We start from the raw sequence: 57,671 nt of genomic DNA on the forward strand, positions 1-57,671 counted from the left end.
GCGAAGCTCGGCGTCTGACGCGGCGGTTCCGGGCGCCGGAACCGCCGTGAGGGGTCAGCGCACGGGGTGGCCCGCCTGGCGCAGGGTTTCCTTCACCTCGCCGATCCGCAGGTCGCCGAAGTGGAAGACCGAGGCGGCCAGGACCGCGTCCGCGCCGGCCTCGACGGCCGGGGGGAAGTGGTCCAGGCGGCCGGCGCCGCCGCTGGCGATGACGGGGACCGTGACGTGCTCGCGGACGGCCCGGATCATCTCGGTGTCGTAGCCGTCCTTGGTGCCGTCGGCGTCCATGGAGTTCAACAGGATCTCGCCGGCGCCGAGTTCGGCCGCGCGGTGCGCCCACTCGACGGCGTCGAGGCCGGTGCCGCGGCGGCCGCCGTGCGTGGTGACCTCGAAGGAGCCGGCGGGGGTGCGCCGGGCGTCGACGGAGAGCACGAGCACCTGGCTGCCGAAGCGTTCGGCGATCTCCCGGATGAGCTCGGGCCGGGCGATCGCGGCGGTGTTGACGCCGACCTTGTCGGCGCCCGCGCGCAGCAGCTTGTCGACGTCGGCCGCGGTGCGTACGCCGCCGCCCACGGTGAGCGGGATGAAGACCTGTTCGGCGGTGCGCCGCACCACGTCGTAGGTGGTCTCGCGGTTGCCGGAGGAGGCCGTGATGTCGAGGAAGGTCAGCTCGTCGGCGCCCTCCTGCCCGTAGATCCGGGCCATTTCGACGGGGTCGCCCGCGTCCCGCAGGTTCTGGAAGTTGACACCCTTGACGACCCGGCCGTTGTCCACGTCCAGGCAGGGGATGACTCGGACCGCCAGGGTCATGTGCTCGCCGCTCCTCGGTAGGCTTCCACTTCGACTTCGACCAGGACGCGCGAGTCGGCGAACCCGGAGACCACGGTGAGGGTGGCCACGGGCCGTACCGTGTCGAAGAGTTCCTTGTGGGCGCGGCCGACCGCGTCCACGTCGCGCGCGTGGGTCAGATACATCCGTGTGCGGATGACGTGTCCGGCGTCGAGGCCGAACTCCCGCAGGGCGCCGAGGGCGTTGGCGAACGCCGCGCGCGCCTGCTCGTAGGGGTCGCCGTCGCCTTGCAGCACCCCGTCCTTCAGGGGTGTGGTGCCGGAGACGAGGACCCGGTCCCCCGCCGCGACGGCCCGTGCGCAGCCGAACGTCTCTTCCCAGGGGTTGTCCGACTGCAGGCGCCGTTCGGCGGGGGACTCACTCATACGGACACAGCCTCCAGGGCTTCTTCCAGGGTGAACGCCTTGGCGTAGAGGGCCTTGCCGACGATGGCGCCCTCGACGCCCTCGGGTACCAGCGTGGCGATTGCCCGCAGATCGTCAAGAGAGGAGACGCCGCCGGAGGCGACGACCGGCCGGTCGGTGCGGGCGCACACGTTCTTCAGCAGGTCCAGGTTGGGGCCCTGGAGCGTGCCGTCCTTGGCGATGTCGGTGACGACGTAGCGGGCGCAGCCCTCGGCGTCGAGACGGGCGAGGGTCTCGTAGAGGTCGCCGCCGTCGCGGGTCCAGCCGCGGCCGCGCAGGGTGGTGCCGCGGACGTCCAGGCCGACGGCGATCCGCTCGCCGTGCTCGGCGATGACCCGGGCGACCCACTCGGGGCTCTCCAGGGCGGCGGTGCCGAGGTTGACGCGGGTGCAGCCGGTGGCGAGGGCGGCGGCCAGGGAGGCGTCGTCGCGGATGCCGCCGGACAGCTCCACCTTGATGTCCATGGCGCGTACGACCTCGGCGATGCGCTCGCGGTTGTCGCCGGTGCCGAAGGCGGCGTCGAGGTCGACCAGATGCAGCCACTCGGCGCCGGCGGCCTGCCAGGCGCGGGCGGCGGCGAGCGGGTCGCCGTAGGAGGTCTCCGAGCCGGACTCGCCGTGGACGAGGCGGACGGCCTGTCCGTCACGGACGTCGACGGCGGGGAGGAGTTCGAGCTTGCTCATCTCGGGCCAATTCTGTGCGGGAGAGTGCGGGAGAGCGGGGCCTGACGTGGGTGGGGGCCGTCGGCTAGAGGGTGCCGAGCCAGTTGGCCAGCAGCCGGGCGCCGGCGTCCCCGGACTTCTCGGGATGGAACTGGGTCGCGCACAGCGGGCCGTTCTCCACGGCGGCGACGAAGGGCTCGCCGTGCGTGGCCCAGGTGACCAGGGGGGCCCGGAGGGCTTCGTGGGTGACCTCCAGGTTCCACTCGCGCACCGCGTAGGAGTGCACGAAGTAGAAGCGGGTCGCGGCGTCGAGGCCCGCGAAGAGCCGGGAGCCCTCGGGGGCGTCGACGGTGTTCCAGCCCATGTGCGGGACGACGGGTGCCTTGAGCGGTTCGACGGTGCCGGGCCACTCGTCGAGGCCCTCGCTCTCCACGCCGTGCTCGATGCCCCGCTCGAAGAGGATCTGCATGCCGACGCAGATGCCCATCACGGGGCGGCCGCCGGCCAGCCGGCGGCCGACGATCCAGTCGCCGCGGGCGGCGCGCAGCCCCTGCATGCAGGCGGCGAACGCGCCGACGCCGGGGACGAGGAGTCCGTCGGCGTTCATGGCTTTGTCGTAGTCGCCGGTGATCTCGACGTCGGCGCCGACGTGCGCGAGGGCGCGCTCGGCGGAGCGTACGTTGCCGAAGCCGTAGTCGAAGACGACGACCTTCTTGCGGTCTCCGCTCATGACCACAGCCCTTCGATCCGCAGCACGCCGGCGGTCAGGCACATCGCGGCGGCGATACCGAGCAGCACGACGACGCCCTTGGGCATGCCCTGTTTGAGGAAGGAGATGATGCCGCCGACCAGGAACAGCCCAACGATGATCAGGGCAGCAGACAGCCCGCTCACTGTGCCCCCTCGTTCGCTTCTCCGCCCGCGCGGCGCAGAGGTGCGGCCATCGCGTTCGTCTGCGGCCCGGCGGCCGCGCGTGCGACGCTCACAGCGCGCCCTTCGTCGACGGGATGATGCCCGCGGCCCTCGGGTCGCGTTCGCACGCGTAGCGCAGGGCCCGCGCGAGGGCCTTGAACTGGCACTCGACGATGTGGTGCGCGTTGCGTCCGTAGGGGACGTGGACGTGCAGGGCGATCTGCGCCTGCGCGACGAAGGACTCCAGGATGTGCCGGGTCATCGTCGTGTCGTAGGTGCCGATCATGGGCGCCATGTTCTCGGGCTCGGTGTGCACGAGGTAGGGGCGGCCGGAGAGGTCGACGGTGACCTGGGCGAGGGACTCGTCCAGGGGCACGGTGCAGTTGCCGAAGCGGTAGATGCCGACCTTGTCGCCGAGGGCCTGCCGGAAGGCGGCGCCGAGCGCGAGGGCGGTGTCCTCGATGGTGTGGTGGGTGTCGATGTGCAGGTCGCCGTCGGTCTTGACGGTGAGGTCGAACAGGCCGTGGCGGCCGAGCTGGTCGAGCATGTGGTCGTAGAAGCCGACGCCGGTCGACACGTCGACCTGCCCGGTGCCGTCGAGGTCGATCTCGACGAGGACGGACGTCTCCTTGGTGGTGCGCTCGACGCGCCCAACGCGGTTCATGAACTGGTCTCCTTGCGAATGGCGCGCACGGCGTCGAGGAAGGCGTCGTTCTCGGCCGGGGTGCCGGCGGTGACGCGCAGCCATCCGGGCACTCCGTTGTCCCGGACGAGGACGCCGTGGTCGAGGAGGGCCTGCCAGGCGGTGTGGCTGTCCTCGAACCTGCCGAACTGGACGAAGTTGGCGTCGGATTCGGTCACTTCGCAGCCGATCGCGCGCAGTTCGGTGACGATGCGGTCGCGTTCGGCCTTGAGCTGCTCGACGTAGCCGAGGAGGGTGTCGGTGTACTCCAGGGCGGCGAGCGCGGTGGCCTGGGTGACGGCGGAGAGGTGGTACGGCAGGCGCACCAGCTGGACGGCGTCGACGACCGCGGGGTGCGCGGCGAGGTAGCCCAGCCGCAGTCCGGCCGCGCCGAACGCCTTGGACATGGTGCGGGAGACCACCAGGTGCGGCCGGCCCTCGATGAGCGGCAGCAGCGAGGGGCGGTGGCTGAACTCCCCGTACGCCTCGTCGACCACCACGATCGACGGCTTGGCGGCCTGCGCGGCCTCGTACAGCCGCAGCACGGTGTCGGCGTCGACGGCCGTGCCGGTGGGGTTGTTGGGCGAGCAGACGAAGACGACGTCGGGGCGGTGCTCGGCGATGGCGGCCTCGGCGGCCTCGACGTCGATGGTGAAGTCGGCGCGGCGCGGGCCGGAGAGCCAGCCGGTGCCGGTGCCGCGCGAGATGAGCGCGTGCATCGAGTAGGAGGGCTCGAAGCCGAGCGCGGTGCGGCCCGGCCCGCCGAAGGTCTGCAGCAGCTGCTGGAGCACCTCGTTGGAGCCGTTGGCGGCCCACACGTTCGCCGTGCCGACCTCGTGCCCGGCGGTGCGGGTGAGGTACTCGGCGAGCTCGGTGCGCAGCTCGACCGCGTCGCGGTCGGGGTAGCGGTTGAGGTGGCGGGCGGCCTCGGCGACCCGCTCGGCGATCCGGGCGACGAGCGCCTCGGGCAGCGGGTAGGGGTTCTCGTTGGTGTTCAGGCGTACGGGCACGTCGAGCTGGGGCGCTCCGTACGGGGACTTGCCGCGCAGTTCGTCCCGGATGGGGAGATCGTCAATGCCGGTCACTTACTTCGGCACCTTCCAGTCGAACCTCGCCTTGAGCGCGGCTCCGTGGGCGGGCAGGTCCTCGGCCTCGGCGAGGGTGACCACGTGGTGGGTGACCTCGGCGAGGGCGTCGCGGGTGTAGTCGACGACATGGATACCGCGCAGGAAGGACTGCACGGACAGCCCGGACGAGTGACAGGCGCAGCCGCCGGTGGGCAGGACGTGGTTGGAGCCGGCGCAGTAGTCGCCGAGGGAGACCGGCGCGTACGGGCCGACGAAGACCGCGCCCGCGTTGCGTACCCGGGCGGCCACGGCGGCCGCGTCGGCGGTCTGGATCTCCAGGTGCTCGGCGCCGTAGGCGTCGACGACGGCGAGGCCCTGCTCGATGCCGTCGACGAGGACGATGCCGGACTGCCGGCCGGACAGGGCGGGCACGATCCGGTCCTCGACGTGCTTGGTCGCGGCGACCTGGGTCTTGAGCTCCGCCTCGACGGCGGCGGCCAGGTCCTCGGAGTCGGTGACGAGGACGGCGGCGGCCAGCGGGTCGTGCTCGGCCTGGCTGATCAGGTCGGCGGCGACGTGCACGGGGTCGGCGGTCGCGTCCGCGAGGATCGCGATCTCGGTGGGGCCGGCCTCGGCGTCGATGCCGATCCGGCCCTTGAGGAGCCGCTTGGCGGCGGCGACCCAGATATTGCCGGGGCCGGTGACCATGTTGACGGGGCGGCACTCCTCGGTGCCGTAGGCGAACATGGCGACGGCCTGGGCGCCGCCCGCCGCGTACACCTCGTCGATGCCGAGGAGGGCGCAGGCCGCGAGGATCGTGGGGTGCGGCAGTCCGCCGAAGTCCGCTTGCGGCGGGGAGGCGACGGCCATCGAGCCGACCCCGGCCTCCTGCGCCGGCACCACGTTCATGATCACGGACGAGGGGTAGACGGAGCGGCCGCCCGGCACGTACAGACCGACGCGCTCGACGGGCACCCAGCGCTCGGTGACGGTGCCGCCGGGCACGACGGTGACGGTGGTGTCGGTGCGGCGCTGCTCGCGGTGGACGATGCGGGCGCGGCGGATGGACTCCTCCAGCGCGGCGCGCACGTCCGCGTCGAGCCCGTCGAGGGCGCGGGCGATCGCCTCGGGCGCGACGCGCACCCGGTCGATGACACAGCCGTCGAAGCGTTCCGCGTAGTCGATCAGGGCCGCGGTGCCGCGATGATGCACGTCCTCGCAGATGGGCCGCACCTTCTCCAGGGCGGCCTCGACGTCGAGTTCGGCTCGGGGCAGCAGGTCGCGGTCGATGCCGGCGTCGGAAGAGACGGCACCGCGCAGATCGATTCGGGAGATCACGCCGTCAATTGTCGCAGACCCGCCACGGCGCACCGCGCCCCGTACCGCTCACTGGTACGCAGCTCTCACCAAAGGTGTTCGGGTGGTCACCGAGCGGGAATGGGGACGGTACACGCGACGGGCGCCGCGCACGGCGGCGGAGAGGGGCGTACGGGCGTGACCGGGGCAGACAGCGGGCAGCCGCCCGCCGGGCTCGACCTCACCGAGGTGGAGCGCGGCCTGTGGCAGGCGTTCCGCCAGGGGCGTACGTACGATCTGCGCGCCGCCCACTCCGAGCACAACGATCCGAGCGTCCCGCAGTCCTGGGGCCCGGAGCGCACGGTCCGCGCGCACGTGGTGGCGCTGCTGCTGCTCGACGGGCCGCCGGCCGAGCCCGGCCGTGTCTCGGCCCTGAAGCTGGAGGGGGTGCAGATAGCGGGGCTGCTCGACCTGTCGGGCGGCACGGTCGTGCCGTACGTGGAACTGCACAACTGCCGTTTCGAGCAGGAGCTGTTGGTGCCGGAGTGCCGGTTCACCACGCTGCGGCTGATCGGCTGCGCGATCCCCCGGATCGAGGCGGCACGGCTGCGCACGGAGGGCGATCTGCATCTGCCGCGCTGCGTGGTGCCGGGCGGGATCAGGCTCACCGACGCCCGCATCGGCACGGACCTGCTCCTCAACCAGCTGCTGGTGCGCCGCAACCGGCACGGGCTGTCGATCTCCGCGGACGGTATGAGCGTCGGGCAGGACATGCAGGCGGAGCTGATGCGTTCCGACGGGGAGCTGAGCCTGCGCGGCGCGACCATAGGGGTCTCGCTGAGCCTGCGCGGCTCCACGCTCAGCAATCCCTTCGGGCGGCGGGCGCTGAACGCCCCGCAGCTGACGGTGGAGCGCACGCTGTATCTGACGGCGACGGGCGTGGGCGGCTCCCCGTTCGCCGGCGGCGCCACTCCCCCGTACGGCACCCCGACCACGCCCGCGCGCGGGACGCGGGTCCAGCCCTTCGAGTGCCAGGGCGGGGTGCGGCTCGACGACGGGCGGTTCGGTGACGCGGTGGACCTGACCCAGGCCCGGTTCGTGATGGAGGAGGGCCAGGAGCTGTCGCTGCGCCGCATCCACACCCCCGAGCTGCGTTTCCTGGGCGAGGCGCCGCAGCGCGGGCGCGTGGTGCTGTCGGGGGCGCGGGTGGTCAACCTCGTGGACCGGGAGACCAGCTGGCCCGGGCCCGGCGGGCTGGCCATGGCGGGCTTCTCCTACGAGCACCTGATACCCGTCGGCCACTTCCCGCTCTCCGGCCGGCTGGCCTGGGTCGCCGCCGCGACCCCGGAGTACGCGCCGGAGCCGTACGAGCGCCTCGCGGGCGTGCTGCGCGAGGGCGGCGAGGACGGCAGCGCCCGCGAGGTGCTGCTCGCCAAGCAGCGCCGCCGCCGCGAGACCCTGCCGCTCGCGGGCAAGGCGTGGGGCTATCTCCAGGACTGGACGGTCGCCTACGGCTACCGCACCGGGCGGGCCGCGTTATGGCTGACGGTGCTGTGGGCGCTGGGCACGCTCTACTTCTCCTTCCACGAGCTGCCGCCCGTGCGCCACGACGAGGCGCCCACCTGGAACCCCGAGCTGTATGTGCTGGACCTGCTGCTGCCGATCGTCGACCTGGGCCAGAGCCACGCCTGGAAGCCCAGCGGGCTCGCGCAGTGGCTGGTGACCGTGCTCACCCTGCTCGGCTGGATGCTGGCGACGACGGTGGCGGCCGGGGCCTCCCGGCTGCTGCGGCGGCAGTGACGGCCGGTCCGGGCCGCTGCGGTGGCCATTAGGCTTACGGGCTGTGACCACCGCGCGCCTTCCGCTCTTCCCGCTCAACTCGGTGCTGTTCCCGGGGCTGCTGCTTCCGCTGAACGTCTTCGAGCAGCGGTACCGCGCGCTCATGCGCGATCTGGCGGCGCTGCCGGAGGACGAGCGGCGCCGGTTCGGCGTCGTCGCCATCCGCGACGGCCACGAGGTCGCGCCGACCGCCCCCGGTCTGCCGTCCGGCGAGCATGCCGAACCGGGCCCGGCCTCGGGCTTCGGGCCCGATCCGATGCGGGCCTTCTACTCCGTGGGCTGTGTCGCCGAGGCGGCGACGATCCGGCGGCGCGCGAACGGCACGTACGAGGCGCTGGCCACCGGCACCACCCGGTTCCGGCTGAAGTCCGTGGACGCCTCCGGTCCCTACCTCGTCGCCGAGGTCGAGGAGCTGCCGGAGATCCCCGGTGACGAGGCGGGCGCGCTGGCCGCCGGGGTGCGGCAGGCGTTCGGGGCGTACCGCAAGCGGCTGGCGGGGGCCGCCGAGCGGACGCTGGTGGGGCCCGCGGAGCTGCCCGACGTCCCCTCCGAGCTCTCCTATCTCGTGGCGGCCTCCGCGATGCTCGACACCCCCGTGCGGCAGCGGCTGTTGCAGGCCCCGGACACGGCCAGCCGGCTCGCGGACGAGCTGCGGCTGCTGCGGGCCGAGACCGCGCTGATCGGCAAGCTGCCGTCGGTGCCCGCCGCCGATCTCACGCGGCGCCCGACGAGCCCCAACTGACCGAGGAATCCGTGAAGAACCAGGGCAAGAAGGACCGCAAGAAGGACAGCAAGAAAGACCGGAAGAAGCCGCCGGGCGGGACGCCGGCCATCGCCGCGCTGGAGGCGTCCGGCACCGCTTTCGTCACGCGTTCCTACGAGCACGACCCCTCCGCCGCCTCCTACGGCGCGGAGGCCGCCGAGGCGCTGGGCGTGGATCCGGCGCGGGTGTTCAAGACGCTGGTGGCGGAGGTGGACGGCGCGCTGACGGTGGCGGTCGTGCCCGTGTCGGGCTCGCTCGACCTCAAGGCGCTGGCGGCGGCCGTCGGCGGCAAGCGGGCGGCGATGGCCGACCCGGCGGCGGCCGAGCGCACGACAGGGTACGTACGCGGCGGCATCTCCCCCCTGGGCCAGCGCAAGCGGCTCCCGACCGCGCTGGACGCCTCCGCGCGCGCCCATCCCACGATCTGCGTCTCGGCGGGCCGCCGCGGCCTGGAGATCGAGCTGTCGCCGGAGGACCTGGCGGCGCTGACGGGCGCGGTGATCGCGCCCATCGCGCGGGGCTGACCGCCGCCGGCGCGCGTACGCGCCGGGGTCCGCGCCCCTGGACGGCTCTGCCGGGTTCGGCTATCACCTCTGGAGGCGGGCCGCCGGAGGTGCGGTCCGCTCCGGGAGGGACGCCCATGTCGAAGCGCACCCGCAAGCGCCGCTGGCGACTGAGGAAGAACCGCGCGAACCACGGCCGCCGGCCGGCGTAGCCGAAGGCCGAGGTCCGGCCGGGCCCGGCGGCGTCAGGTCCGTGAAGGGCCCTCGGGCCGGCGGGGCGCGGCGTGCTCGCCCGGGGCCACCCCCGGCGCGAACCACGGCCGCCGCCTGGCATAGCCGGAGGCCGACGGTCCGGCCGGGCCCGGCGCCGTCAGGTCCGCGAAGGACCCTCGGGCCGGCGGGGCACGGAGCGCTCGCCCGGGGCCACCCCCGGCGCACCCGGCACGGCGCAAACCACAGCCGCCGCCCGGCGTAACCGAGGGCCAACGGTCCGGCCGGACCCGGACAGCGTCAGGTCCGCGAAGGACCCTCCGGCCGACGGGGCACGGAGCGCTCGCCCGGGGCCGCCCCGGCGCGAACCACAGCCGCCGCCCGACGTAGCCGAAGGCCAACGGTCCGGCCGGACCCGGACAGCGTCAGGTCCGCGAGGGGCCCTCGGGCCGGCGGGGCGCGGCGTGCTCGTCCGGGGCGGCCCCGGGCGCACCCGTCTCCTCACCGGCGGGCGGCGGCGCGGGTGCGGTCGGCATCTCGTCCGTGTCCTCGCCGGACGGCGTCTCCGCCGGGACGGTCGGGCCCGCCGCCGGCCACTGCGGGAAGGGTTCCGGTTCCCGGGGGCCGAACAGGGCCGTCAGGCCCAGGTGCACCGCCATCGCCGCGAGCGGCCAGGCCAGCAGTACGCCCTTGGCGCCCAGCCGGAGCGGCGCGTCGAAGACCACGCCCTTGCCGGCGGCGCGTGCCGCGGCCGCGACGTCGGAGGTGGGGCCGAGCGCCGTGCCCAGCCGCCAGCCGATCACCGAGGCGAGCAGCGAGCCGGCCGCGAGCCCGACGACCAGCGGGATGCCGCCGCGCCGGTGCAGCAGGCAGACCACGGCCGCGCTCACCGCGCCGAAGGCCAGCCCCAGCAGCGCGAACGTGCCGTCCGCGCCGATCGCCTGCTCCCCTTCGGTGTTCTTGAGGTAGACGGCCTTGCCGTCGGAGACGAGCGGGACGCGCGGGGCCAGCCACACCCACAGCAGTCCCAGGAGCACCCCGCAGACGGCGACGACGGCGGCGACGAGCACGGCCTGCCACAGTTCGGCCCGGAACCGGGCGCGTGCCTCGTCGCCCCCCTCGCCGGACCGCCCCGCTACGGACTGCGCGTCGGCGGGCTCGTCGTCGGCGGGCTGGTCGTGCGGCGTCAGTGGTGCGGTCACCCTGTCATCGTGCCAGGCGGACGCCTCCGGCCCGGTCGCAGGAGCCCCGCCGCGGCGCGTCATCGTACGGCCGCCCGCCGGTAGGCCAGCGTGGCGACGGCCAGCGAGAGCACGCCGACGGCCGCGCACACGCCGAGGTCGGCGGCGACCAGCGACCAGTCGGGCCGCGCGTCGAAGGCGCGCGCGAGCGCCTCGACCCCGTAGGTGGAGGGCAGCAGATCGCGGGCGAGGGCGAGGGGCCCGGGCATCCGCCCGGCGGGCAGTACGCCCAGCAGCAGGGCGGCCGACATGCCCAACTGGCCGCACAGTGTGGCCAGTTCCTGGCGGGTGGCGAGCAGTCCGAGGGCGGCGCCGAGCCCGGCGAGGGCCGCGCCCGCCAGCGGGACCACAGCGGCCAGCAGCCACAGGTGGCCCATCGGCAGCCCGAAGAGCACGCTGCCGGTCACGGCCGTGACGGCGGTGCCGGGCACGGTGAAGGACGCGTACGCCCCGGCCGCGCCCAGCACGACGGCGGCGGGCGGCACCGGCAGCGTCGCGTAGTGGTCGAGGCCGCCGCTCGCGCGCAGCTGCCCGAAGTACTGGGCGAGGAGGTTCAGCGCGACGAAGGCGACGACGAGGACGCTGGAGCCGGCGACGACGGCGCGCGCCTCGTCCCCGCCGTCCACCACGCCCCGCATGAGGATCATGATGCCGACGGACTGGAAGGTGGCGACGAACAGCAGCGGGATCCGGGCGACCCGGGCCCGGGACAGCTGGGCCCGGTAGACGGCGGCCAGCGCGGGCAGCAGCCGTGCCCGGGGGGCGAGCGGGGCGGCCTCCCCGGCCGGGGCGTCGAGGACCCCGCCGGGCTCCGCGCCGCTCGCGCCCCGCGGTGGGGCACCACGGCGGTGCCGCTCGCCGCCGGCCCGCTCCCGGACGGCGGCCGCGGCCCCGCCGTCGCGCGACGGGGTCGCCTCAGCGGTCACAGCGTTCACCACGCACAGCTCCTGTTCGTTGCGGCTCTGCCTCCGTCGTGCCCGCTCGCCGGGCGGCCCGTGCGTTCACGCCTTGACCAGCCCCCCGGCGCCCTCCGCCTGTCCGCCGAGCGCGAGGTAGACGTCCTCCAGGCTCGGGGTGGCGAGGGTGAAGTCGTCGAGGGCGGCGAAGGCGGGCCCGCCGGTGACGGCGGCGACGGCGGCGCGCGCCTCGGCGGGGCGCAGCCGCAGCGACCAGCGGCGGCCCGTCTCCCGCGCGGACGCGCGCAGCGCGGCGACCTCGGGCACGTCGAGCGGTGGCGCGTCGCGCCAGACGAGTTCGACGCGGACCTCGTCGCCGACGAGTTCCTTCAGTCCGGCCGGGGTGCCGCAGGCGATGATCCGGCCGCGTTCGAGGACGGCGACCCGGTCCAGGACGGTCTCGGCCTCGATGACGTTGTGGGTGACGAGCAGGACGGTGGTGCCGCGCTCGGCGCGCCGCCGGTCGACGGCCGCCCACACGGCGCGGCGGGCGACGGGGTCCATGCCGGTGGTGGGCTCGTCGAGGACGAGCACGGGCCGCTCGCCGACGAGGGCGGCGGCGAAGCAGGCCAGCCTGCGCTGCCCGCCGGAGAGCTTCTTCAGGGGGCGTCCGGCGAGGGGGGCCAGGCCCAGTTCGTCGAGGACGGCGTCGCGTTCGGCGCGGGCGGCGGCGAGCGGCAGGCCGCGCAGCCGGCCGGTGGTCTCGGCGGCGAGGGCGACGGTGAGTTCGTCGAGCGCGGTGGACTGCTGGCCGAGGTAGCCGATGAGCCGGGCGGCGCGCTCGGGATGGCGGACGAGGTCGTGGCCGAGCAGGTCGATGCGGCCCGCGTCGGGGCGCAGCAGTCCGGTGAGCTGGCGGACGAGCGTGGACTTGCCGGCGCCGTTGGGGCCGAGCAGCCCGAAGATCTCGCCGCGCCGGATGTCGAGGTCGATGCCGTCGCTGGCCCGTACGGCTTCGGTGCCGGGGGTGCCGCGGCGGCCGCGCGCGGCGGGGTAGGTCTTGACCAGTCCGCGGACCGCGCACACGGTGCGGCGGTCCGGACGGCTACCCACCTGTCCATCCTGTTTCGCGGCCGTACTCACGAGGCACGAGAGTACGCGCCCGGGCCCGCCCCGCTCGCCCCGGGGCCCCGCCCCGCCGGAACCGGCCGTCGGGGCGGGCGGCTTCAGTCCCCGGCCTGGGCGTGCTCGGCGGCGGTACGGGCGTCGATCTCGCGCCAGAAGCCGGCCCGGATCGCGTACCGGTCGTGCTCGTCGATCTGGTCGTCCTTGTGCGCGAGGAGCCCGAACCGGGCGGCGTAGCGCAGGAGTTCGCCGTCGATGCGGTGCGGGATGCGCGGGTACTCGCTGGAGAGGGTCTGCAGGTGGACGGAGTCGGTCAGCCGCTCGGTCCAGCGGCGGGCGAAGACCTGGCCGACCTCGAAGGGGTCGCCGCCGACGGTGGTGATGTCCTCCTCGCGGTCGGCCCAGCGCTGTTCGGCGCTGGTGAGCTGGGCGAGCATGGGCAGGGAGGCGGTCTCGGCCGGTTCGCCGAGGCCGGTGCCGCGCTCGACCCAGCCCTTGTCGGAGGACCAGCGCAGGGTGGCGTTGGCGGCCAGCGGTGAGACGCCGCCCTGGCCGGCGGCGGGCCGGTCCGGGCCGGGCCGGTCGCGGCCGGCCAGGCCGGCGAGGTCCTTGGGGGTGGGGACGCCGCTGCGGGCGGCGGGGGCGCTCTCCTGTTCGCCGCCGTCCTCGCCGTCGGCGGGGGCGGGGGGCGCGGCGGGGCGGGAGCCGTTGCGGGCGGCCGCCGGGGCGGAGCCGCCGCGGCCCGCGGCGGCCGCGGCCGCCGCCGCGGTCTCGGGCAGGGGGGCGGAGAGGATCGCGGCGATCTCGGGCCGGGGGGCGGGCGGCGGGGCGCACACGCCGGTGAGCTCCTTGGCGCGTACGGCCCGGGTGATCCAGGCGCGGTCCAGGACGCGGCGCTCGTCGGCCTCGGCGACCAGGTCCTCGGACTGGTTGTAGTCGCCGTCGGCGGCCTGCACGGCCCACAGGTGGACGGCGACGCCGTGCTCCTTGGCGGACATCAGTCCCGGCAGCAGATCGCCGTCGCCGGTGACCAGGACGATGTCGGACGCGGCCCGGTTGCGGGCGAGTTCGGTGAGCTCGGCGTGCATGGCGGCGTCCACGCCCTTCTGGGCCCAGCGGCCGTCGCTGCGGGTCAGGGCGCCGAGCCGGACGGTGACGCGGGGCATCACGCGCAGCCGGCGGTGCTCGGGCTGGGGGACCCGGTCGGGGGCGCCGTCGAACCAGTAGATGCGCAGCAGGGGCTGCTGGGTCTCGGTCTCGGCGCGCTCGCGCAGCCCCTGGATGAGGGTCGCGTGGTCGACCGTGATGCGGGACCGGGCGGGCTCCCCGGCCAGCAGGCTCGCGGCGGCGCCCAGCAGATACCCGGCGTCCACCAGGACGACGCAGCGGTCCACGTTCCACCCTCTTTCTTCCGTCGCTGTCGTGTGGCTGTCTTGTCGGTGTCGGCTTGCTGTCTTCTTGCGGTCGTCTTGCTGCCGGGCACGGGCGTGCCCCGGAAGTCCTCGGCTTTGCCTTGGAGTCTGCCCGACCGCGCGGGGGTTATCAGTCCGAACTGGATCTTCGGCGTGGCGGACACGGGCCGCGCCGGGCAAGTGCACTTGTCACGCACGGTAATTACCCGAAATGCACGGTTCGCCGGGGCGTGCCAGGGTGGTCGCAGCAGGGGGGTCAGCCCGAGTGGAGGCGCACGAGCATGGCCAAGAACAAGAAGCAGGACCGCAGTACGCAGCAGAAGGCGAGTTCGCCCGAACGCGGTCAGCAGCAGGAGCGGAAGTCCTCGATCGAGTCGCCGAGCGAGCAGCGGAGTTCCCAGGTCACCCCCGCGGACCTGGCCCGCAAGGGCCGTCAGAAGCGTTTCGGCCACAACTGAGCCGCGGCCGTGCGCCCGTCCCCGGGCGGATGTCGGACGCGTGACGGGCGTCGGGCGGACGCACGGCCGGGGCCGCCGGAGTCGTTCCCGGTCGGTGGGCGGCCGGGAACGGGCCCTGGCGACCGGCGCTTTGGATCGCCGGAGGGGCGCGCCGCACTGTCGCGGACGCGCCCCTCGGATTGTTTGTCGGTGTATGTCCGGACTCGGTGTGGCCGTGGATCAGTCCGGAATTCGTCGCTCCCCCCGCGGTGCGGTGACCGGGCGGGGGCCGCCCGTCAGCCCGCGAGGCAGGACGGGCCGAGCAGCTGCTTGAGGTCGCCGAACAGGGCCGGGTCGGGGGTGACCCGGTGCCGGTCCAGGCGCAGCACGGTCGTCTTGCGCGGCCCCTGGAGCTTGATCCGCACCTCGGTGGAGCCCCGGTGGTGGGTGAGGACCTGGCCGAGCCGCTCCACCATCGGCGGGGTGACCTTGAGCGTGGGGATCGTGATGATCACGGGTGCGTTGGTCCCGGCGTTGGACAGGTCGGGGACCATCAGCTCCATCGCGACCAGGCGGGGCACGTCCTCGCGCTTGTCGAGCCGGCCCTTGACGAAGACGACGGCGTCCTCGACGAGCTGGGTGGAGACCAGCTGGTAGGTGGCGGGGAAGAACATGCAGTCGATGGAGCCGGCCAGGTCCTCGACGGTGGCGATGGCCCAGGCGTTGCCCTGCTTGGTCATCTTGCGCTGCAGGCCGGAGATGATGCCGCCGATCGTCACGATCGCGCCGTCGGCGTGCTCGCCGCCGGTCAGCTGCGAGATCGCGGCGTCCGCCTTGTCATTGAGGACGTGCTCGATACCGAAGAGCGGGTGGTCGGAGACGTAGAGGCCGAGCATCTCCCGCTCCTGGGCGAGGAGATAGGACTTCTCCCACTCCTCGGGGGAGAACTCCACGTCCAGCCCGAAGCCGGGTCCGTCGTCACCGCTGTCGTCGCCCATGCCGCCGAAGAGGTCGAACTGCCCCTCGGCCTCCTTGCGCTTGACCTGCACCACATTGTCGATCATGGGCTCGTAGTGCGCGGTGAGCCCCTTGCGGGTGTGCCCGAGCTCGTCGAAGGCGCCCGCCTTGATCAGCGATTCCACGGTGCGCTTGTTGCAGACCACGGCCTCGACCTTGTCGAGGAAGTCCGGGAAGGAGCCGTACTTCCCCTTGGACTTGCGGCAGCGGATGATCGAATCCACCACGTTCTGGCCGACGTTGCGCACGGCGGTGAGGCCGAAGAGGATCACGTCGTCGCCCTGGGCGGCGAAGTTCGCCTGGGACTCGTTGACGTTCGGCGGGAGCACCTTGATGCCCATGCGGCGGCACTCGTTGAGGTAGATCGCCGACTTGTCCTTGTCGTCGCGCACCGAGGTGAGGAGCGCCGACATGTACTCGGCCGGGTAGTTGGCCTTGAGGTAGGCGGTCCAGTACGAGACCAGTCCGTACGCGGCCGAGTGGGCCTTGTTGAACGCGTAGCCGGCGAAGGGGACCAGCACGTCCCACAGGGCCTGGATGGCCTCGTCGCTGTAGCCGTTCTTGCGGGCGCCGCTCTGGAAGATGGTGAAGTTCTTCGCCAGCTCGTCGGGCTTCTTCTTGCCCATGACGCGGCGGAGGATGTCGGCCTCGCCGAGCGAGTACCCGGCGATGATCTGGGCCGCCTTCTGCACCTGCTCCTGGTAGACGATCAGGCCGTAGGTGACGTCCAGGACCTCCCTGAGCGGCTCCTCCAGCTCCTTGTGGATCGGCGTGATCTCCTGCTGCTTGTTCTTGCGCAGCGCGTAGTTGGTGTGGGAGTTCATGCCCATCGGGCCCGGCCGGTAGAGGGCGGACACGGCGGAGATGTCTTCGAAGTTGTCGGGCTTCATCAGCCGCAGCAGGGAGCGCATGGGCCCGCCGTCGAACTGGAAGACGCCGAGGGTGTCGCCGCGCTGGAGCAGCTCGAAGGTCGTGGGGTCGTCGAGCGGCAGGGCCAGGAGATCGATGTCGGTCCCCTTGTTGGCCTTCACCATCTTGACGGCGTCGTCCATGATCGTGAGGTTGCGCAGGCCCAGGAAGTCCATCTTCAGCAGGCCGAGCGACTCACAGCTGGGGTAGTCCCACTGCGTGATGGTCACGCCGTCGGTGTGCCGCACCCAGACCGGGACGTGGTCGGTGATCGTCTCGCTGGACATGATCACGCCGGCCGCGTGCACGCCCATCTGCCGCACCAGGCCCTCGACGCCGCGCGCGGTGTCGATGACCTTCTTCACGTCCGGCTCGTTCTCGTACATCCCGCGGACCTCGCCGGCCTCGCTGTAGCGCGGGTGGGCGGGGTCGGTGATGCCGGAGAGCGGGATGCCCTTGCCGAGGACGTCGGCGGGCATGGCCTTGGTGATGCGGTCGCCCATCGCGTACGGGTAGCCGAGCACGCGGGCGGAGTCCTTGATGGCGTTCTTGGCCTTGATGGTGCCGTACGTGCCGATCATGGCGACCTTGTCGGCGCCGTACTTCTCGGTGACGTACCGGATCACCTCGGCGCGCCGGCGCTCGTCGAAGTCGATGTCGACATCGGGCATGGAGACGCGCTCGGGGTTGAGGAAGCGCTCGAAGATCAGGCCGTGCGGGATGGGGTCGAGGTCGGTGATGCCCATCGCGTAGGCGACGATCGAACCGGCCGCGGAGCCCCGGCCCGGGCCGACCGCGATGCCGTTCTTCTTCGCCCACATGATGAAGTCGGCGACGACGAGGAAGTAGCCCGGGAACCCCATCTGGATGATGACGTCCATCTCGTACTCGGCCTGCTTCTGCCGGTCCTCGGGGACGCCGCCGGGGAAGCGGCGGGCCATGCCGCGCCGCACCTCCTCCTGGAACCACGTGACCTCGGTGTAGCCCTCGGGCACGTCGAACTTCGGCATCAGGTCGCGCTTTTCGAACCAGCCGGTGGTGTCGACCTGTTCGGCGACCAGCAGGGTGTTGCGGCAGCCCTCCTGCCAGGCGTCGGAGGAGTCGATGGCGTACATCTCCTCCGTGGACTTCAGGTAGTAGCCGGTGCCGTCGAACTTGAAGCGGTCCGGGTCCGAGAGGTTCTTGCCGGTCTGGATGCACAGCAGGGCGTCGTGGGCCTCGGCCTCGTGCGCGTAGGTGTAGTGGGAGTCATTGGTGACCAGCGGCGGGATGCCGAGCTTCTTGCCGATCTCCAGCAGGCCGTCGCGGACCCGGCGCTCGATCTCGATGCCGTGGTCCATCAGCTCCAGGAAGTACCGGCCCTCCCCGAAGATGTCCTTGTAGTCGCTGGCGGCCTGCATGGCCTCGTCGAACTGGCCCAGCCGCAGCCGGGTCTGCAGCTCGCCCGAGGGGCAGCCGGTGGAGGCGATCAGGCCCTCGGACCACTGGGCGATCGTCTCCTTGTCCATCCGCGGCCACTTGGTGAGCCAGCCCTCGGCGTAGGCGTCGGAGGACAGGCGGAACAGATTGTGCAGACCGGTGCGGTTCGCCGCCCAGATCGTCTTGTGGGTGTAACCGCCGGAGCCGGAGACGTCGTCGCGCTTCTGGTGCGGCTGGCCCCACTGGATGCGCCGCTTGTTCCGCCGCGACTCGGGGGCGACATAGGCCTCGATGCCGATGATCGGCGTGATCTCGGCCTTCTTGGCCTGGTGGAAGAAGTCGTACGCGCCGTGCAGGTTGCCGTGGTCGGACATCGCGATGTGCGTCATGCCCATGTCCTGGCAGGCCTTGAACATGTCCTTGAGCCGCGCCGCACCGTCGAGCAGCGAGTACTGCGTGTGCACGTGCAGGTGCGTGAAGGGCGGCTTGGACGAGGCGGTCACGGTGGCAGACCTCCGGCGACGGACGGTGACGGGGGGATCCCCGTCCCCGGGAGGGGGACGGGGTCGGCGGGACAGCACTGAAGGTTACTCGCACCCACCGACACCCACCGGCACACCGGGGATCCTCCGCCCCTCTCCACCCACGGAACATCTGTCCCTTTTATGAGGTTGTCTTGCGGCCCCGCGACGGGCCCGTGTCCACTTTGTGAGGCCCCGTGTCCACAGGCCGGACCTTTAGTCCACACTTAGCGCGGCACATGACACACTCGACCCTCATGGACATATCGGCGGCACGGTTGCGGGCTCTGCGCGCGGCGCTGTTCACAGCGCTGTGCGTGACGCTGTCCGCTGCCTCCCACGTGCTGCTGTCCGGCATGGCCCTGCCGCTGGCCACCGTGGGCACGACCGCCGCCGCGGTCTTCGCGATCGCGTACGCGCTGGCGGGCCGCGAGCGCGGCTTCGGGCACATCGCCGCCCTCCTGGTCCCCCTGGAGCTGGCCGCCGACGCGGTCTTCACCACCGGGCAGGACACCTGCTACGGCTCCTCCGGCCACCACGCGCCCGGCGCCCTGAGCGTGCTGTGCGGCGGCGGCGCGGTCGGCCGCTCCCTGCCCTCCGGCACCGTCCCCGGCGCGGGGGCCTGGCTGCTGCTCGCCGGGCACATCGCGGTCGCCCTGCTGGCCGCCGCCTGGCTGCGGCGCGGCGAGGCCGCCCTGGCCCGGCTGCTGCGCACGCTCGCCACGGCCGCCGTCCGGCCCCTGCTGCTGGCGCTCACCGCACTCGCGGGGCTCGTACGCCCGTACCGCGCGCCCGCGCCCCTTCCGCGCCGTACCCGCGTGCCGCTCCCGCGCGCCTGGCTGCACTCCGTCGTCCGCCGGGGCCCGCCGCCCGCGCGGGCCCTCGCGCCCGCCTGAGCACCGGACACCATCAGCACACAGCAGGACGACGGAGAACACCCCTCATGAGCAAGCGCAACAACTGGGAGAACAAGCAGTCCGCCCGCGAGCGGCTGCGCGCCGAGCGCGAACGCCAGGCCAAGAAGGACAAGGCGCGCCGCCAGCTGTTCGTCGGCGGCTCGATCGTCGCGGTCCTGGCCCTCGCGGGAGGCGTCGGCTACGCCGCGACGCAGCTGGGCGGCGACAAGAAGGACGACGCCTGGGCCGCCGCCGCGAAGAAGGAGCTCGTCAAGCCCGCGAACACCGCGGGCGACAAGGGCACCGAGATCGTCATCGGCAAGAAGGACGCACAGCACACCCTGGACCTCTACCAGGACATGCGCTGCCCGATCTGCTCGGTCTTCGAGCAGAACTCCGGTCCGGCGATCGAGAAGGACGTCAAGGACGGCAAGTACAAGGTCTCGTACCACATCGCCACGTTCATCGACCGCAACCTGCCCGGCACCGGCTCGAAGAACGCGCTCAGCGCGCTGGGTGCGGCCCTGAACGTCAGCCCGGAGGCGTTCACCGCCTACAACAAGGCGCTGTACGCGAAGGGCAACCACCCCGACGAGACGAAGGACTCCTTCGCCAAGGATGACACCCTGCTGAAGATCGCCCAGCAGGTCCCGGCGCTGAAGGACAACAAGGACTTCGAGAAGAACGTCAAGGACGGCACGTTCGACAAGTGGGCGCTGGAGGTGTCCGACGCCTTCGACGCGCAGAAGGACATCACGGGCACGCCCACGCTCAAGCTCGACGGCAAGAAGCTGACGTCGGACGGCAAGAACACGCCGATCACGGCGGACCAGTTCACCAAGGCGGTCGACGAGGCGCTCAAGGGCTGACCGCCCCCGGCCTCTTCCTCTTCCTGTTCCTGCCGCGCGCCACGGGTTCCGTGGCGCGCGGCGGCAGTTGTCGGCAGTTGTCCCGTTCCCGCCGTCGTGGCCGAATCTTGACAGGACACCCGCAGACGGCCGTGGCACACTTCGGCGCATGGAGGGGACGGGAGTTCGACTGCGGGTGCTGCGCGCCGCGCTGTTCACCGCGCTGACCGTCACGCTCTCCGCCGCCTCGCACGTCCTGCTCTCCCGTGCCCCGCTGCCGCTGACCACGGTCGCGGCCCTGTCGGCCGCGTTCTTCGCGCTCGCGTACGCGCTGGCAGGCCGCGAGCGCGGGTTCGGGCGCATCGCCGCCCTCCTGGTGCCGCTGGAGCTGCTGGCGGACACGGTCTTCACCACGGGCCAGCACGCCTGTTACGGCGCGGCGGGCGGGCCGATAGCGGGCCCGCTGCGCTCGTTCGGCCTCGATCTGGTCTGCCACGGCGGCCAGTTCGGCACCCCTCTGGCCACGATGGCGGCGCGCGGCGCGCCGGCGGTACGGCTGCCGGCCGCCCCGGACAGCTCCCTGCCCTGGCTGCTGCTGGCCGCGCACGTCACCGTCGGCCTGCTGGCGGCGGCCTGGCTGCGGCGCGGCGAGGTGGCGCTGGCCCGGCTGCTGCGCGCGGTCGCCGCGTTCGCGTTCCGGCCGCTGCTGCTGGCCGTGGCCGTCCTGGTCGCCGCGTACGGCCCGCCGGCCCGGCCCGTACGTCCCGCGCACCGCACCCGCCCCGCGCGCTCCCTCCCCCTCCTCGTCCACTCCGTGGTACGGCGCGGACCGCCGCTCGGCACCGCAACCGCCTGAGCACACACGGCCCTTGAACGCCCGTACACCCACACGGAGACATCCAGCATGAGCAACCGCAACAACCAGCAGAACAAGCAGGCCGCGCGCGAGCGGCTGCGCGCCGAGCGCGAGCGCCAGGCCAGGAAGGCCAAGGTGCGCCGCCAGCTCCTCGTCGCGGGCTCGGTCGTCGTGGCCCTCGCCCTCGCGGGCGGCATCGGCTACGCGGTGAGCCAGTCGGGCGGCGGCGGTTCGAAGAAGAGCTCGTTCGACTGGGCGGCGGCCAAGGGCAAGCCGGTCGTCAAGCCCGCGCACACCTCCGGCGAGAACGGCACCGAGGTCGTCGTCGGCGACCCGAACGCCAAGGAGACCCTCACCGTCTACGAGGACCCGCGCTGCCCGGCCTGCGAGATGTTCGAGAACGGGGCCGGCCCGCAGCTCCAGCAGGACGTCAAGGACGGCCGCTACAAGGTCCGTTACATCCTGGCCAACTTCATCGACAACCCGGCGGGCGGCACCGGTTCGAAGAACGCCGTCAACGCGCTGGGCGCCGCGCTGAACGTGAGCCCCGAGGCGTTCACCGCCTACAAGGAGAAGCTCTACGCGAAGGGGAACCACCCCGACGAGCGCGACGACGCGTTCGCCGACGACAAGCGGCTGCTGGAGATCGCCGACCAGGTCCCGGCGCTCAAGGGCAACAAGGACTTCGAGAAGAACGTCACGGAGCACACCTACGCGTCCTGGGCCCTGAAGCTGGGCGAGCTCTTCGGCAAGAACGGGGTCACCAGCACCCCGACACTGCTGCACGGCGACAAGAAGCTCGTGTTCGAGGGCTCGCCGAACCCGCCGATGACGAAGGAGCAGTACACGGCCGTCATCGACAAGGAGTTCGGCCCGAAGAAGTAGCCCGAAGAAGTAGCCCGAAGAAGGAGTCCGAAGAAGGAGTCCGCGCGGGCCGGTCGGCCCGAAGTCGCGCGGAGAACCGGGCAGTTCACGGACAGAACAGGTCAGGGGTGGGCGAAAAGCTGCAATCACGTCCACCTTTGGCCATACCCGGCAGTAAGCTGCTGCCCCGTGACCGATCATGCCCGGATATCGCGCCGCACCGCCGTCACGGCGGCCGCGGCCACCGCCGCTCTGCTGCCGTTCGCCGCCGCCCCCTCGGCGCGCGCGGCCGGAGCCGCCGACAGCCCCGCCTTCCCCGCCTTCCTGCACGGGGTCGCCTCCGGCGACCCGCTGCCCGAGGGCGTCCTGCTGTGGACGCGTATCACGCCCGCCCCGGAGGCCGTCCCCGGCTCCGGGCGCGGCCCGGACACCGAGGTGGCCTGGGAGGTCGCCGAGGACGAGGCGTTCACCAAGGTCGTGGCACGCGGCAGCGCCACGGCGCGCGCGGCGGCCGACCACACCGTCAAGGCCGACGTGCGCGGGCTGCGGCCCGCCACCGCGTACTGGTACCGCTTCTCCTGCGGCGAGGTCCGCTCCCCCGCCGCCCGCACCCGCACCGCCCCCGCGCACGGGCAGTCCGTCATGGGCCTGCGCTTCGGCGTGGTCTCCTGCGCCAACTGGGAGTCGGGGCACTTCTCCGCCTACCGTCACCTCGCCGCCCGCCGCGACCTGGACGCGGTGCTGCACCTCGGGGACTACATCTACGAGTACGCGTCCGGCGAGTATCCGGCGAAGAAGTACGTGGTGCGCCCGCACGTGCCCACGCACGAGATCGTCACCCTCGCCGACTACCGTGCCCGGCACGGCCATTACAAGACCGACCCGGATCTCCAGGCGATGCACCACGCGCTGCCGATGATCGCGATCTGGGACGACCACGAGTTCGCCGACAACGCCTGGGCGGGCGGGGCCGTCAACCACACCCCCGGCGCGGAGGGCGAGTGGGGCGCGCGCATGGCGGCCGCGAAGCAGGCGTACTTCGAGTGGATGCCGGTACGGCCGTCCACCGAGGGCACCACCTACCGCCGGCTGCGCTTCGGCTCGCTCGCCGATCTGCACCTGCTGGACCTGCGCTCGTTCCGCTCGGAGCAGGCGCGCACCGGCAGCGGCACGGTGGACGACCCCGAACGCACCATCACCGGGCGCGCCCAACTTGACTGGCTCAAGGACGGGCTGGCGAAGTCCGACACGACGTGGCGGCTGGTGGGCAACCCGGTGATGATGTCACCGGTGGCCTTCGGCGCGCTGCCCGCGCACCTGCTCAAGCCGCTGGCGAAGCTGCTGGGCATGCCCACCGGCGGGATCACCGCCAACACCGACCAGTGGGACGGCTACACCGACGACCGCCGTGAGCTGCTGGCGCATCTCGCGGGCCGGGGCATCCGCAACACCGTCTTCCTGACCGGCGACATCCACATGGCGTGGGCGAACGACGTGCCCAAGGAGGCGGCCCTGTATCCGCTGCTGTCGTCGTCGGTGGCGACGGAGTTCGTCGTGACGTCCGTGACCGCCGACAACCTGGACGAGACCCTGCGCGTGCCGCCGCACACGGTCTCGCTGGCGGCGGCCACGGCGGTGCGGGCCGCCAACCGGCATGTGAAATGGGTCGACATGGACTCGCACGGCTACGGCGTGCTGGACGTGACCGCCGAGCGGACGCAGATGGACTACTACGTGCTGGCCGACAAGCGGGATCCCGAGTCGGCCGCGTCGTGGGCGCGTTCGTACCGCACCCGCTCGGGCAGCCAGCGGATCGAGCGGGTCAAGTCCCCGGTGGGCTGAGGTAGTTCGCAGCCTGAATGGTTCAGCTGCTGAACGTTCAGGGTCTGAACGTTCAGACCCTGAACGTTTCGGGGGCTACAGCGTCTCCAGGAAGCCGAGCGCCACCCGCCAGGTGGCCTCGGCGGCCTCCTTGTCGTAGTCCGCGAGCTCCGGGTCGGTGAACAGGTGGCCCGCCCCGTGGTAGCGGTGCACCTCGACGTCCGCGCCGGCCCGCTGCATGCGCAGGTACCACGCGTTGAGCCAGTCGTGCGGTTCGAACGGGTCGGGGTCGGCGACGTGCAGCTGGACGGGCAGCTCGTCCACCGAGGCGTCGTCGGCGAGGTCGGAGGTGCCGTGGAGGAGCAGCAGCCCGCGCGCCTTCTCGTCGTTCAGCGCGAGGTTCTGGGCGATGGAGCCGCCGAGGGAGAAGCCCGCGTAGACCAGGCCCTTGTCGGAGAGCGGGGCGGCCGCGCCCACGGCGCGGCGCAGCAGTTCCTCCCGGCCGATCTCCTCCTTGATGGCCATGCCGTCCTCGACCGTGTCCGCCGTCCGGCCGTCGTAGAGGTCCGGTACGTGCACCTCGTGCCCGGCGGCGCGCAGCCGGTCGGCGGCGGCGTGCACCGCGGGCCGCAGGCCGTAGGCGGAATGAAACAGGACAATCGTGGTAGGGGACGCCACAGGAGTCACTTCCTTACAAGTGGATCGCGTGGTTCCCATCGTGCCAGTCAGGAGCTGAGTGACCGTGCCGGACGTCCTGCGTCTTGTGTCCGTCGTCGGCTGGGCGCTGCTGGTGGCCGTGGTCGTGGGGTGGGCGGCGGGCCGGGTGCTGCGCCGGCTGGCGGCCCGGCACGCGGAGACGCCGCTGTGGCCGTTGCTGCGCCGCTGTCTGCCGCCGCTGCGCGTGGTGCTGTTCGCCGCGCTGCTGGACGCGGGCTACGGCACGGCGGAGCTGACCGGGGGGCAGCGGGCGGTGGTGCGCCAGGTGCTGACGCTGGTGCTGATCGCGGCCTGCGCGTGGCTGGTGGCGCGGTTCGCGGTCGCGCTGACGGAGGCCACGTACGTGCGGTACGCGGCCGGGGACCGCGACGAGGCGCGGCTGCGGCGGGTGCGGACCCAGGTGACGATCGTGCAGCGGGCGATCGCGGCCGTGGTGGGCGTGGTGGCGGTCGCGGCGATGCTGCTCACCTTCCCGGCGATGCGGACGGTCGGGGCCTCGGTGCTGGCGTCGGCCGGGCTGATCGGCATCGTGGCGGGGGTGGCGGCGCAGTCGACGCTGGCCAATCTCTTCGCGGGGCTGCAGATCGCCTTCGGTGACGTGGTGCGGATCGGGGACACGGTCGTGGTGGGCGGCGACTGGGGCAAGGTCGAGGAGATCACGCTCACCTATCTGGTGCTCAAGACCTGGGACGAGCGCCGGGTGACGATGCCGGTCTCGTACTTCACCAGCAGGCCGTTCGAGAACTGGTCGCGCGGTGACCCGCGGATGACCGGCGCGGTCTTCCTGCACCTGGACCACGCGGCGCCGGTGGACCTGCTGCGCGAGCAGTTGCACCGGATCCTGCTGGAGTGCCCGGAGTGGGACGGGCGGGCCTGGAGCCTGGTGGTGACCGATTCCACGCCCACCACGATCCAGGTGCGGGCGCTGGTGACCGCGGGGGACGGGGACGACATCTGGACGCTGCGCTGTGTGGTGCGCGAGCGGCTCGTGGAGTGGCTGCGCCGTACGCATCCGTACGCGCTGCCCCGGCTGAACACCGCGCCCGCGCCCGGCCTGGAGGACGCGCCGCACCGCCGGCAGACCCCGCCGACCGGCGGCGACATCGGCCCCGGCCCGGGACCCGCCTGACCGGCGTCCGGCCCGGTGTCAGCCGCGCAGGCTGCGTACGTCGAGGTGGCGCAGCACCCGGTCGACGACCTCGGGGTCGGCGCCGGGCTCGCTGCGGGCGGAGAGCACCTCGCGGCGGGCGGCGGCGAGCATCTCGGCCTGGATGCGCTGCACGGTGCGGATGCGCTGCACGCGCTGGGCGTGGGCCTCGCGCCGCTCCTCGTCGATCATGTCGGGGCTGATGCGGGCGCCAACGTCCCAGGCCCGCCGGGTGAGCTGTTCCAGCAGGTCGTCGGGGATCTCCTCGGTGTGCTCGATCTCCTTGAGCCGGAACTTGGCGGCCTTGGCGGCGCGGACGGCCAGGTGCCGGGCGAACTCCCGCTCGGCGTCGGTGTCGGAGCGCACGCCGAGCTTCTTGACCAGCCAGGGCAGGGTCAGTCCCTGGACGACGAGGGTGGCGATGATGACGGCGAAGGCGACGAAGAGGATCTCGTCACGGGCCGGGAAGGGCGAGCCGTCGTCCATGGTGAGCGGGATGGCGAGGGCGAGCGCGACGGAGGCGACGCCGCGCATGCCGGACCACCACATCACCACGGTCTCGCGCCAGCTGACGGGGACCTCCTCGTCGATGTCGCGGCGCCGGTGCAGCTTCATCGCCAGCCACGCGGCGGGCAGCAGCCACAGCAGCCGTACGCCCACCACGACCGCGATGACGGCGCCGCCGGCGGTGAGCATCTCCCCCCAGCGGCCGGAGGCGGTGCCGAAGACGTTGTGAAGTTCGAGGCCGATGAGGCCGAAGGCGACGCCGGTGACGAGGGTGTCGACGATTTCCCAGAAGGTGTGCCCGGCGAGCCGCCCCAGGACGTCGTCGGCGTCCGTGGCGTACTCGGCGAGGAACAGCGCGGTGGTGAGCACCGCGAGCACGCCGGAGCCGTGGAGCTCCTCGGCGAGCACGTAGGAGACGAACGGGACCAGCAGGGTGAGCCCGATGCGCAGGGTCGCGTCGCCGAGGACGGTCATCAGCCGCCGGGCGGCCCAGCCCAGCGCGAGTCCGACGGCCACGGCGACGACGGCGGAGAGCACGAGCTGTCCGACGGCTCCGGGCAGCGAGAAGCTGCCACTGACGGCCGCCGCGATGGCCACGTGGTAGAGGACGATCGCGGTGACGTCGTTGAACAGTCCCTCGCCCTCCAGGATGGACATCAGCCGCCGGGGCAGCCCGACCGAGCCCGCGACGGCGCTCGCGGCGACCGGGTCGGGCGGGGCGACGAGCGCGCCGAGCGCGACGGCCGCGGCCACCGAGACGCCCGGCACGACGGCGTTGGCGACGGCCGCGACAGCGGCGGTGGTCACGAAGACGAGCGCCACGGCGAGCAGCAGGATCGGCTTGAGGTTGGCGGTGAACTGCCGCCAGGAGGTGCGCTGTACGGACGCGTAGAGCAGCGGCGGCAGGACGAGCGGGAGGATGAGCTCCGGCGGCACGTTCACGTTCGGCACGAACGGTATGAGGGCGAGGACCATGCCGCCGAGCGTCATCAGCACCGGGGACGGCAGCCCCAGCCGGTCCGCGAAGGGCACCACGACCACCGCCCCGATGAGCAGGACGAACAACAGGGCGAGCTGGTCCACGGATACCCTCCGGGCGGGTCGGCCAATGGTCGGAGTCGATCACAAGTGATCGCCCTCGACCATAGTTCAGGGCAAACCCTAACTTTCGGGCAGGCTCCCGGCACTTCGGCCGCCGAGTGCCCCCCGGGCGCCGCCGCGCTCAGAGCGCCTTGGTCATCGCCCGGTGCGGAATCCCGCTGCCCTCGTCGAACTCCGGCCCGTGCGCGCGGTATCCGAGCCGCTCGTAGAAGCCCAGCGCGTGCGTCTGCGCCTCCAGATAGACCCGGCTCAGCCCGCGCCGCCGGGCCTCGGCCTCCACCGCCCGTACCAGCGCGGCCCCCAGACCGGTGCCCCGCGCGGCCCGGGAGACGGCGAGCCGGCCCAGGACGGCCGTCACGTCGTCGACACCGGCCGCCCCGTACTTGCGGCGCGCGGCCGCCCCGTACAGGAAACGCGCCGTGCCCAGCGGCCCGGACTCCCCCGCCGCCAGCAGATGGACGGCCTCCGCGTCGTACGCGTCCAGCTCCTCCGCCTCCGGCACCCCCTGCTCCGCGACGAACACCTCGCGCCGCAGCGCGTAGCACGCCGCCAGCTGCCCGGGGCCGGCCACCCGCACCGGCGGGTGCGCGACGGTGCTCACGCGCTCTCGGCGCGCACGATGTCCAGGGCGCGCTGCAGATCCTCCGGGTAGGCGCTCTCGAACTCCACCCAGCGGCCGTCGGAGGGGTGCTCGAAGCCGAGCCGCACTGCGTGCAGCCACTGCCGGGTGATGCGCAGCCGCTTGGCGAGCGTCGGGTCGGCGCCGTAGGTCAGATCGCCCACGCACGGGTGCCGGTGGGCGGACATGTGCACCCGGATCTGGTGCGTACGGCCCGTCTCCAGCTTGATGTCCAGCAGGCTGGCCGCCCGGAACGCCTCGATGAGGTCGTAGTGCGTCACCGACGGCTTGCCGTCGGCGATCACCGCCCACTTGTAGTCGTGGCTGGGGTGCCGGCCGATGGGGGCGTCGATGGTGCCGCTCAGCGGGTCCGGGTGGCCCTGGACGAGCGCGTGGTAGCGCTTGTCCGTGATCCGCTCCCGGAACTGGTGCTTGAGGTGGGAGTAGGCGCGCTCGGACTTGGCGACCACCATCAGACCCGAGGTGCCCACGTCGAGGCGGTGCACGATGCCCTGCCGCTCGGCGGCCCCCGAGGTGGAGATGCGGTAGCCGGCGGCGGCGAGCCCCCCGATGACGGTCGGGCCGGTCCAGCCCGGGCTCGGGTGCGCGGCCACGCCCACCGGCTTGACGATCACCACGATGTCCTCGTCGTCGTGGACGATCTCCATGCCCTCGACCGGCTCGGCGACGATCCGCACCGGCGCGGGCGCCGCGGGCATCTCGACCTCCAGCCAGGCGCCGCCGCTGACCCGGTCGGACTTCCCGGCGGCGGCCCCGTCCAGCTGGACCTTGCCGGCGGCCGCGAGCTCGGCCGCCTTCGTACGGGAGAAGCCGAACATTCGGGCGATCGCGGCGTCGACGCGCTCGCCCTCCAGACCATCGGGAACGGGCAGGGCGCGGATCTCGGGAATCGTGCTCACCCTGTGAAGTATGACGGAAGGCCGCGCGGAGCCCGTACGCCAGCCCTGCGCGGGGCTGGACCGGCGTCAGTGCCCGCCCTTGTCCCCGCCGTTCTCGTCGTTCTCGTCGTTCTCCTCGTCCTCGTCGCTGTTCCGGTGCAGGGTGCCGTCCGGGTCCAGCCCGCGGAAGGAGAGGATCACGATCAGGAAGCCGCCGCAGACGATCGCGGAGTCCGCGAGGTTGAACACCGCGAAGTGCGGGGTCGCGATGAAGTCCACGACGCCGCCCTGGAAACCGCCGGGCGAACGGAACAGCCGGTCCGTGAGGTTGCCGAGCGCGCCGCCCAGCAGCAGCCCGAGCGCGATCGCCCACGGCAGGCTGTAGAGCTTGCGCGCGATCCGGGCGATGACCGCGATCACGACGGCCGCGATCACCGTGAAGACGATCGTCATCGCCTCGCCGAGGCCGAAGGCCGCGCCCCGGTTGCGGATCACCTGGAACTGCAGGAAGGTGCCGATCACCTGGATGGGGTCGTGGTGCTCCAGCTTCGCGACCACGAACAGCTTGCTGCCCAGGTCGAGAAGGTAGGCGAGGGCGGCCACCGCGAGCAGCGCCGGAATCCGCCGCCCGCCCCGCGCCGCGGTCCGCTCATCGGCCGGTGCCCCACTGACCCCGTCGGCGCCCCGCGGCGTCCCGGTGGTCTGTTCCGCCTCTGTCACGTGAGTCCTTCGACGTCGTCCCTGCCTGGCTGAGGACGAGCGTACGGCACGCGCCCGGGGCCGGGTCAGCGGCGTTCCTGGCGCTGCTTGCACTCCACACACAGCGTCGCGCGGGGGAACGCCTGCATACGGGCCTTGCCGATGGGCCTGCCGCAGTTGTCGCAGAGCCCGTACGTACCGGCGTCCAGCCGCTGCAGGGCGCGCTCCGCCTGGTCCAGCATCTCGCGGGCGTTGGCCGCGAGCGCCAGCTCGTGCTCGCGGGTGATGTTCTTGGTCCCGGTGTCCGCCTGGTCGTCGCCCGCGCCGTCCCCGGAGTCGCGCATGAGCCCGCTGATCGCCTCCTGCGCCGTGGTGATCTCCGCGCGCAGCCGCAGCACCTCGCTCTGCAGCTCGCTGCGGGCCTCGGCCACCTCGGCGGGCGTCCAGGGCTCCTCCCCCGGCCGCACCGCCAGCTCCCCGGAGGCCGCGGTGGCCGTCCGGGCGCCCGGCACTTTCCTGGCGGCCTGTGCCTCGTCCGTGCTCTTCTTAGCAGCCACCGTCCCGGCTCCTGTCTCCTCAGCGGTAGCGGCCTTCCCGGCCGCCCGTTTCGTGGCCTTCACCGCGCCCTTCTTCCCGGCCCCGGCAGCCACGGCGCTCTCGACCGCTTCCGGAGCACTCCCAGGAGCCTCGACGGCCCCGGCACCCCGGGCGCTCACGACGGCCTTCGCGGCCCTGGCGGACTTGGCGGCTTTGGCGGCGCCCTTGCGGGCCGGAGCAGCCTCAGTGGCCTTGACGGCCTTTTTCGCAGCCTTGGGCGCCTTAGCCACCGTGGCAGCCTCGGCGCCTTCGGCAGCCGTCACGGCCTCGGCCTTCTTGACCGCCTTGCGCGGCTTGCCGCTTCCGGCGGCCCCGGCCTTCGCGGCTTTGGCAGCACCCTTGCGGACCGGAGCGGCCTCGGCGGCCTTCTTCGCAGCCTTGGGCGCCTTGGGCGCCTTCGCCGCCGTGGCGGTCTCGCCGCCTTCGGCGGCCCCTACGACCTCGGCCTTCTCGGCCGCCTTGCGCGGCTTGCCGGTCCCGGCGCCCCCGGCCGCCCCCGCGCCTCCGGCCTTGGCAGCTTTGGCGGTCCCGGCGGCCCGTGCCCCCTCGACGGCTTCAGCGGTCTCCGCCCCCGGAGCGGCCCCGGCCTTGGCGGCTTTGGCAGCCCCGGCCTTCTTGGCGCTCCCGGCAGGCGCGCCCGCCTTACCGGCGGTCTTACGAGCCCCACCCGACCCTGCGGCCTCACTGGCCCCGGCACCCTCGGCAGCCCGCGCGGGCGCGGTGCCTGCGGCGCCCTTGGCAGCACTGGCCTTACCAGCCGCCTTACGAACCCCACCCGACCTGGCGGCCCGTGCCCCCTCGACGGCTTCAGCGGTCTCTGCCCCTGGAGCGGCCCCGGTCTTGGCGGCTTTGGCGGTCCCGGCCTTCTTACCGCCCTTACCGCCCGCTGCGGCCGAAGCGGCCTTGCCACCTGCCGCCTTGCCCACCGCCCTGGGGGCAGTCCCGGGGGGCGCCACGCCCTCGGAGCTCTCGGCGGCCCCGGCCTTATCGGCGGTCTTACGAGCCCCACCCGACCCGGCAGCCTTACCGTCCCTGGCAGCCCCGGTGCCCTTCACCGACTCGGCAGCCATCACAGCCTTGGCGGATTTGGCAGACTTCGCGGACTTCGCCACCGAGGCAGCCCCACCCGCCCCGGCGGCCTTGCCGCCCCCAGTAGCCCCAGCGGGCGCGGCGCCCCCGGCCGCCTCCGCACCCCCAGTCCCCTTGCCGCCTCCCGCCGCCTTGGCGGACTTCGCGGACTTCGCGGACTTCGCGGACTTCGCGGACTTCGCCGCCCCGGCGCCCGTACCCGCCGCCCCCGCGGCCCCCGCCGCCGTACCCCCGCCCGCGCCCCTGCCGCTCTTCCCGGCCGCCGCGCCGGCCCGCGGCGCCCCATGGCCCCCCGTCGCGGCGGAACCCGCCGCCCGGGCGGCCGGCTTCCCGCCCGGTGTCCCGGACCCGTTCGCGCCCCGCGCACGGGGCTTCCCGGAGGGCGAGCCGGAACTCCCGGCGCCCCGCGCATCAGCGCGATGCGCGGCCCGAGAGGACTTCTTCGCCACCATGGCCGCGACCCCTTCACATTTTATGATCTTGCGCGCGAATCGTGCCGGAACGATAAATCTCCTCCGAGCACGCGGCAACGGGGCACGCCGGTCTCATCGGTTGTGCCCCGCCGGGGGCCCGGTAATCGGCGTAACGGACCGGGGCGGAAATCCGGTGGGCCGCGCCCGGCACGGCCCCGTACACTGGGCGCAGCGAGAGGCGTGGAAGGGACGAGTAGCGTCGTACGCAGCCATCAGCGACTCGGGGACGGTGGGAGCCCGAGGGTGTGCGCGACGTGAAGATCACCCCCGAGCCGCCGGAAGAACGTCCTCGGCCCGCACGGGCCCCGGGCCAGTAGAACCGGCATCGCGACCCCAATGAGGGGGCCGGAGGCAAACGCGCCGCCCGGCCAAGGAGGGTGGTACCGCGGGAGCGCACAGGCTCTCGTCCCTCCGACGGACAGCGTCACGACGTCCCGCCGGAGGAAGCCCCTGATGAGCCCGAAGCCGCAGTACCGCCACGTGCCCGCGCAGGTGGACCTGCCCGCCCTGGAGCACGCCGTGCTCGATCTCTGGCGCGAGAGCAAGGTCTTCGCCCGCAGCCTGGAGCAGTCCGAGGGCCGCCCGGAGTGGGTGTTCTACGAGGGCCCGCCCACCGCGAACGGCATGCCGGGCGCCCACCACATCGAGGCCCGCGTCTTTAAGGACGTCTTCCCCCGCTTCCGCACGATGCAGGGCTACCACGTCGGCCGCAAGGCGGGCTGGGACTGCCACGGCCTGCCGGTCGAGCTCGCCGTCGAGAAGGAGCTGGGCTTCAGCGGCAAGCAGGACATCGAGCGGTACGGCATCGCCGAGTTCAACGCCAAGTGCCGCGAGTCGGTGACCCGGCACACGGACGCCTTCGCCGAGCTGACCACCCGTATGGGCTACTGGGTGGACCTTGACGACGCGTACCGCACGATGGACCCGGAGTACGTCCAGTCCGTCTGGTGGTCGCTCAAGGAGATCTTCGACAAGGGCCTGCTGGTGCAGGACCACCGCGTGGCCCCCTGGTGCCCGCGCTGCGGCACCGGTCTGTCGGACCACGAGCTGGCGCAGGGCTACGAGACGGTCGTCGACCCGTCGGTCTTCGTCCGCTTCCCGCTGACCTCGGGCCCGCTGGCCGGCGAGGCCTCGCTGCTGGTGTGGACGACCACGCCGTGGACGCTGGTCTCCAATGTCGCCGCCGCCGCGCACCCGGACGTCCGCTATGTGGTGGCCACCGACGGCAGCGAGAAGCTGGTCGTCGCCGAGCCGCTGCTCGACAAGGCGCTGGGCGAGGGCTGGACGGCCACGGGCCAGTCCTTCACCGGCCGGGAGATGGAGCGCTGGAGCTACCGCCGCCCCTTCGACCTGGTCGAGCTGGAGGGCGCCAACTTCGTCGTCAACGCCGAGTACGTCACGACCGAGGACGGCACCGGTCTGGTCCACCAGGCCCCGGCCTTCGGTGAGGACGACCTGAGGACCTGCCGCGCGTACGGTCTGCCGGTGGTCAACCCGGTCGCCCCCGACGGCACCTTCGAGGAGGGGCTCGGCCTGGTCGGCGGCCAGTTCTTCAAGAAGGCCGACGAGACGCTGGTCGCCGACCTGTCCGCGCGCGGCCTGCTGTTCCGGCACGTCGCGTACGAGCACAGCTACCCGCACTGCTGGCGCTGCCACACCGCGCTGCTGTACTACGCGCAGCCGTCCTGGTACATCCGCACCACCGCGGTCAAGGACCGGCTGCTGGAGGAGAACGAGAAGACCAACTGGTTCCCCGAGTCGGTCAAGCACGGCCGCTTCGGCGACTGGCTGACCAACAACATCGACTGGGCGCTCTCCCGCAACCGCTACTGGGGCACCCCGCTGCCGATCTGGCGCTGCGAGGACGGCCACCTCACCTGCGTCGGCTCGCTCGCCGAACTGACCGCGCTGACCGGCACCGACCAGAGCGGCCTGGACCCGCACCGCCCGTACATCGACGCGGTCACCTTCCCGTGCACCGCCGAGGGCTGCGCGCACACCGCGAGCCGTGTGCCGGAGGTCATCGACGCCTGGTACGACTCGGGGTCGATGCCGTTCGCGCAGTGGGGCTACCCCTACAAGAACAAGGAGCTGTTCGAGAAGCGCTACCCGGCGCAGTTCATCTCCGAGGCCATCGACCAGACCCGCGGCTGGTTCTACACGCTGATGGCCGTGGGGACGCTGGTCTTCGACAAGTCCTCCTACGAGAACGTCGTCTGCCTCGGCCACATCCTCGCCGAGGACGGCCGGAAGATGTCCAAGCACCTGGGCAATATCCTCCAGCCGATCCCGCTGATGGACCAGCACGGCGCCGACGCCGTCCGCTGGTTCATGGCCGCGGGCGGCTCCCCGTGGGCGGCGCGCCGCGTCGGCCACGGCACGATCCAGGAGGTGGTGCGCAAGACGCTGCTCACCTACTGGAACACCGTCGCCTTCCAGGCCCTGTACGCGCGGACCTCCGGCTGGGCGCCCAGTGCGGACGACCCGGCCCCGGCCGAGCGTCCGCTGCTGGACCGCTGGCTGCTCGGTGAGCTCAACTCGCTGGTGGAGCAGGTCACTTCGGCCCTGGAGAGCTACGACACCCAGCGCGCCGGCAAGCTGCTGTCCACCTTCGTGGACGACCTGTCGAACTGGTACGTGCGCCGTTCGCGCCGCCGGTTCTGGCAGGGCGACGCGGCCGCGCTGCGCACCCTGCACGAGGTCGTCGAGACGGTCACCCGCCTGATGGCCCCCCTGGTGCCGTTCATCACCGAGCGGGTGTGGCAGGACCTGGTGGTGCCGGTGGACCCGCAGGCGCCCGACTCGGTGCACCTGTCCTCGTGGCCGGTGGCCGACACCGCCCTGATCGACCCGGAGCTCTCCCGGCAGATGCAGCTGGTGCGCCGCCTGGTCGAGCTGGGCCGGGCGACCCGCGCCGAGTCCGGGGTCAAGACCCGCCAGCCGCTGTCGCGCGCGCTGGTCGCGGCGGCCGGTTTCGAGACGCTGGGCGAGGAGCTGCGCGCGCAGATCGCCGAGGAGCTCAACGTCTCGTCCCTGGCCTCGCTGTCGGAGGTGGGCGGCTCGCTGGTCGACACCACCGCCAAGGCCAATTTCCGCGCCCTGGGCAAGCGGTTCGGCAAGGGCGTCCAGGCCGTGGCCAAGGCCATCGCCGCCGCGGACGCCGCCGCGCTCTCCCTCGCCCTGCGCGAGGGCACGGCCTCGGTGACCGTGGACGGCGAGGCCGTCGCCCTCTCCCCGGAGGAGGTCATCATCACCGAGACCCCGCGCGAGGGCTGGTCGGTGGCCTCCGACTCGGGTGCGACGGTGGCTCTCGATCTGGAGATCACTCCGGAGCTGCGCCGGGCGGGCCTCGCCCGTGACGCCATCCGGCTCATCCAGGAGGCCCGCAAGAACAGCGGCCTGGACGTGGCCGACCGGATCGCGGTCCGCTGGGAGGCGGCGGACGCCGAGACGGCCGGGGCCCTGGCCGAGCACGCGGGGCTCATCGCGGACGAGGTGCTCGCCCCGGACTTCGAGCGGGGCGCGGCCGACGACTCCTTCGGTGCCCCGTTCACCGATGAGGGACTGTCCCTGACCTTCCGTCTCCGCAAGGTCTGATTTCCCCTCAGTCGGGGGACACCGACCGGGATTTCGGCAATTGCCGGGCGACTGCGCACAGTCGCCCGGCAATTGTCGTATTGGCGTATCACCGTAATGTTGCCGTGATCACGTGACCGGAGGTGCGAGAACGGCACTGGCGATTCCGCGAAACCCGCATCAAAAGCCGCCCCGCACAGGAGACACATGCAAAAAGGGCCGGGCCCCCGGGAATTCCCGGGGGCCCGGCCCTGGATGACGACCGACTACGGTCTCCGACGCCCGGTCAGTTGTCGTCCTCGTCGATGAGGAAGCCCCGCATCGGGGACGGCGCCTGCTGCATCGGCTGCTGGCCCTGCGGCCGCACCGGCGCCATCGGCTGGGTCATCGCCGGCGACATCTGCTGCTGGCCGCCGTACGAGGGGGCACCCGAGCCGCCCATCGAGGGGTTGCCGCCCATGGACGGATTGCCGCCCATGCTGTGCCCGTTCATCCCCGCCCCGGCCGGGGCCATGGACCCGCTCATCGAGGGGGCCGCGGGCAGCGACGGGGCGTTGGAGGCGCGGGCCGGGGCCAGCGAGTCGTCCGCCTGGTTCTCCAGCTGGCGCAGCTGGCTCTCCAGGTAGGACTTCAGACGGGTGCGGTACTCGCGCTCGAAGCCGCGCAGGTCCTCGACCTTGCGCTCCAGCGTGGCGCGGGCGGACTCCAGGGAGCCCATCGCGACACGGTGCTTCTCCTGGGCGTCCCGCTCCAGGGCGTCGGCCTTGGCGCGGGCGTCCCGCTCCAGGCCCTCGGCACGGCTGCGCGCCTCGCCGACGATCTTGTTGGCCTCGGAACGGGCCTCCGCGATCGCCTGGTCGGCGGTCTGCTGCGCGAGCGAGAGCACCCGGGCGGCGCTGTCACCGCCGGGACCCTGGCCCGGCTGCGGCAGCTGCGGGCCACCCATCGGTCCGTTCTGGCCCATGGCGTTCTGGCCCATCGGGCCGCCCTGACCCATGGGGCCACCCTGGCCCATCGGTCCGTTCTGCCCCATGGGTCCGCCCATCGGGCCACCCATCGGACCGTTCTGTCCCATCGGGCCCGGACCGTGCGGACCCTGCGGGCCGTGGCCGTGGCCGCCGGGGCCGGCCGGCAGCTGCGGGGCACCGCCCGGCAACTGCGGCGGGCCGCCCATCTGCTGCTGCTGCGGCGGCACCGGCTGCGGTCCGGATATGGCGGCGGGCACCGGAGCCCCCGGTCGCTGCTCCTGCTGCTCGGGCTTGCGCATGCCCTGCTGCTGGTTCTGCGCGGCGGCCCGGGTCGCGGCGGCCAGCTTGGCGCGCAGGTCCTCGTTCTCCCGGAGCAGACGGGTCAGTTCGGCCTCGACCTCGTCTAGAAAGGCATCGACCTCGTCCTCGTCATAGCCTTCTCGCAGACGGACGGTCGTGAACTGCTTGTTCCGCACGTCCTCGGGGGTCAACGGCATCTCTTCTTCACCTCAACGTAGTCGTCGGCAATCGGCAAGACCGTATCGTTCACAGCCGCGTTCACAGCCGGCTCACGACGGTGATCAGGATGTAGACGATGATCATCAGTACGAAGAAGGACAGGTCGAGCGCCACGCCCCCGAGACGCAGCGGCGGGATAAACCGCCGCAGAAGCTTGAGTGGCGGATCAGTGACAGTGTAGGTGGCCTCCAGGAGGACCACCATCGCCTTGCCGGGTTGCCATGAGCGTGCGAACTGGAAGACGTAATCCATCACCAGCCGGAAGATGAGCACGAACAGGAAGCAATACAGCGCGATGTAGATCACCTGCAGTGCGATGCCCATCTCGCGCGTCCCTCTCCCCTTCGTACCCGGCCTGTTTGGCCGTCATTCACCCGGCATTGCCCGGTATTGCGTCTCAGCTCTGATTGAAGAACCCGCCCTCTGCGATGCGGGCCTTGTCCTCCGCCGTGACATCGACGTTAGCAGGAGACAGCAGGAACACCTTCTGCGTCACCCGCTCGATACTCCCGTGGAGACCGAAGACGAGCCCGGCGGCAAAGTCGACAAGTCGCTTCGCGTCGGTGTCGTCCATCTCCGTCAGATTCATGATCACCGGGGTGCCCTCACGGAAGTGTTCCCCGATGGTACGGGCCTCGTTGTAGGTCCGGGGGTGCAACGTCGTGATGCGGTAGGGCTCCCGCTCGGACACAACCTTGGGCATGATCACCGGTGCGTTCTTCTCCAGAGAGTGGCGTTCGGGTGTGATGGATGACACGGGTGCGATTCGGGCGGGTCGTCCCGATTCCGCGCCGAGCGGAGCCGGTTCACGTTGCGCGGGAGGCTGGGCGACTCGAACCGGTTCGTCCGATTGCGTCTGTTGGGACTGGTGCTGTCTGCGCCGGTCGGGCTCCGGCTCGGGTTCGAACTCGTCGTCGGGGTCGAACCCCCGGCCGTCGTACCCATCGTCCTCCACGAGGCCGAGGTAGACCGCCATCTTGCGCATCGCGCCGGCCATTCTCTGCGTCCTCCGCTCTGTGGTGGATCGGCTCCGTCAGCGGCGCCCTGGATCCACGTGGCATGCCCGCCTCCTGACGGGAATGACCATATTTTCTCTGTGGTCCGACTTCTTGGCGACGTTACCGGAGCCCGGGGCGGACTCCGAGTACCGCTGAGCCGACACGTACATGTGTCGCCCCCGCGGCCACGGCGTCATCCAGATCCGCGCTCATCCCTGCTGACACCATGTTCGCAGCAGGATGGGCCGCGCGCAGGCCCGTTGAGATTTCCATCAGCCGCTCGAAGGCCGCCCGCGGCCGGCCCGCGTAGGGCCCGGTGAGCGGAGCGACCGTCATCAGCCCGGCGGGCCGCAGCCCTTCGGCCGCGCCGAGGGCGTCCGCGAGCGCGGCGACCCCGTCCGGGGCGACGCCCCCGCGGGCACCGCGCTCTCCCGACCCGGCGTCAAAGGCCACCTGGATCAGGCAGTCGAGCTCGCGGCCGGCCCGGACGGCCGCCGCGGACAGCGCGTCGACGAGACGGGACCGGTCGACGGAGTGCACCGCGTGGGCGTAACCGGCCACCGAGCGCACCTTGTTGGTCTGCAACTGGCCGACGAAGTGCCACGTCAGCGGCAGATCCGCGCACTCGGCCGCCTTCGGCGCGGCCTCCTGGTCGCGGTTCTCCGCGACATGACGGACCCCCAGCTCGGCGAGGAGCCGGACGTCGCTCGCGGGGTAGGTCTTCGTGACCACGATGAGGGTCACGTCCTCACGCTTGCGGCCGGCCGCCGCGCAGGCGCGGGAGATACGTTCCTCCACGCGCGCCAGGTTCTCGGCGAGTTCGGTTCTGCGGTCCGTCACAGTTCTTCGTCCAACCAGACATAGCTCGCGAGCCGCCCCGTGGTGCGCTCGCGCCGGTACGAGAAGTGGTCGGCCGACTCCAGCGTGCAGACGGGCGGTTCCCCGCCGGCCGTGACGCCGAGCCGGCCCAGCTGGGCCCGGACCCCCGCCGCCACGTCGACGGCCGGGGTGCCCTGCCGGGTGGTGGACCGTGCCTCGGGCACCACGGCCGCGACCTCGGCGCGCATCGCCCGGGGGACCTCGTAGCACAGCCCGCACACCGAGGGCCCGATGCGGGCGAGGATCCGCGCGGGGTCGGCGCCGAGCGCGGTCATCCGCTCGACGACCGCGGGCACGACCCCGGCGACCAGCCCGGGCCGCCCGGCGTGCGCCGCGCCCGCGATCCCGGCGACGGGGTCGGCGAGCAGGACGGGGACGCAGTCGGCGGTGAGCACGGCGAGCGCGAGTCCGCGACGGGCCGTCACCAGCGCGTCGACAGCGGGCACTTCCTCGCCCTGCCACGGGCCGTCGACCACGGCGACGTCCCGGCCGTGCACCTGGTTCATCCACACGACCGCCGCCGGGTCCAGGCCGAGGGACTTCGCCACCCGCTCCCGGTTGGCGAGGACGGCCGCGGGGTCGTCGCCGACCGCGCCGCCGAGGTTGAGCTCGTCATACGGAGCGGCGCTCACCCCGCCCCACCTGTCGGTGAAGGCGAAGTGCGCGCCGCTCGCACGCTCTTCGGATGTCGACGCTCCGGGAGTCACTGCGTGCTGTTGCCCTATCACGTGGGGGCCGCTCTCACTGGCTCGCGGTCGTCACTTGAGGAAGTCCGGAACGTCCAGTTCCTCGGCGGTCGAGTCCTGGTACGGACGGGCCGGCGGGACCTGCGGGGAGCTCACCGGGGGCGGGGGCACCTCGCCCGCCGGGGCCGTCTCGACGGCCGGGGGCTCCTCGGTGCGCGGGGTGACGCTGCCCAGGCCGCCGAAGCTCGCGCGGGCGGGCTGCTCGCTCTGCGTGGCGGCCGGCCGGCTCGGGGCCGGGGTCGTGGTGGCACCGGCCTCCTCGCGGCCCGCGGTGTAGGAGGAGCCGAGCACCTTGTCGCGGCTGCCCTTGGCGGGGGGCTGGCCACCGTCGAAGCCGGCCGCGATGACGGTCACCCGGACCTCGTCACCGAGGGCGTCGTCGATGACGGCACCGAAGATGATGTTGGCCTCGGGGTGGGCGGCCTCGCTCACCAGCTGGGCGGCCTCGTTGATCTCGAAGAGACCGAGGTCGGAACCGCCGGAGATGGACAGCAGCACCCCGCGGGCGCCGTCGATGGAGGCCTCCAGCAGCGGCGAGGAGATCGCCATCTCGGCGGCGGCCACCGCGCGGTCGTCGCCGCGCGCCGAGCCGATGCCCATGAGCGCCGATCCCGCCTCGGACATCACGGACTTGACGTCCGCGAAGTCGAGGTTGATCAGGCCCGGGGTGGTGATGAGGTCGGTGATGCCCTGGACGCCGGAGAGCAGCACCTGGTCCGCGGACTTGAACGCGTCGAGCACGCTCACCTGGCGGTCCGAGATGGACAGCAGCCGGTCGTTGGGGATGACGATGAGGGTGTCGACCTCGTCACGCAGGCTCGCGATGCCGTCCTCCGCCTGGTTGGCGCGGCGCCGGCCCTCGAAGGTGAACGGGCGGGTGACCACACCGATCGTCAGGGCGCCCAGGGAACGGGCGATATTGGCGACGACGGGGGCGCCGCCGGTGCCGGTGCCACCGCCCTCGCCCGCGGTGACGAAGACCATGTCGGCCCCCTTGAGGACCTCCTCGATCTCCTCGCGGTGGTCCTCGGCGGCCTTGCGGCCGACCTCGGGGTTGGCGCCGGCGCCGAGGCCGCGGGTGAGCTCCCGGCCGACGTCGAGCTTGACGTCGGCGTCGCTCATCAGCAGGGCCTGTGCATCGGTGTTGATCGCGATGAACTCGACGCCCTTGAGACCGACCTCGATCATCCGGTTGATGGCGTTGACGCCACCGCCGCCGATGCCGACGACCTTGATGACTGCGAGGTAGTTCTGCGGTGCTGCCACGTCGAAGGCCTCTCGCCTCGATTTACGTATGCCTGGGGGGCGGTTCTCGTGCCGACCCGAACCCTCAACCTCAAGTTGAGGGTTACCGGTGCCGCTGTTCGCTGGGGTTCTCCGAACAGGACACTAAGTCGACACGCGGCGCGCGTTCAACGAACACGCCGAACCTCCCGTTTTTCTTTTCACCCTATGTGATCACCCATAGTCGTAGCCAGCCAGGGTGCTGCCGACGACCCCCGGACGTCAACTCCCCGACGCCGCAGGCGCGCTGGGAGCGCTCACGTCGAAGTGCCGTGCGCCCCGGGCGGCTTTGAGCAATGCGGAGAGCGTACGGGCTTTGGCGTCGCCCCGCTCACCGCTCCCCCAGACCACGGTCCGATCCCCCGTCAGCTCCAGGGTGATGGAGTCGTACGAGCGCACGTGGACGGCGCGGGTGTCCTTGCGCACATCCGGAGGCAGCGCCTCCGCGACCCGGACACCCTCGCGTTCCAGACGTTCCACCCCGAACTGCCGCAGACTTGGCGAATCGTTCACGTCGAGATTCAGCCGCGGCACGCCCTGCGGAGCCTGGTCGACTGTGGCGAACCGCACTCCCGCGCCGTCGATTTCGATGAACTTTCCGTCCTTCTCGACGATCGCCCTCGGCTGCCGTTCGACCACTTCGACACCGACCGTGTGCGGCCAGGAGCGCTCGACGGTCACGTGCTCGATCCTCGGCAGCGCGGCGCGCAGCCGCCCCGCGACCGCGTCGGTGTCCACCGAGACCAGGGGGTCGCCGAGCGGGACGCGGGCCGCGGCCCGGACCTCCTCGGGCGTCAGCACCCGGGTCCCGGCCACGTCGACGCGCGTCGCGCGCAGCCAGGCGGAGCCGTACAGCGCCCAGCCGGCGGCGCCGGCGGCGAGCAGCAGGAGCACCCCCCAGGCCAGCAGGCCGCGGCGGCGCGGCAGCCGGGGGCGGCGCAGGGGGCCGCGCGGCCGCGGCCGGCCCTTGGCGGGCCTGCGCGGCGGCCGGGGCGCGCCGCCGCGTGGCCGTACCGACTTGCTGTTCCTCGCGCCGCCGCTCCGGGCGGCCGTCGGTCCGGCCACGCTTCCCCAGCCTCCTGCTCCCTGTGCGCTAGCCCGCCCGGCGGGCGGCGATCGCCTCGTGGACCATGCCGACGAGCAGCTCGTCGGCGTCCCGGCGGCCGAACTCGGCGGCGGCGCGGGACATCGCGTACAGGCGGTGCGGGTCGGCGAGCACCGGGAGCACATGGCTCTGGACCCACTCGGGGGTCAGCTCGGCGTCGTCGACCAGCAGTCCGCCGCCCGCCTTGACCACCGGCTGGGCGTTGAGCCGCTGTTCGCCGTTGCCGATGGGCAGCGGGACGTAGGCGGCCGGCAGCCCGACGGCGGACAGCTCGGCGACGGTCATCGCGCCCGCGCGGCAGAGCATCATGTCGGCCGCGGCGTACGCGAGGTCCATCCGGTCCACGTACGGTACCGGGACATAGGGCGGCATTCCGGGCATGTTGTCCACGCGCGGCAGGTCGTTCTTCGGGCCGACCGCGTGCAGCACCTGGATGCCCGAGCGCTGCAGGAACGGCACGACGGCCTGGACGACCTCGTTCAGCCTGCGGGCGCCCTGCGAGCCGCCGGAGACCAGCAGCGTGGGCAGGTTGGGGTCGAGACCGAAGGCCGCGCGCGCCTCGTGGCGGACGGCGGCCCGGTCGAGGGTGGCGATCGTACGGCGCAGCGGGATGCCCACGTAGCGGGCGCCGCGCAGCTTGCTGTCCGGGGTGGACACCGCGACCGCCTGGGCGTACCGCGAGCCGATCTTGTTGGCGAGACCGGGGCGGGCGTTGGCCTCGTGCACGACGATCGGCACACCGAGCCGCTTGGCGGCCAGATAGCCGGGCAGGGCCACATAGCCGCCGAAGCCGACCACGCAGTCCGCCTTGGTGCGCTCCAGGATCTGCTCGGCCGCCTTGATGGTGCCGCGCAGCCGGCCCGGCACGGTGATCAGCTCCGGCGTGGGCTTGCGGGGCAGCGGCACGGCCGGGATCAGCCCCAGTTCATAGCCCCGCTCGGGTACGAGCCGGGTCTCCAGACCCCGCTCCGTACCGAGCGCCGTGATCCCCACGGTCGGGTCCTGCCTGCGCAGGGCGTCCGCGAGGGCGAGCGCGGGCTCGATGTGGCCGGCGGTCCCCCCGCCGGCGAGTACGACATGCACCGAAATTCACCGCTCTCCGGACGGTCGCTTCTTGACGCGCCGTCTCATCGTCTTCCATCTCACCCCAGGCTGCCGCATGGCCAGCGCCGCCCGCGCACCGGGTTCGTCGCGCGCGAAGGCGATCAGCAGCCCGATGGCGAACATGGTCGGCAGCAGGGCGGACCCTCCGTAGGAGAACAGCGGGAGGGGGACCCCGGCGATCGGCAGCAGGCCGAGCACCGCACCGATGTTGACCACGGCCTGCGCCATGATCCAGGTGGTCACGCCTCCCGCGGCGTACCTCACGAAGGGGTCCTCCGTGCGTCCGGCCACGCGGATACCCGCATAGCCTAGAGCCGCGAAGAGGGCGAGCACGGACAGCGTCCCTGCCAGGCCCAGCTCCTCGCCGGTGATGGCGAAGATGAAGTCGGTATGCGGTTCGGGCAGTTCACCCCATTTTTCCACACTTGCTCCGAGGCCGGCGCCGAACCATCCGCCGTTGGCCAGCGCGTAGATGCCGTGCACGGCCTGCCAGCACTGGTCATTGGTGCCGGGGTCGGTCGCGCCGATGCAGGCGAGGCGGGACATCCGGTTGGCGCTGGTCTTGATGAACAGCACGGCGAGCACCGCCGTGACCCCGAAGACCCCGGCGAACAGCCGGGTCGGGGCGCCCGCCACCCACAGCAGGCCCAGCAGCACGCACGTCAGCACGACGGTGGTCCCCATGTCACCGCCGAGCATGATCAGCCCGAGCAGCACGAAGGTGACGGGCACCAGCGGCACCAGCAGGTGCTTCCACTGCACGAGCAGCCGCTTGGCCTGCTTGCGGGCCAGCAGGTCGGCGCCCCACAGGACGAGCGCGAGCTTGGCGAACTCACTGGGCTGGGCCTGGAAGGGGCCGCCGAGCGAGATCCAGTTGGTGTTGCCGTTGATGGTCTCGCCGATGCCGGGCACCTGCACCAGGCAGAGCAGGAAGACCGAGCCGGCGAGCAGCGGATAGGCCAGCGCCCGCAGCAGTCTGACGGGCAGCCGGGCGGCCGCGAGCAGCAGGACGGAGCCGATGGCGGCGGCGAGCAGCTGCTTGCGGAAGAAGTAGCTCGGCGGCAGCCCGTTCTGCAGGGCCTTGATCTGGGAGGCCGAGTAGACCATCACCAGGCCGAGCACGGTGATCAGCAGGGAGCCGCCGAGCACCAGGTAGTAGGCGGTCAGCGGCCGGTCCCAGGCGCGCCGGGCGCGGGCGTGCAGCCCCTTCAGGCCGCCGAGGAGGGTGCCGCCCCCGCCGCGCGGGGGCCGGGGGGAGCCGGGGCGCGGGCGGCCCTGGGCGGGGCGCGGGGCGCGCGCGGGCCGGGAGCCCGCGGCGGGGCCGCGCCGGGTGGAGCGTGTGGCGCGCGGCGGCCTCGCCGGGTGGCCGGCGTGTTCGGCGTGCATCGGGGGCGTCCCCTTCCCGCTGGTATCCGCTCGTGTGCGCCGGGCGGCCGTGGACCTCACCGGCCCGGGAGGTCCACGGGGCGCCGCGGGCCCGTACGGTCTACGCGCCCGCGCCCCGCTCCGCCGCCAGGTCCCGTACCGCCCCGGCGAAGGCGTCGCCGCGCTCGCCGTAGTTGGTGAACATGTCCATGGAGGCGCAGGCGGGAGCCATGAGGACGGTGTCCCCCGGCTCGGCGAGCCGGGCCGCCTCCCGCACCGCCGCGGCCATCGCCCCAGTGTCGGTCCGGTCGAGGTCGACCACGGGCACATCCGGGGCGTGTCGCGCGAGGGCTTCGCGGATCAGGGCGCGGTCGGCGCCGAGCAGCACCACGCCGCGCAGCCGCTTCGCCGAGGCCGCCACGAGCTCGTCGAAGGCGGCTCCCTTGGCGAGGCCGCCAGCGATCCACACGACCTTCTCGTAGGCGGCCAGCGAGGCCTGGGCGGCGTGGGTGTTGGTGGCCTTGGAGTCGTCCACGTACGCCACGCCGCCGACGTCCGCGACGTGGGCGATGCGGTGGGCGTCGGGGCGGAAGGCGCGCAGCCCGTCGCGCACGGCCGCGGGCTCCACGCCGAAGGCGCGGGCGAGCGCGGCGGCGGCGAGGGCGTTGGCGATGTTGTGCGGGGCGGCCGGGCCCGCGGTGGGGGCGATGTCGGTGACCTCGGCGAGCTCCTGGGCGCTGGTGTACCGGTCGGCGACGAAGGCCCGATCGACGAGGATGCCGTCGACGACACCGAGCTCGGAGGGGCCGGGCGCGCCCAGGGTGAAGCCGATGGCGCGGCAGCCCTCCTCGACGTCGGCCTCGCGGACCAGGTGCTCGGTGGCCGGGTCGGCGGTGTTGTAGACGCAGGCGACCTTGTTGCCCTCGTAGATGCGGCCCTTGTCGGCGGCGTACGCGGACATCGAGCCGTGCCAGTCGAGGTGGTCGGGGGCGAGGTTGAGGACCGCCGCGGAGTGGGCGCGCACCGAGGGCGCCCAGTGCAGCTGGTAGCTGGAGAGCTCGACGGCGAGGACGTCGTAGGGCTCCTGGGAGAGCACGACGTCGACGATGGGGGTGCCGATGTTGCCGACGGCGGCGGTGCGCAGTCCGGCGGCCTCCAGGATGGAGGCGAGCATCTGCACGGTGGTGGTCTTGCCGTTGGTGCCGGTGACGGCGAGCCAGGGAGCCGCGCCCTCACCGCGCAGGCGCCAGGCGATCTCCACATCGCCCACGACGTCCACGCCGGCCTCGGCGGCGGCCGCGAACAGCGGGCTGTCGGGCTTCCAGCCGGGCGAGGTGACGACGAGGTTGGTGCCCTCGGGCAGGGTCGTCGCGTCACCGAGGCGGACGGTCATGCCCTCGGCGGTCAGGGCCGCGGCGCGCTCGCGCAGGGCCTGGCTGTCGCCGCCGTCGACGACGGTGATCCGGGCGCCGAGGCCGGCCAGGGCGCGGGCGGCGCTGATGCCGCTCACGCCGAGGCCGGCGACGGTGATGTGCTGTCCGTGGAAGGGGGAGGTCACTTGATGGCCAGCCATCCTGCGTAGAAGATTCCGAGGCCGACGGCCACGCACAGGCCCTGGATGATCCAGAACCGGACCACCACGAGGACCTCGCTCCACCCCTTGAGTTCGAAGTGGTGCTGGAGCGGGGCCATCCGGAAGACGCGCTTGCCGGTCAGGCGGAAGGATCCCACCTGGATGATCACGGACATGGTGATCAGCACGAACAGGCCGCCGAGGAGGGCCAGCAGCAGCTCGGTGCGCGAGCAGATCGCCAGGCCCGCGAGCGCGCCGCCGAGGGCGAGGGAGCCGGTGTCGCCCATGAAGATCTTGGCGGGCGAGGTGTTCCACCACAGGAAGCCGAAGCAGGAGCCCATCAGGGCGGCGGCGACGACGGCGAGGTCGAGCGGGTCGCGCACCTCGTAGCAGGAGGCGCCGGCGGTCAGCGGGTTGGCGCAGGACTGGCCGTGCTGCCAGGTGCCGATGAAGACGTAGGCGCCGAAGACCATCACGGAGGCGCCGGTGGCCAGGCCGTCGAGGCCGTCGGTGAGGTTCACGCCGTTCGACATCGCCAGGATCATGAACAGCGCCCAGACCACGAACAGCACGGGGCCGATGGACCAGCCGAAGTCCTGGGTGAAGGAGAGCCGGGTGGAGGCCGGGGTCTGGCCCCGGACGTCGGCGAACTGCAGCGCGAGCACGGCGAAGGCGACGCCGACGATGAGCTGGCCGGCCATCTTCGCCTTGGCGCGCAGGCCCAGGCTCCGCTGCTTGACGATCTTGATGTAGTCGTCGAGGAAGCCGACCAGACCCATGCCCGCGGTCAGGAACAGCACCAGCAGACCCGAGGTCGTCGGCTCCTTGCTGGTGATCACCTTGGTGACGGCGTAGGCGATGAGCGTGGCCAGGATGAAGGCGATGCCGCCCATGGTGGGCGTGCCCTTCTTCCCGGCGTGGCCGCGCGGGCCGTCGTCGCGGATGAACTGGCCGTAGCCCTTGCGGGCCAGGAACTTGATCAGCAGCGGGGTGCCGATGAGGGTCAGGAACAGACCGATGACACCCGCGAAGAGGATCTGGTTCATCGGCCGGCGACCTCGCCCTCGACGGCGTCGAGCAGCTCCTGCGCGACCCGCTCCAGCCCCACCGACCGGGACGCCTTCACCAGCACGACGTCACCCGGGCGCAGCTCGCTGCGCAACAGGTCGACCGCCGCCTGCGCGTCGGACACGTGCACCGACTCCTCACCCCACGAACCCTCGTTGTAGGCGCCCATCCGCAGCCAGGCCGCTTCCCTGCCCCCGACTGCCACGAGCTTGCTGACGTTGAGCCGGACGGCGAGCCGTCCGACCGCGTCGTGCTCGGCGAGCGACTCCTCGCCCAGCTCGGCCATCTGTCCGAGCACCGCCCAGGTGCGTCCCCCCCGCTCGGCGGCGGCGCCGCCCATGGCGGCCAGCGTGCGCAGCGCGGCACGCATGGACTCGGGGTTCGCGTTATAGGCGTCGTTGACGATCGTCACGCCGTCAGCGCGCTCGGTGACCTCCATCCGCCAGCGCGAGAGCTGGCCGGCGGCGGAGAGCGCGGTGGCGGTCTCCTGCGCGGACAGGCCCAGCTCATGGGCGACGGCGGCGGCGGCGAGCGCGTTCGACACGTGGTGCTCACCGTACAGCCGCAGCGTCACCTCGGCGCACCCGGTGGGCGTGTGCAGCGTGAAGGAGGGGCGGCCGGCGGCGTCCAGACGTACGTGCTCGGCGCGCACCTGGGCGTCGGGGGCCTCGCCGAAGAGGACCGTACGGGCCTTCGTGCGCCCGCTCATGGCGCGTACCAGCGGGTCGTCGGCGTTGAGCACGGCGACGCCGCCGTCCGCGGCGGCGGGCAGGGCCTCGACGAGCTCGCCCTTGGCCCGGGCGATCTGCTCGCGGCCGCCGAACTCGCCGACGTGCGCGGTGCCCACGTTGAGGACGACGCCGATGCGCGGGGGCGTGATGTCGGTGAGGTAGCGGATGTGCCCGAGGCCGCGGGCGCCCATCTCCAGGACGAGCTGGCGGGTGTCCGCGTCGGCGCGCAGCGCGGTCAGCGGCAGGCCGATCTCGTTGTTGAGCGAGCCGGGCGTCCACACGGTGGGGCCGGCGTGCCCGGCGAGCTGGGCGATCAGGTCCTTGGTGCTGGTCTTGCCGGCGGAGCCGGTGAGCGCGACGACGGTGGTGCCCAGGCGCTCGACCACGGCCCGGGCCAGGGCGCCGAGTGCGGTCACGACGTCGTCGACGACGATCGCGGGCACGCCGACGGGGCGGCTCGCGAGCACGGCGACGGCGCCGTCGGCGACGGCCTGCCCGGCGTGGTCGTGGCCGTCGGTCCGCTCGCCGGGCAGGGCGGCGAACAGGCCGCCGGGCCGCACCTCACGGGAGTCGATGACGACGGGGCCGGTGACGGTGGCGGTGCCGTCCGGTATGTCGTGCTGCTGCCCGCCGACGATGGCGGCGATCTCGGTGAGGGACAGTGCGATCACCGAAGCTCACCTCCGGCCGTTCTCGTGGGCTGCCGGGGGGCGGGGTGTGCGCGCATGGCGGTCTGTCTCTGTCATCCCTGGTCGTTCCGGTGCGAAGCGGCCGCGCGCGCGACGGCCTCGCGCAGCACCTGACGGTCGTCGAAGGGGCGGGTGACCCCGGCGATGTCCTGGCCCTGTTCGTGGCCCTTGCCCAGGACGAGGACGGTGTCGCCGGGTTCGGCGCGGGCGACGGCGGCGGCGATGGCGTCGGCGCGGTCCTCCAGCAGGAGGACGGTGCCGCGCTCGGCGGCGGGCACCTCGGCGGCGCCCGCGAGCATGGTGGCGAGGATCGTGAGCGGGTCCTCGGAGCGGGGGTTGTCGGAGGTCAGCACGGCGGTGTCGGCGAACCGGGCGAGGGCGGCGCCCATGGGGGCGCGCTTGGTGCGGTCGCGGTCGCCGCCGCAGCCGAGCACGGCGTGGATCCGGCCCGGGGTGATCTCGCGCAGGGCGCGGAGAACCGATTCGACGGCGTCGGTCTTGTGCGCGTAGTCGACGACGGCGAGGTAGGGCTGGCCCTCGTCGACGCGCTCCAGCCGGCCGGGGACCCCGGGGACGGCGGCCACACCGTCGGCGGCGGTCTGCGGGTCGTAGCCGGCGGCGACGAGCGCGGTGATCGCGGCGAGCGCGTTGGCGACGTTGAACGGGCCGGCCAGCGGGGAGCGGGCGGTGAGCCGTTCGCCGTTCGGGCCGAGGACGGTGAAGGTGGAGTCGAACAGGCCGGTGACGACGTCGGTGGCCCGCCAGTCGGCCCCGGGGCGGCCGGAGGCGGAGAAGGTGACGACGGGCACCTCGGCCTCGGCGGCGAGCCGGCGCCCGTACTCGTCGTCGGTGTTGATGACGCCGACGCGGCTGCGGGCCTTGGTGAACAGCTCGGCCTTGGCCTGGAAGTAGTCCTCCATGCCGGAGTGGAACTCCATGTGCTCCGGGCTGAGGTTGTTGAAGACCGCGACGTCGAAGACGCAGCCGTCGACGCGGCCCAGGCGCAGCGCGTGGCTGGAGACCTCCATGGCCAGGGAGCGCACGCCGCGCTCGCGCATGACCGCGAAGAGCGCCTGCAGGTCGGTGGCCTCGGGGGTGGTGCGCTCGGACTTCACGCGCTCGTCGCCGATGCGGGACTCGACGGTGCCGATCAGTCCGGTGGGACCGCCGCCCGCCGCGCGCAGACCGCCCTCGACGAGATAGGCGGTGGTGGTCTTGCCGGAGGTTCCGGTGATCCCGATCCGCAGCAGGTCGCGGCCCGGCTCGCCGTAGATGGTGGCGGCCAGCTCGCCCATGACGGCGCGCGGGTCGTCGACGGTGAGGACGGGCAGCCCGGTGGCGGCGGCGCGCTCGGCGCCCGCGGGGTCGGTCAGTACGGCGGCGGCGCCGAGCCCGGCGGCCTGGGGGGCGAAGTCCGCGCCGTGGAAGCGCGCGCCGGGCAGGGCCGCGTAGAGGTCACCGGGGCGCACCGCACGCGAGTCGTGGGTGATGCCGGTGACACCGGGGGGCTCGGGGGCGGTGGCCGCCGGGGACTGCGGCCGTGGCGCGGTGATGCCCAGCTGACCGGCCAGCTCCGCGAGGGGGACGGGGCGGACCTGGGTGGGGCGGGGCGCTCCCGGGGGTTTCGGGGCACCCGCGGGGGTGGTGGCGTGGGACTGATCAGCGTGTGACACGGCCGTGAGCGTACCGGGCGCACCCGCCCCGTCGCGAAGCGAGGGGCGGGCGGGGGCCCGGTTCCCGGGTTCGGGAGTGATCGTCGTCACGGCCGGGACCGCCTCACTGGCCGTCGTAGCCCACCGGCAGCCGCGGGGACTGGGTGCCCGACGGCGGGACCTGCAGGGTCTTGAGGGCGAACTCCATCACCTGCTTGAAGACCGGGCCGCAGATCTGGCCGCCGAAGTAACTGCCCTTGGTGGGGTTCTGGATGGCGCAGTAGACGGTGATCCGGGGCTGGTCGGCGGGGGCGAAGCCGGCGAAGGAGGCGGTGTAGCCGTGGTAGCGGCCGGTCTGCGGGTCCACCCGGTTGGAGGTGCCGGTCTTGCCGGCGACCCGGTAGCCGGGGATCTTCGCCTTGGTGCCGGTGCCCTCGCGGTCGTCGACGACGGACTCCAGCATGGCCGCGAGCTCCTTGGCGGTCTTCTCGCTGACCACCCGGGTGCGGGCCGGGGCCGCGGCGGGCGTGAAGCGGCCGTCGGGCCCCTTGGTGCCGCGCACCAGGGTGGGCTGGACGCGCTCGCCGCCGGCCGCGATGGTCGAGTACACGGACGCGGCCTGGACGGCGTTGAGGGACAGTCCCTGCCCGAAGGGGATGGTGTACGACTGGGAGGCGCCCCACTTCGACGGCCGGGCCAGGATGCCGGGGGTCTCGCCGGGGAAGCCCAGGCCGGTGGGGGCGCCGATGCCGAACTTGCGCAGGTAGGAGTAGAGGACGTCGTCGGCCTGCTCGCGGGTCTTGCCCAGCTGCTCGGAGGCGAGGATCGTGCCGATGTTGCTGGACTTGGCGAGCACCCCGTTGAGGGTCAGGTGCCAGGTGGGGTGGTCGATGTCGTCGGCGAAGGAACGGTCGGCGCGCGGCAGCCGGTTGGGCACCTCGACGCGCGTCATCGGGGTGGCCACGCCCTCCTCCAGGACGGCGGCCATGGTCATCACCTTGCTGACGCTGCCGGGTTCGTAGGCGTCCTGCAGGGCGGCGTTGCCCAGGGAGTCGCGGTCGGCGTGGGCGAGGTCGCCCGGGTCGTAGCCGGGGGCGTTGGCCATGGCGAGGATCTCGCCGGTGGCGGTGTCCTGGACGACGACGTAGCCGCGGTCGGCCTCGGAGTCCTCGACCTGCCGGGTGATGGCGCTCTGGGCGGCCCACTGGATGTCGCGGTCGATGGTCAGCTCGACGTCCGAGCCGGGCACGGCGGGCTGTTCCTTGACGTCCCCGGTGGGCACCTGGCGGCCGCCGGACTGGGCGTAGACGCGCTTGCCGTCGCGGCCGGCGAGGACGGTGTCGAGCTGGGCCTCGACGCCTCCGCCGCCGCGGCCCTCGGCGTTGACGAAGCCCAGTATCCCGGCGGCGAGCGCCCCGTTGGGGTACACGCGCTTGCTGTGCGGTTCGCGGTTGACGCCGGCGAGGACGTTGACGCCCTCCTTCTTCGCGGCCTTCTCGGCGAGGCTCTTCTTCAGCTCCTTGATCTGGTTCCAGACCTTGGGGGCCTGGCGGCGGGCGAGGACGACGTACTTGGAGCGGGGGTTGGCGGTGAGCTTCTTCTCCAGTACGGGCGCGCGCTCGCCGAGGACGGGCGCGAGCAGCCCGGCGGCCTGCCGGGCCGCGTCCTCGGTCCTGGTGCGCTCGGGGGTGAGCAGGTCGGGGGCGGCGGTGATGTCGTAGGCGTCGACGGTGGTGGCCAGGTCCACGCCGGAGCGGTCGGTGATGGTGCCGCGCTCGGCGGCCAGGGTGACCGGGATGTAGCGGTTGACATTGGCCTTGGCCGCGTACGCGCTCGCGTCGACGGCCTGCACCTGCAACAGCCGCACGGTGAAGGCGATCAGCACGAGCGTGAGCCCGAAGCCGATCAGGCGCAGCCGGGGCCGGGGGCTGCCCAGCCGCAGGGCCTGGGCGCCGGCCGGGCGCGGCCGGCGGGCGCCCGCGGCGGGACGGGCCGCGGGGCGGGCGGGTCCGGGCACGCGGCGGCGGGGCTGGCGCGGGGTGCTCATGGCGCACCTTCCGGGCCGGTCGGAGGGTGGTGCGGGGGCCGTCCCCCGGGGGCTTGCGGCACGGCGTCACCTGCCGGGGTTCGAGACGGTGTTCACGGCGGTACGGGCGGGGGGCACCGGCCCCGGCGCGGGGCCGACCCGGTCGCCGTCCCCGTCGGGCGGCGGCGCGGGCACGACGACCGTGGGGGCCGTGGGCGGGGCGGGCGCCGGGGGCGCCTGCGGGGCGGCGGGGGCGGGGGCCTGCGGGGCGGCGGGCGGCGCGTAGGAGACGTCGTCGACGGGCCCGTTCGCTCCGACGGGGGCGGGCGAGCCGCGCACCGTGCCGTCGGGGGCCAGGAAGGCGGGGCTGCCGCCGGGCACCATGCCGAGCCCGCGGGCGCGGCGCTCCAGGGCGTCGGGGGCGGCGAGTTCGTCGACCTCCTGCTGGAGGGCCTGCTGTTCGTCGGTCAGCTCGGTGGTCTTGCGCTGCAGCTTGCTCAGCTCGAACGAGCCCTGGTTGAGGGCGGAGTTGAGGACGAGCAGGGAGATCAGGCCCGAGCCGAGGAGCACCACGACGAGCAGCACGAACGGGGTGCGCCGGGCGCCTGCCGGGCCGGTGGCCCGCAGCCGGCCCAGCCGCGCTCCCCGGGCGCGGGCCGCGGGTGTCATAGGACGTCCTCGCGGATGCGTTCGGCGCCGCGCAGCCGGGCGGGGGCGGCGCGGCGGTTGGCCGCGACCTCCTCCTCGGTGGGCAGTTCGGCGCCGCGGGTGAGGAGCTTCAGGCGCGGCTGGTAGCGCTCGGGCACCACGGGCAGGCCCGGGGGCGCGGTGCTCGCGGCGCCGGCCGCGAAGACCTGCTTGACGATGCGGTCCTCCAGCGACTGGTAGGACAGCACCACGACGCGGCCGCCGACGGCGAGGGCGGCGACGGCGGCGGGGATGGCCTTCTCGACGCTGGCCAGCTCGGCGTTGACCTCGATGCGCAGGGCCTGGAAGGTGCGCTTGGCGGGGTTGCCGCCGGTGCGCTTGGCGGCCTGCGGCAGTGCGTCGCGGATCAGCTCGACGAGGCGGGCGCTGTTGCTGAAGGGTTCCTTCTCGCGCTCGCGGACGATGGCGGAGACGATGCGCTTGGCCTGCTTCTCCTCGCCGTACGCGCGCAGGATGCGCACGAGTTCGCCGGGCGGGTAGGTGTTGAGGACCTCGGCCGCGCTCATGCCGGTCGTCTGGTCCATGCGCATGTCCAGGGGCGCGTCCTGGGCGTAGGCGAAGCCGCGGCCGGCCTCGTCCAGCTGCATGGAGGACACGCCCAGGTCGAACAGGACGCCCTGGACGCGCGGGATGCCGAGCCGGGCGAGCACCTCGGGCAGTTCGTGGTAGACGGCGCGGACGAGGGTGGCGCGCTCGCCGTAGGGCGCGAGGCGTTCGCCGGCCAGGGCCAGGGCGGTGGGGTCGCGGTCGAGGGCGACGAGCCGGACCTCGGGGAACCGCCGCAGCAGCGCCTCGCTGTGTCCGCCGGCGCCGAGGGTGCAGTCGACGACGACCGCGCCGGGCTCGGCGAGAGCGGGGGCGAGCATGTCCAGGCAGCGCTGGAGCATGACGGGGACGTGTCGCGCGTTGCTGCTCATGCGCCCTTCTGTGGTGTCCGGGTCCGGGCCGGGCGCCAGGCGTTCGCATCCCCGGGTCCCCGCCCGCTCCCCAGGGGAAGGGGTCTGTCCGGCGCCGGGGAAGGGGGGCCGGACGACCGGGGAGCGGGAGGAGGCCGAGGGCTTGCGTCCGCGTCGCGCACGTGCGGGGTCTGCGGGTTCTTCGGTTCCGGTTCTTCGGTGGGTTCCGGTTCTCCGGTTCCGAGGGGAGCGTCTGGCCTCCCACTTCGCGCCACTTTAGTCCACTCGTCCCCTCGGTCAACCAACCGGCCAGCGCGTCCGGGCGCGGTGCCGGGAGGTGCGCCGCCGGGTGCCCGGCGGCGGGCGCGGGTCCCGGTCCGTACGGCCCCGCCGGCCGGCGGCCGGACCGGCGCGGTTTTCCCCTGGGTAGCAGGAGCCACAGCATTCACTTCCGACTACCGTTTGGGCCATGTCTGCATCCGAGCACCGACCGACGCCCGAGACCGCCGGCACGACCGGGCAGGGCACGGTCACCGACCGTCTCGTGCGCGCGAACGCCGCGTACGCGTCCGCCTTCACCGACCCGGGCATGGACGCCCGCCCCGTGCTCAAGGTCGCCGTGGTGGCCTGCATGGACGCCCGCCTCGACCTGCACGCCGCACTCGGGCTCACCCTCGGCGACTGCCACACCATCCGCAACGCGGGCGGTGTGGTCACCGACGACATCATCCGTTCGCTGACGATCAGCCAGCGGGCCCTGGGCACCCGTTCGGTGGTGCTGATCCACCACACGGACTGCGGGATGCTGAGCCTGACCGAGGACTTCCGGCACGAGATCGAGGCCGAGGTGGGGCAGCGTCCGGCGTGGGCGGTGGAGGCCTTCAAGGACCTGGACCAGGATGTGCGCCAGTCCATGCAGCGGGTGCGGACCTCGCCGTTCCTGCCGTACACCGACGACGTGCGCGGTTTCGTCTTCGACGTCACGACGGGGCGGCTCAGGGAGATCGACCCGCGGCACTGATTGTCCACAGGCCGTGACGGAACGGTGCGCCGGCGGCAAGAATGCCGTGAAAGGGCGCCGCCCGCGTGGCCGTGGGGCGCGCGTCACGCATGTCGGGGCGGGGCGGGGTCCGTGCGCGGTCCCGCCCCGCGCAACGGGCCGAGGAGGGCCGGTGACGACCTATGACGAGCGAGCGGGCCTGAGCGATCCGGCCTCCGCCGCGGAGCGTGTCCGCCGGGCGGTGGAGGGCGTGATCGAGGGCAAGCCGGAGGTCGTGCGGCTCTCGCTGACGGTGCTGCTCGCCGAGGGGCACCTGCTGATCGAGGACGTGCCGGGGGTGGGCAAGACGATGCTCGCCAAGGCGCTGGCCCGGGCGGTGGACTGCTCGGTGCGGCGGGTGCAGTTCACCCCGGACCTGCTGCCGTCGGACATCACGGGGGTGAGCGTCTTCGACCAGCAGCGGCGGGACTTCGAGTTCAAGCCGGGGGCGATCTTCGCGCAGATCGTGATCGGCGACGAGATCAACCGGGCCTCGCCCAAGACCCAGTCGGCGCTGCTGGAGTCGATGGAGGAGCGGCAGGTCACCGTCGACGGGCACACCTACGAGCTGCCCGCCCCGTTCATGGTGGTGGCCACGCAGAACCCGGTCGAGATGGAGGGCACGTATCCGCTGCCCGAGGCCCAGCGCGACCGGTTCATGGCCCGGGTCTCGATGGGATATCCCTCCGCGGAGGCCGAGTTGCGGATGCTGCGCTCGCACGGCGCCGTCGACCCGCTGCGGGAGCTCCAGCCGGTCGCGCACGCCCACGAGATCCTCAAGCTGGTCGAGGCCGTGCGCACGGTGCACGTCGCCGACCCCGTGCGGCGGTACGCGGTGGATCTCGTCGCCGCGACCCGCCGCCACCCCGATCTGCGGCTGGGCGCCTCGCCCCGGGCCACGCTGCACCTGGTGCGGGCCGCGAAGGCGGCGGCCGCGATGGCCGGCCGGGAGTACGTGCTGCCGGACGACGTGCGCTCGCTGGCCGTGGCGGTCCTCGCGCACCGGCTGCTGCCCACCGCGCAGGCACAGGTGAGCCGGCGCACGGCCGAGCAGGTCGTCGTCGAGGTGCTCCAGCACACGCCCGTACCCGACCCGGCGGCGCAGCCGTGGCGCGGCCCGGACGGCCGTCCGCACAACGGCACACCACCCGGGCTGCGCCGGCCGCCCGGGCTGCGGAGGCGGTGATGGGCCCGCAGCCCGGGACGGACGGTCCGCATACCGGGGACGGCGGCGACCGGCCGGCCGGGCCCGTCGGCGGAGTACGGGCGGCACTGGGCGGGCTGACCACGCGCGGCCGCTCCTTCCTGGCCGCCGGGCTGGCCGCCGGGGGCTGCGCCTACGCCCTGGGCCAGGCGGACCTGCTGCGGGTCGGGCTGCTGCTGGCCGTACTGCCGCTGGTGTGCGCGCTGGCGCTGCTGCGCACCCGGCACCGCGTCACCGGCGGCCGCCGGCTCACGCCGGTACGGGTGCCGGTGGGGGCAGAGGCGCGGGTGCGGCTGCGGGTGAGCAATGTGGGGCGGCTGCCGACGGGGCTGCTGCTGCTCCAGGACCGGGTGCCGTACGCGCTGGGGGCGCGCCCCCGTTTCGTGCTGGACCGGGTGGCGCCGGGCGCGGTGCGCGAGGTGTCCTACCGGGTGCGTTCGGAGCTGCGCGGGCGCCATCCGCTGGGGCCGCTGGAGCTGCGGCTCGCCGACCCGTTCGGGATGTGCGAGATCGTCCGCCGCTTCCCGGGCCGGGACACGCTCACGGTGGTGCCGCGCGTGGAGGCGCTGCCGCCGGTGCGGCCGGGCGGCAGCGGCCCCGGGACGGGCGGCGGCCGGCCGCGTCCGTCGGCCCTGTCCGGGGAGGACGACGTCATTCCGCGCGGCTACCGGCACGGCGACGACCTGCGCCGCGTGCACTGGCGTTCCACCGCGCGCCACGGCGAGCTCATGGTGCGCCGCGAGGAGCAGCCGCGCCGTACCCGCTGCACCGTGCTGCTGGACACCCGGGCCGTCGCCCACGAGGGCTCGGGCCCCGGCTCGGCCTTCGAGTGGGCGGTCTCCGGGGCGGCCTCGGTGCTGCTGCACCTGCTGGAGCGCGGCCTGTCGGTGCGGCTCCTGACGGACGCCGGTACGTCGGTGCCGGGCCCGGAGGGGGTGGCCGGCCGCGCGGGCTACGGCCACGGCCCGTCGGACGCGGCCGGCCTCTTCCTCGACACCCTCGCGGTCCTCGGCCCCGGCGACGGCCCGGGCCTGGGCCCCGCGCACGAGGCACTGCGGGGTGCGGGAGAGGGCCTGCTCGTGGCGTTCTTCGGCGCCCTGGACGCGGGCGGGGCGGCGGTGGCCGCGCGGATGCGCCGGCACAGCGGTGCGGCGGTGGCCTTCGTCCTGGACCCGGCCGCGTGGGCGTCCGCCGGCACCGACGGCACGCGTGAACAGTGGCTGCGCGACCTGCGCGAAGCAGGCTGGACGGCCCTGCCGGTCGCCCCGGGCGCGTCCTTGCCGGAGCTGTGGCAACGGGCGGCTACGGACGGACACGCGCCCCCGGAACGGGACGCCGCCTGGCGGACGGGGCCCGCGGCGCCGGGCTCCACGCGGGAGAGACACGGGGGGCGCGGATGGTGAACGGACGGAAGCGGCCGACGACTCGCACGCCCTTCGGCGGCCGTCCGGGCGGGGGCGGTCGGACACATGTCCCCGGGGCGGGGCGAGCTGGGGCCGGGGGACATCTGACGGGCGGACACCCGGCCGGCACAGCCCACGGCGCCGGACTCCACACCGGAGCGGCCGGGCGCGGGCAGCCGCCAGGCAGACGGGCACGCGGCCCCGCGACGGGCCGGCCCCAGGCCGGGTACACGGCCGGCAGGGCCCACGGCGCCGGACTCCACCCAGCAGCGGCCAGGCGCGGACAGCCGTCGGGCAGGGGCAGGCAGGCGCATGGACCCACGACGGGCCGGATCCGGGGCGGGAGACACCTGACGGGCGGGCACCCGGCCCGCGGAGCCCGCCGCGCCGGGCTTCGCGCGGGAGTGGCAGGGTGCGCGGCGCGTCGGGTGGTCGGCTTGTGCGTCAACGCCCTTGCCGAGCGGGGGACTTCGGTGGCCGGTACGGGAGGCGCGCCGTGAGTGGGCGGGTGCGGCTTGTCCTTGCCTCGGTGGTGGCCACGCTGGGGGCGGGGTCCGCGTTGGTGCCGTTGGTGGACCGGGCCGGCTGGATACTGCAGGCCGCGTTCCTGCTCGCGGTGCAGTCCGGGGTGGGGCTGCTCGTGCGGCGGGCGGTGCGGGCGCGGCCGCTCGCGGTCGCGGCGCAGGCGCTGACGGGGCTGGTGCTGCTGACCGCGGTCTTCGCCGGGGGGCGGGCGGTCGGCGGGCTGCTGCCGGGCCCGGACGCCTTCCGGGAGTTCGCGCTGCTGCTGCGCGAGGGCACCGAGGACGTGGGACGGTACGCGATCCCCGCGCCCGCGACG

51 protein-coding genes (2 of these 51 running past the window's edge) are annotated in these 57,671 nt (G+C 73.2%); 16 read left to right on the forward strand and 35 right to left on the reverse strand.

The window, feature by feature from the left end; translation table 11 throughout:
* On the forward strand, positions 1-18 hold the end of the coding sequence (locus ACFP1Z_RS23335; protein ID WP_390319070.1) for a TIGR03085 family metal-binding protein. The gene continues 615 nt to the left of window position 1, outside the view; the window shows 18 of its 633 coding nt (coding positions 616-633); the start codon falls outside the window, past its left edge; the stop codon is at positions 16-18.
* Between the two features lie 36 nt (positions 19-54).
* Here ACFP1Z_RS23335 and hisF read toward each other — a convergent pair whose 3' ends face one another.
* The 8 genes from hisF to hisD all read right to left on the reverse strand — a co-directional run bounded on the left by hisF (position 55) and on the right by hisD (position 5,914).
* Positions 55-810: an imidazole glycerol phosphate synthase subunit HisF gene (hisF, locus tag ACFP1Z_RS23340; RefSeq protein ID WP_390319072.1), complete on the reverse strand. Its 756-nt coding sequence runs from the start codon at positions 808-810 to the stop codon at positions 55-57.
* Entirely contained in the window at positions 807-1,214 is a 408-nt protein-coding gene (locus ACFP1Z_RS23345; protein ID WP_390319074.1) for a RidA family protein, read from the reverse strand. Before ACFP1Z_RS23345 ends, hisF begins: the two co-directional genes overlap by 4 nt.
* On the reverse strand, positions 1,211-1,936 hold the full coding sequence (priA, locus tag ACFP1Z_RS23350) for a bifunctional 1-(5-phosphoribosyl)-5-((5-phosphoribosylamino)methylideneamino)imidazole-4-carboxamide isomerase/phosphoribosylanthranilate isomerase PriA (protein ID WP_390319076.1): 726 nt from the start codon (positions 1,934-1,936) through the stop codon (positions 1,211-1,213). Before priA ends, ACFP1Z_RS23345 begins: the two co-directional genes overlap by 4 nt.
* 64 nt (positions 1,937-2,000) lie before the next feature.
* Positions 2,001-2,645 (reverse strand): imidazole glycerol phosphate synthase subunit HisH, encoded by a 645-nt coding sequence (hisH, locus tag ACFP1Z_RS23355; protein ID WP_390319078.1) that lies wholly within the window; start codon positions 2,643-2,645, stop codon positions 2,001-2,003.
* Positions 2,642-2,809: a hypothetical protein gene (locus tag ACFP1Z_RS23360; protein ID WP_390319080.1), complete on the reverse strand. Its 168-nt coding sequence runs from the start codon at positions 2,807-2,809 to the stop codon at positions 2,642-2,644. The genes hisH and ACFP1Z_RS23360 overlap by 4 nt, the downstream gene beginning before the upstream one ends.
* Positions 2,810-2,897: 88 nt before the next feature.
* Complete coding sequence (gene hisB / locus ACFP1Z_RS23365) at positions 2,898-3,491, reverse strand: imidazoleglycerol-phosphate dehydratase HisB (RefSeq protein ID WP_390319082.1); 594 nt, start codon at positions 3,489-3,491, stop codon at positions 2,898-2,900.
* A complete protein-coding gene (locus ACFP1Z_RS23370; RefSeq protein WP_390319084.1) occupies positions 3,488-4,594 on the reverse strand; it encodes a histidinol-phosphate transaminase in 1,107 nt (368 codons plus the stop codon). The genes hisB and ACFP1Z_RS23370 overlap by 4 nt, the downstream gene beginning before the upstream one ends.
* Positions 4,595-5,914, reverse strand: coding sequence for a histidinol dehydrogenase (gene hisD / locus ACFP1Z_RS23375; protein ID WP_390319086.1), 1,320 nt, complete (start codon positions 5,912-5,914; stop codon positions 4,595-4,597). It lies immediately after the preceding gene.
* A gap of 156 nt (positions 5,915-6,070) precedes the next feature.
* Between hisD and ACFP1Z_RS23380 the strand changes: the two genes are divergently transcribed.
* From ACFP1Z_RS23380 to ybaK, 3 genes are read left to right on the forward strand one after another with little or no spacing between them, the layout of a single operon-like run.
* A complete protein-coding gene (locus ACFP1Z_RS23380; RefSeq protein ID WP_390319088.1) occupies positions 6,071-7,672 on the forward strand; it encodes an oxidoreductase in 1,602 nt (533 codons plus the stop codon).
* A gap of 43 nt (positions 7,673-7,715) precedes the next feature.
* On the forward strand, positions 7,716-8,453 hold the full coding sequence (locus tag ACFP1Z_RS23385) for an LON peptidase substrate-binding domain-containing protein (protein WP_390319090.1): 738 nt from the start codon (positions 7,716-7,718) through the stop codon (positions 8,451-8,453).
* Between the two features lie 11 nt (positions 8,454-8,464).
* Positions 8,465-8,998: a Cys-tRNA(Pro) deacylase gene (ybaK, locus tag ACFP1Z_RS23390; protein WP_390319092.1), complete on the forward strand. Its 534-nt coding sequence runs from the start codon at positions 8,465-8,467 to the stop codon at positions 8,996-8,998.
* Positions 8,999-9,612: 614 nt separating this feature from the next.
* Here ybaK and ACFP1Z_RS23395 read toward each other — a convergent pair.
* The 4 genes from ACFP1Z_RS23395 to ACFP1Z_RS23410 all read right to left on the reverse strand — a co-directional run bounded on the left by ACFP1Z_RS23395 (position 9,613) and on the right by ACFP1Z_RS23410 (position 13,843).
* On the reverse strand, positions 9,613-10,389 hold the full coding sequence (locus ACFP1Z_RS23395) for a hypothetical protein (RefSeq protein ID WP_390319094.1): 777 nt from the start codon (positions 10,387-10,389) through the stop codon (positions 9,613-9,615).
* Between the two features lie 59 nt (positions 10,390-10,448).
* Positions 10,449-11,177: an ABC transporter permease gene (locus tag ACFP1Z_RS23400; protein ID WP_390319213.1), complete on the reverse strand. Its 729-nt coding sequence runs from the start codon at positions 11,175-11,177 to the stop codon at positions 10,449-10,451.
* Positions 11,178-11,429: 252 nt separating this feature from the next.
* Positions 11,430-12,410: an ABC transporter ATP-binding protein gene (locus ACFP1Z_RS23405; RefSeq protein WP_390319215.1), complete on the reverse strand. Its 981-nt coding sequence runs from the start codon at positions 12,408-12,410 to the stop codon at positions 11,430-11,432.
* A 140-nt stretch (positions 12,411-12,550) separates the two neighbouring features.
* Positions 12,551-13,843, reverse strand: a complete 1,293-nt coding sequence (locus ACFP1Z_RS23410; RefSeq protein ID WP_390319096.1) for an NYN domain-containing protein — start codon at positions 13,841-13,843, stop codon at positions 12,551-12,553.
* A 299-nt stretch (positions 13,844-14,142) separates the two neighbouring features.
* On the opposite strand from ACFP1Z_RS23410, the gene ACFP1Z_RS23415 reads away from it, so the two are divergent.
* A complete protein-coding gene (locus ACFP1Z_RS23415) occupies positions 14,143-14,319 on the forward strand; it encodes a hypothetical protein (protein ID WP_390319098.1) in 177 nt (58 codons plus the stop codon).
* Between the two features lie 275 nt (positions 14,320-14,594).
* On the opposite strand, the gene dnaE is transcribed toward ACFP1Z_RS23415, so the two are convergent.
* Positions 14,595-18,146, reverse strand: a complete 3,552-nt coding sequence (dnaE, locus tag ACFP1Z_RS23420; protein WP_390319101.1) for a DNA polymerase III subunit alpha — start codon at positions 18,144-18,146, stop codon at positions 14,595-14,597.
* Positions 18,147-18,403: 257 nt separating this feature from the next.
* Between dnaE and ACFP1Z_RS23425 the strand changes: the two genes are divergently transcribed.
* From ACFP1Z_RS23425 to ACFP1Z_RS23445, 5 genes are all read left to right on the forward strand, one after another.
* Complete coding sequence (locus tag ACFP1Z_RS23425) at positions 18,404-19,060, forward strand: hypothetical protein (RefSeq protein WP_390319102.1); 657 nt, start codon at positions 18,404-18,406, stop codon at positions 19,058-19,060.
* A gap of 47 nt (positions 19,061-19,107) precedes the next feature.
* Positions 19,108-19,929, forward strand: a complete 822-nt coding sequence (locus ACFP1Z_RS23430; protein WP_390319103.1) for a thioredoxin domain-containing protein — start codon at positions 19,108-19,110, stop codon at positions 19,927-19,929.
* A 148-nt stretch (positions 19,930-20,077) separates the two neighbouring features.
* Positions 20,078-20,764: a hypothetical protein gene (locus ACFP1Z_RS23435; RefSeq protein WP_390319105.1), complete on the forward strand. Its 687-nt coding sequence runs from the start codon at positions 20,078-20,080 to the stop codon at positions 20,762-20,764.
* Positions 20,765-20,812: 48 nt separating this feature from the next.
* Entirely contained in the window at positions 20,813-21,649 is an 837-nt protein-coding gene (locus tag ACFP1Z_RS23440) for a thioredoxin domain-containing protein (protein ID WP_390319107.1), read from the forward strand.
* Positions 21,650-21,817: 168 nt separating this feature from the next.
* On the forward strand, positions 21,818-23,470 hold the full coding sequence (locus ACFP1Z_RS23445) for an alkaline phosphatase D family protein (protein ID WP_390319109.1): 1,653 nt from the start codon (positions 21,818-21,820) through the stop codon (positions 23,468-23,470).
* Between the two features lie 75 nt (positions 23,471-23,545).
* Here ACFP1Z_RS23445 and ACFP1Z_RS23450 read toward each other — a convergent pair whose 3' ends face one another.
* Complete coding sequence (locus ACFP1Z_RS23450) at positions 23,546-24,166, reverse strand: dienelactone hydrolase family protein (protein ID WP_390319111.1); 621 nt, start codon at positions 24,164-24,166, stop codon at positions 23,546-23,548.
* Positions 24,167-24,191: 25 nt separating this feature from the next.
* Between ACFP1Z_RS23450 and ACFP1Z_RS23455 the strand changes: the two genes are divergently transcribed.
* A complete protein-coding gene (locus tag ACFP1Z_RS23455) occupies positions 24,192-25,295 on the forward strand; it encodes a mechanosensitive ion channel family protein (protein ID WP_390319217.1) in 1,104 nt (367 codons plus the stop codon).
* Between the two features lie 18 nt (positions 25,296-25,313).
* Here the strand turns inward: ACFP1Z_RS23455 and ACFP1Z_RS23460 are convergent, their stop codons facing one another.
* The 5 genes from ACFP1Z_RS23460 to ACFP1Z_RS23480 form a co-directional block, all read right to left on the reverse strand.
* Positions 25,314-26,903: a Na+/H+ antiporter gene (locus ACFP1Z_RS23460; RefSeq protein ID WP_390319113.1), complete on the reverse strand. Its 1,590-nt coding sequence runs from the start codon at positions 26,901-26,903 to the stop codon at positions 25,314-25,316.
* Positions 26,904-27,042: 139 nt separating this feature from the next.
* On the reverse strand, positions 27,043-27,522 hold the full coding sequence (locus ACFP1Z_RS23465) for a GNAT family N-acetyltransferase (RefSeq protein ID WP_390319115.1): 480 nt from the start codon (positions 27,520-27,522) through the stop codon (positions 27,043-27,045).
* Positions 27,519-28,460, reverse strand: coding sequence for an RluA family pseudouridine synthase (locus ACFP1Z_RS23470; RefSeq protein WP_390319117.1), 942 nt, complete (start codon positions 28,458-28,460; stop codon positions 27,519-27,521). Before ACFP1Z_RS23470 ends, ACFP1Z_RS23465 begins: the two co-directional genes overlap by 4 nt.
* Before the next feature lie 66 nt (positions 28,461-28,526).
* Positions 28,527-29,159 (reverse strand): signal peptidase II, encoded by a 633-nt coding sequence (lspA, locus tag ACFP1Z_RS23475; RefSeq protein WP_390319119.1) that lies wholly within the window; start codon positions 29,157-29,159, stop codon positions 28,527-28,529.
* Positions 29,160-29,224: 65 nt separating this feature from the next.
* Positions 29,225-30,661, reverse strand: a complete 1,437-nt coding sequence (locus tag ACFP1Z_RS23480) for a TraR/DksA family transcriptional regulator (RefSeq protein ID WP_390319121.1) — start codon at positions 30,659-30,661, stop codon at positions 29,225-29,227.
* A 1,089-nt stretch (positions 30,662-31,750) separates the two neighbouring features.
* Between ACFP1Z_RS23480 and ileS the strand changes: the two genes are divergently transcribed.
* The gene (ileS, locus tag ACFP1Z_RS23485) at positions 31,751-34,894 is read left to right on the forward strand and encodes an isoleucine--tRNA ligase (RefSeq protein WP_390319123.1); all 3,144 of its coding nucleotides are present in this window, start codon (positions 31,751-31,753) and stop codon (positions 34,892-34,894) included.
* Positions 34,895-35,159: 265 nt separating this feature from the next.
* On the opposite strand, the gene ACFP1Z_RS23490 is transcribed toward ileS, so the two are convergent.
* The 16 genes from ACFP1Z_RS23490 to rsmH form a co-directional block, all read right to left on the reverse strand.
* A complete protein-coding gene (locus ACFP1Z_RS23490) occupies positions 35,160-36,338 on the reverse strand; it encodes a DivIVA domain-containing protein (protein WP_390319125.1) in 1,179 nt (392 codons plus the stop codon).
* 61 nt (positions 36,339-36,399) lie between these two features.
* Positions 36,400-36,684 carry a YggT family protein gene (locus ACFP1Z_RS23495; protein WP_390319127.1) on the reverse strand — a complete coding sequence of 95 codons (285 nt, stop codon included), beginning with the start codon at positions 36,682-36,684 and terminating at the stop codon, positions 36,400-36,402.
* Between the two features lie 73 nt (positions 36,685-36,757).
* Entirely contained in the window at positions 36,758-37,357 is a 600-nt protein-coding gene (locus tag ACFP1Z_RS23500; protein ID WP_390319129.1) for a cell division protein SepF, read from the reverse strand.
* A gap of 121 nt (positions 37,358-37,478) precedes the next feature.
* The gene (locus ACFP1Z_RS23505) at positions 37,479-38,198 is read right to left on the reverse strand and encodes a YggS family pyridoxal phosphate-dependent enzyme (protein ID WP_390319130.1); all 720 of its coding nucleotides are present in this window, start codon (positions 38,196-38,198) and stop codon (positions 37,479-37,481) included.
* On the reverse strand, positions 38,195-38,965 hold the full coding sequence (gene pgeF / locus ACFP1Z_RS23510; RefSeq protein WP_390319132.1) for a peptidoglycan editing factor PgeF: 771 nt from the start codon (positions 38,963-38,965) through the stop codon (positions 38,195-38,197). Before pgeF ends, ACFP1Z_RS23505 begins: the two co-directional genes overlap by 4 nt.
* 30 nt (positions 38,966-38,995) lie before the next feature.
* Positions 38,996-40,249, reverse strand: coding sequence for a cell division protein FtsZ (ftsZ, locus tag ACFP1Z_RS23515; protein WP_390319134.1), 1,254 nt, complete (start codon positions 40,247-40,249; stop codon positions 38,996-38,998).
* A 240-nt stretch (positions 40,250-40,489) separates the two neighbouring features.
* On the reverse strand, positions 40,490-41,332 hold the full coding sequence (locus ACFP1Z_RS23520; RefSeq protein ID WP_390319136.1) for a cell division protein FtsQ/DivIB: 843 nt from the start codon (positions 41,330-41,332) through the stop codon (positions 40,490-40,492).
* 28 nt (positions 41,333-41,360) lie between these two features.
* Positions 41,361-42,455, reverse strand: coding sequence for an undecaprenyldiphospho-muramoylpentapeptide beta-N-acetylglucosaminyltransferase (murG, locus tag ACFP1Z_RS23525; protein WP_390319138.1), 1,095 nt, complete (start codon positions 42,453-42,455; stop codon positions 41,361-41,363).
* A 6-nt stretch (positions 42,456-42,461) separates the two neighbouring features.
* Positions 42,462-43,862: a putative lipid II flippase FtsW gene (gene ftsW, locus ACFP1Z_RS23530; protein WP_390319140.1), complete on the reverse strand. Its 1,401-nt coding sequence runs from the start codon at positions 43,860-43,862 to the stop codon at positions 42,462-42,464.
* Between the two features lie 100 nt (positions 43,863-43,962).
* Entirely contained in the window at positions 43,963-45,414 is a 1,452-nt protein-coding gene (gene murD / locus ACFP1Z_RS23535; RefSeq protein ID WP_390319142.1) for a UDP-N-acetylmuramoyl-L-alanine--D-glutamate ligase, read from the reverse strand.
* Positions 45,396-46,460: a phospho-N-acetylmuramoyl-pentapeptide-transferase gene (gene mraY / locus ACFP1Z_RS23540; RefSeq protein ID WP_390319144.1), complete on the reverse strand. Its 1,065-nt coding sequence runs from the start codon at positions 46,458-46,460 to the stop codon at positions 45,396-45,398. The genes murD and mraY overlap by 19 nt, the downstream gene beginning before the upstream one ends.
* Positions 46,457-47,884, reverse strand: a complete 1,428-nt coding sequence (locus ACFP1Z_RS23545; protein WP_390319146.1) for a UDP-N-acetylmuramoyl-tripeptide--D-alanyl-D-alanine ligase — start codon at positions 47,882-47,884, stop codon at positions 46,457-46,459. Before ACFP1Z_RS23545 ends, mraY begins: the two co-directional genes overlap by 4 nt.
* A gap of 71 nt (positions 47,885-47,955) precedes the next feature.
* Positions 47,956-49,665, reverse strand: a complete 1,710-nt coding sequence (locus ACFP1Z_RS23550; protein WP_390319148.1) for a UDP-N-acetylmuramoyl-L-alanyl-D-glutamate--2,6-diaminopimelate ligase — start codon at positions 49,663-49,665, stop codon at positions 47,956-47,958.
* 13 nt (positions 49,666-49,678) lie between these two features.
* Positions 49,679-51,601: a peptidoglycan D,D-transpeptidase FtsI family protein gene (locus tag ACFP1Z_RS23555; RefSeq protein ID WP_390319149.1), complete on the reverse strand. Its 1,923-nt coding sequence runs from the start codon at positions 51,599-51,601 to the stop codon at positions 49,679-49,681.
* A 66-nt stretch (positions 51,602-51,667) separates the two neighbouring features.
* On the reverse strand, positions 51,668-52,249 hold the full coding sequence (ftsL, locus tag ACFP1Z_RS23560) for a cell division protein FtsL (RefSeq protein ID WP_390319151.1): 582 nt from the start codon (positions 52,247-52,249) through the stop codon (positions 51,668-51,670).
* Positions 52,246-53,205 (reverse strand): 16S rRNA (cytosine(1402)-N(4))-methyltransferase RsmH, encoded by a 960-nt coding sequence (gene rsmH / locus ACFP1Z_RS23565; protein ID WP_390319153.1) that lies wholly within the window; start codon positions 53,203-53,205, stop codon positions 52,246-52,248. The genes ftsL and rsmH overlap by 4 nt, the downstream gene beginning before the upstream one ends.
* Positions 53,206-53,653: 448 nt before the next feature.
* On the opposite strand from rsmH, the gene ACFP1Z_RS23570 reads away from it, so the two are divergent.
* From ACFP1Z_RS23570 to ACFP1Z_RS23585, 4 genes are all read left to right on the forward strand, one after another.
* Positions 53,654-54,205: a beta-class carbonic anhydrase gene (locus ACFP1Z_RS23570; protein WP_390319155.1), complete on the forward strand. Its 552-nt coding sequence runs from the start codon at positions 53,654-53,656 to the stop codon at positions 54,203-54,205.
* Between the two features lie 151 nt (positions 54,206-54,356).
* Positions 54,357-55,409, forward strand: a complete 1,053-nt coding sequence (locus tag ACFP1Z_RS23575) for an AAA family ATPase (RefSeq protein ID WP_390319157.1) — start codon at positions 54,357-54,359, stop codon at positions 55,407-55,409.
* Complete coding sequence (locus ACFP1Z_RS23580; RefSeq protein WP_390319159.1) at positions 55,409-56,830, forward strand: DUF58 domain-containing protein; 1,422 nt, start codon at positions 55,409-55,411, stop codon at positions 56,828-56,830. The genes ACFP1Z_RS23575 and ACFP1Z_RS23580 overlap by 1 nt, the downstream gene beginning before the upstream one ends.
* A 496-nt stretch (positions 56,831-57,326) precedes the next feature.
* Positions 57,327-57,671, forward strand: the start of a protein-coding gene (locus ACFP1Z_RS23585; RefSeq protein WP_390319161.1) for a transglutaminase TgpA family protein. The gene runs 2,031 nt beyond the window's last position; the window shows 345 of its 2,376 coding nt (coding positions 1-345); it begins with the start codon at positions 57,327-57,329; its stop codon lies beyond the right edge, outside the window.

This window comes from Streptomyces gamaensis (genome assembly GCF_042656465.1).
Taxonomy (GTDB): domain Bacteria; phylum Actinomycetota; class Actinomycetes; order Streptomycetales; family Streptomycetaceae; genus Streptomyces; species Streptomyces gamaensis.

What these genes read in the sequence shown, in the direction of transcription:
- ACFP1Z_RS23440 (WP_390319107.1), top strand. Translation starts at nt 20,813, where the DNA reads ATGAGCAACCGCAACAACCAGCAGAACAAGCAGGCCGCGCGCGAGCGG.
- ACFP1Z_RS23415 (WP_390319098.1), top strand. Translation starts at nt 14,143, where the DNA reads ATGGCCAAGAACAAGAAGCAGGACCGCAGTACGCAGCAGAAGGCGAGT.
- ileS (WP_390319123.1), top strand. Translation starts at nt 31,751, where the DNA reads ATGAGCCCGAAGCCGCAGTACCGCCACGTGCCCGCGCAGGTGGACCTG.
- murD (WP_390319142.1), bottom strand. Translation starts at nt 45,414, where the DNA reads ATGGCTGGCCATCAAGTGACCTCCCCCTTCCACGGACAGCACATCACC.
- ACFP1Z_RS23435 (WP_390319105.1), top strand. Translation starts at nt 20,078, where the DNA reads ATGGAGGGGACGGGAGTTCGACTGCGGGTGCTGCGCGCCGCGCTGTTC.
- ACFP1Z_RS23425 (WP_390319102.1), top strand. Translation starts at nt 18,404, where the DNA reads ATGACACACTCGACCCTCATGGACATATCGGCGGCACGGTTGCGGGCT.
- ACFP1Z_RS23450 (WP_390319111.1), bottom strand. Translation starts at nt 24,166, where the DNA reads ATGGGAACCACGCGATCCACTTGTAAGGAAGTGACTCCTGTGGCGTCC.
- ACFP1Z_RS23500 (WP_390319129.1), bottom strand. Translation starts at nt 37,357, where the DNA reads ATGGCCGGCGCGATGCGCAAGATGGCGGTCTACCTCGGCCTCGTGGAG.
- hisB (WP_390319082.1), bottom strand. Translation starts at nt 3,491, where the DNA reads ATGAACCGCGTTGGGCGCGTCGAGCGCACCACCAAGGAGACGTCCGTC.
- hisH (WP_390319078.1), bottom strand. Translation starts at nt 2,645, where the DNA reads ATGAGCGGAGACCGCAAGAAGGTCGTCGTCTTCGACTACGGCTTCGGC.
- ACFP1Z_RS23555 (WP_390319149.1), bottom strand. Translation starts at nt 51,601, where the DNA reads ATGAGCACCCCGCGCCAGCCCCGCCGCCGCGTGCCCGGACCCGCCCGC.
- priA (WP_390319076.1), bottom strand. Translation starts at nt 1,936, where the DNA reads ATGAGCAAGCTCGAACTCCTCCCCGCCGTCGACGTCCGTGACGGACAG.
- rsmH (WP_390319153.1), bottom strand. Translation starts at nt 53,205, where the DNA reads ATGAGCAGCAACGCGCGACACGTCCCCGTCATGCTCCAGCGCTGCCTG.
- ACFP1Z_RS23430 (WP_390319103.1), top strand. Translation starts at nt 19,108, where the DNA reads ATGAGCAAGCGCAACAACTGGGAGAACAAGCAGTCCGCCCGCGAGCGG.
- ACFP1Z_RS23570 (WP_390319155.1), top strand. Translation starts at nt 53,654, where the DNA reads ATGTCTGCATCCGAGCACCGACCGACGCCCGAGACCGCCGGCACGACC.
- ACFP1Z_RS23495 (WP_390319127.1), bottom strand. Translation starts at nt 36,684, where the DNA reads ATGGGCATCGCACTGCAGGTGATCTACATCGCGCTGTATTGCTTCCTG.
- hisF (WP_390319072.1), bottom strand. Translation starts at nt 810, where the DNA reads ATGACCCTGGCGGTCCGAGTCATCCCCTGCCTGGACGTGGACAACGGC.
- ACFP1Z_RS23580 (WP_390319159.1), top strand. Translation starts at nt 55,409, where the DNA reads ATGGGCCCGCAGCCCGGGACGGACGGTCCGCATACCGGGGACGGCGGC.
- mraY (WP_390319144.1), bottom strand. Translation starts at nt 46,460, where the DNA reads ATGAACCAGATCCTCTTCGCGGGTGTCATCGGTCTGTTCCTGACCCTC.
- ACFP1Z_RS23345 (WP_390319074.1), bottom strand. Translation starts at nt 1,214, where the DNA reads ATGAGTGAGTCCCCCGCCGAACGGCGCCTGCAGTCGGACAACCCCTGG.
- ftsL (WP_390319151.1), bottom strand. Translation starts at nt 52,249, where the DNA reads ATGACACCCGCGGCCCGCGCCCGGGGAGCGCGGCTGGGCCGGCTGCGG.
- ACFP1Z_RS23490 (WP_390319125.1), bottom strand. Translation starts at nt 36,338, where the DNA reads ATGCCGTTGACCCCCGAGGACGTGCGGAACAAGCAGTTCACGACCGTC.
- ftsW (WP_390319140.1), bottom strand. Translation starts at nt 43,862, where the DNA reads ATGCACGCCGAACACGCCGGCCACCCGGCGAGGCCGCCGCGCGCCACA.